The sequence below is a fragment of the Flavobacterium algoriphilum genome (assembly GCF_048158655.1).
Lineage (GTDB): Bacteria > Bacteroidota > Bacteroidia > Flavobacteriales > Flavobacteriaceae > Flavobacterium > Flavobacterium algoriphilum.
Genome location: NZ_JBLNKY010000003.1, coordinates 230,687 through 288,357 on the forward strand (window position 1 = coordinate 230,687; position 57,671 = coordinate 288,357).

General features: G+C 32.3%; 52 protein-coding genes, 1 tRNA gene and 1 pseudogene (2 of these 54 running past the window's edge). 20 read left to right on the forward strand and 34 right to left on the reverse strand.

Going from position 1 to position 57,671, the window contains the following annotated elements; genetic code table 11:
* The 6 genes from uvrA to ACM55G_RS08080 all read right to left on the reverse strand — a co-directional run.
* Positions 1–2,796: the 5' portion of an excinuclease ABC subunit UvrA gene (gene uvrA, locus ACM55G_RS08055; protein ID WP_416843388.1), read on the reverse strand. The gene continues 36 nt to the left of window position 1, outside the view; the window shows 2,796 of its 2,832 coding nt (coding positions 1–2,796); its start codon is at positions 2,794–2,796; its stop codon lies off the left edge, out of view.
* Between the two features lie 87 nt (positions 2,797–2,883).
* Positions 2,884–4,668, reverse strand: coding sequence for a chloride channel protein (locus tag ACM55G_RS08060; protein WP_416843389.1), 1,785 nt, complete (start codon positions 4,666–4,668; stop codon positions 2,884–2,886).
* Between the two features lie 31 nt (positions 4,669–4,699).
* Positions 4,700–5,380: a DNA alkylation repair protein gene (locus ACM55G_RS08065; RefSeq protein WP_416843390.1), complete on the reverse strand. Its 681-nt coding sequence runs from the start codon at positions 5,378–5,380 to the stop codon at positions 4,700–4,702.
* A 20-nt stretch (positions 5,381–5,400) separates the two neighbouring features.
* The gene (gene ggt, locus ACM55G_RS08070; protein WP_416843391.1) at positions 5,401–7,086 is read right to left on the reverse strand and encodes a gamma-glutamyltransferase; all 1,686 of its coding nucleotides are present in this window, start codon (positions 7,084–7,086) and stop codon (positions 5,401–5,403) included.
* 15 nt (positions 7,087–7,101) lie between these two features.
* A complete protein-coding gene (ggt, locus tag ACM55G_RS08075; protein WP_416843392.1) occupies positions 7,102–8,787 on the reverse strand; it encodes a gamma-glutamyltransferase in 1,686 nt (561 codons plus the stop codon).
* Positions 8,784–9,368 (reverse strand): acyl carrier protein phosphodiesterase, encoded by a 585-nt coding sequence (locus ACM55G_RS08080; protein ID WP_416843393.1) that lies wholly within the window; start codon positions 9,366–9,368, stop codon positions 8,784–8,786. The genes ggt (ACM55G_RS08075) and ACM55G_RS08080 overlap by 4 nt, the downstream gene beginning before the upstream one ends.
* 119 nt (positions 9,369–9,487) lie before the next feature.
* On the opposite strand from ACM55G_RS08080, the gene glmM reads away from it, so the two are divergent.
* On the forward strand, positions 9,488–10,876 hold the full coding sequence (gene glmM, locus ACM55G_RS08085) for a phosphoglucosamine mutase (protein ID WP_416843395.1): 1,389 nt from the start codon (positions 9,488–9,490) through the stop codon (positions 10,874–10,876).
* Between the two features lie 129 nt (positions 10,877–11,005).
* Here the strand turns inward: glmM and ACM55G_RS08090 are convergent, their stop codons facing one another.
* The 4 genes from ACM55G_RS08090 to ACM55G_RS08105 form a co-directional block, all read right to left on the reverse strand.
* Positions 11,006–11,491, reverse strand: a complete 486-nt coding sequence (locus ACM55G_RS08090) for a cupin domain-containing protein (protein ID WP_416843396.1) — start codon at positions 11,489–11,491, stop codon at positions 11,006–11,008.
* Positions 11,492–12,195: 704 nt separating this feature from the next.
* On the reverse strand, positions 12,196–14,733 hold the full coding sequence (locus ACM55G_RS08095; RefSeq protein WP_416843397.1) for a TonB-dependent receptor: 2,538 nt from the start codon (positions 14,731–14,733) through the stop codon (positions 12,196–12,198).
* Positions 14,720–15,634, reverse strand: a complete 915-nt coding sequence (locus ACM55G_RS08100) for a FecR family protein (protein ID WP_416843398.1) — start codon at positions 15,632–15,634, stop codon at positions 14,720–14,722. Before ACM55G_RS08100 ends, ACM55G_RS08095 begins: the two co-directional genes overlap by 14 nt.
* 59 nt (positions 15,635–15,693) lie before the next feature.
* A complete protein-coding gene (locus tag ACM55G_RS08105) occupies positions 15,694–16,209 on the reverse strand; it encodes an RNA polymerase sigma factor (protein ID WP_416843399.1) in 516 nt (171 codons plus the stop codon).
* Between the two features lie 258 nt (positions 16,210–16,467).
* On the opposite strand from ACM55G_RS08105, the gene ACM55G_RS08110 reads away from it, so the two are divergent.
* The 3 genes from ACM55G_RS08110 to ACM55G_RS08120 all read left to right on the forward strand — a co-directional run bounded on the left by ACM55G_RS08110 (position 16,468) and on the right by ACM55G_RS08120 (position 18,983).
* Positions 16,468–17,511 (forward strand): hypothetical protein, encoded by a 1,044-nt coding sequence (locus tag ACM55G_RS08110; RefSeq protein WP_416843400.1) that lies wholly within the window; start codon positions 16,468–16,470, stop codon positions 17,509–17,511.
* A gap of 87 nt (positions 17,512–17,598) precedes the next feature.
* Positions 17,599–18,372 (forward strand): membrane metalloprotease, encoded by a 774-nt coding sequence (locus ACM55G_RS08115; RefSeq protein ID WP_416843401.1) that lies wholly within the window; start codon positions 17,599–17,601, stop codon positions 18,370–18,372.
* Positions 18,373–18,401: 29 nt separating this feature from the next.
* Complete coding sequence (locus ACM55G_RS08120; protein WP_416843402.1) at positions 18,402–18,983, forward strand: porin family protein; 582 nt, start codon at positions 18,402–18,404, stop codon at positions 18,981–18,983.
* Positions 18,984–19,122: 139 nt separating this feature from the next.
* Here the strand turns inward: ACM55G_RS08120 and ACM55G_RS08125 are convergent, their stop codons facing one another.
* Positions 19,123–19,716, reverse strand: a complete 594-nt coding sequence (locus ACM55G_RS08125) for a hypothetical protein (RefSeq protein WP_416843403.1) — start codon at positions 19,714–19,716, stop codon at positions 19,123–19,125.
* Positions 19,717–19,895: 179 nt separating this feature from the next.
* On the opposite strand from ACM55G_RS08125, the gene ACM55G_RS08130 reads away from it, so the two are divergent.
* The 3 genes from ACM55G_RS08130 (at position 19,896) to ACM55G_RS08140 (ending at position 23,104) form a co-directional block, all read left to right on the forward strand.
* Entirely contained in the window at positions 19,896–21,383 is a 1,488-nt protein-coding gene (locus tag ACM55G_RS08130; RefSeq protein WP_416843404.1) for an aminotransferase class V-fold PLP-dependent enzyme, read from the forward strand.
* Between the two features lie 314 nt (positions 21,384–21,697).
* Positions 21,698–22,471, forward strand: coding sequence for a helix-turn-helix domain-containing protein (locus ACM55G_RS08135; protein ID WP_416843405.1), 774 nt, complete (start codon positions 21,698–21,700; stop codon positions 22,469–22,471).
* A gap of 81 nt (positions 22,472–22,552) precedes the next feature.
* Positions 22,553–23,104, forward strand: coding sequence for a carboxymuconolactone decarboxylase family protein (locus tag ACM55G_RS08140; RefSeq protein WP_416843406.1), 552 nt, complete (start codon positions 22,553–22,555; stop codon positions 23,102–23,104).
* A 501-nt stretch (positions 23,105–23,605) separates the two neighbouring features.
* Here ACM55G_RS08140 and ACM55G_RS08145 read toward each other — a convergent pair.
* Positions 23,606–24,475 (reverse strand): lysophospholipid acyltransferase family protein, encoded by an 870-nt coding sequence (locus ACM55G_RS08145; protein WP_416843407.1) that lies wholly within the window; start codon positions 24,473–24,475, stop codon positions 23,606–23,608.
* 116 nt (positions 24,476–24,591) lie between these two features.
* Between ACM55G_RS08145 and ACM55G_RS08150 the strand changes: the two genes are divergently transcribed.
* Positions 24,592–25,230, forward strand: a complete 639-nt coding sequence (locus ACM55G_RS08150) for a rhomboid family intramembrane serine protease (RefSeq protein WP_416843408.1) — start codon at positions 24,592–24,594, stop codon at positions 25,228–25,230.
* Between the two features lie 54 nt (positions 25,231–25,284).
* Positions 25,285–25,977 (forward strand): SIMPL domain-containing protein, encoded by a 693-nt coding sequence (locus tag ACM55G_RS08155; protein WP_416843409.1) that lies wholly within the window; start codon positions 25,285–25,287, stop codon positions 25,975–25,977.
* A gap of 145 nt (positions 25,978–26,122) precedes the next feature.
* On the opposite strand, the gene ACM55G_RS08160 is transcribed toward ACM55G_RS08155, so the two are convergent.
* The 5 genes and pseudogenes from ACM55G_RS08160 to ACM55G_RS08180 form a co-directional block, all read right to left on the reverse strand.
* Positions 26,123–26,203, reverse strand: a tRNA-Tyr gene (locus tag ACM55G_RS08160).
* 174 nt (positions 26,204–26,377) lie between these two features.
* Positions 26,378–26,764: pseudogene (locus ACM55G_RS08165) on the reverse strand (peroxiredoxin family protein); the annotation flags it as partial.
* A gap of 18 nt (positions 26,765–26,782) precedes the next feature.
* The gene (locus tag ACM55G_RS08170) at positions 26,783–27,547 is read right to left on the reverse strand and encodes a DUF4369 domain-containing protein (RefSeq protein ID WP_416843410.1); all 765 of its coding nucleotides are present in this window, start codon (positions 27,545–27,547) and stop codon (positions 26,783–26,785) included.
* A gap of 372 nt (positions 27,548–27,919) precedes the next feature.
* Positions 27,920–28,360, reverse strand: a complete 441-nt coding sequence (locus ACM55G_RS08175; protein ID WP_416843411.1) for a KTSC domain-containing protein — start codon at positions 28,358–28,360, stop codon at positions 27,920–27,922.
* Between the two features lie 171 nt (positions 28,361–28,531).
* Positions 28,532–28,777, reverse strand: coding sequence for a hypothetical protein (locus ACM55G_RS08180; protein ID WP_416843412.1), 246 nt, complete (start codon positions 28,775–28,777; stop codon positions 28,532–28,534).
* 91 nt (positions 28,778–28,868) lie between these two features.
* On the opposite strand from ACM55G_RS08180, the gene ACM55G_RS08185 reads away from it, so the two are divergent.
* Positions 28,869–29,414 (forward strand): hypothetical protein, encoded by a 546-nt coding sequence (locus tag ACM55G_RS08185; protein WP_416843413.1) that lies wholly within the window; start codon positions 28,869–28,871, stop codon positions 29,412–29,414.
* Here ACM55G_RS08185 and ACM55G_RS08190 read toward each other — a convergent pair.
* Together ACM55G_RS08190 and ACM55G_RS08195 are read right to left on the reverse strand one after the other, a co-directional pair.
* Positions 29,411–29,806: a response regulator gene (locus ACM55G_RS08190; protein ID WP_416843414.1), complete on the reverse strand. Its 396-nt coding sequence runs from the start codon at positions 29,804–29,806 to the stop codon at positions 29,411–29,413. The genes ACM55G_RS08185 and ACM55G_RS08190 overlap by 4 nt on opposite strands.
* The gene (locus ACM55G_RS08195; RefSeq protein WP_416843415.1) at positions 29,803–32,640 is read right to left on the reverse strand and encodes a PAS domain S-box protein; all 2,838 of its coding nucleotides are present in this window, start codon (positions 32,638–32,640) and stop codon (positions 29,803–29,805) included. The genes ACM55G_RS08190 and ACM55G_RS08195 overlap by 4 nt, the downstream gene beginning before the upstream one ends.
* 351 nt (positions 32,641–32,991) lie before the next feature.
* On the opposite strand from ACM55G_RS08195, the gene ACM55G_RS08200 reads away from it, so the two are divergent.
* The 7 genes from ACM55G_RS08200 to ACM55G_RS08230 all read left to right on the forward strand — a co-directional run bounded on the left by ACM55G_RS08200 (position 32,992) and on the right by ACM55G_RS08230 (position 38,473).
* Positions 32,992–33,141, forward strand: coding sequence for a hypothetical protein (locus tag ACM55G_RS08200; RefSeq protein WP_416843416.1), 150 nt, complete (start codon positions 32,992–32,994; stop codon positions 33,139–33,141).
* 6 nt (positions 33,142–33,147) lie between these two features.
* A complete protein-coding gene (locus tag ACM55G_RS08205; RefSeq protein ID WP_416843417.1) occupies positions 33,148–33,390 on the forward strand; it encodes a hypothetical protein in 243 nt (80 codons plus the stop codon).
* 17 nt (positions 33,391–33,407) lie between these two features.
* Positions 33,408–33,791: a YchJ family protein gene (locus tag ACM55G_RS08210; protein ID WP_416843418.1), complete on the forward strand. Its 384-nt coding sequence runs from the start codon at positions 33,408–33,410 to the stop codon at positions 33,789–33,791.
* A gap of 105 nt (positions 33,792–33,896) precedes the next feature.
* Positions 33,897–35,015, forward strand: coding sequence for a vWA domain-containing protein (locus ACM55G_RS08215; RefSeq protein WP_416843419.1), 1,119 nt, complete (start codon positions 33,897–33,899; stop codon positions 35,013–35,015).
* A 71-nt stretch (positions 35,016–35,086) separates the two neighbouring features.
* Positions 35,087–36,550 (forward strand): AAA family ATPase, encoded by a 1,464-nt coding sequence (locus ACM55G_RS08220; RefSeq protein ID WP_416843473.1) that lies wholly within the window; start codon positions 35,087–35,089, stop codon positions 36,548–36,550.
* Between the two features lie 168 nt (positions 36,551–36,718).
* Positions 36,719–37,312: a 2OG-Fe(II) oxygenase gene (locus ACM55G_RS08225; RefSeq protein ID WP_416843420.1), complete on the forward strand. Its 594-nt coding sequence runs from the start codon at positions 36,719–36,721 to the stop codon at positions 37,310–37,312.
* A 306-nt stretch (positions 37,313–37,618) separates the two neighbouring features.
* Positions 37,619–38,473 carry an EamA family transporter gene (locus ACM55G_RS08230; protein ID WP_416843421.1) on the forward strand — a complete coding sequence of 285 codons (855 nt, stop codon included), beginning with the start codon at positions 37,619–37,621 and terminating at the stop codon, positions 38,471–38,473.
* Between the two features lie 67 nt (positions 38,474–38,540).
* Here ACM55G_RS08230 and ACM55G_RS08235 read toward each other — a convergent pair whose 3' ends face one another.
* Together ACM55G_RS08235 and ACM55G_RS08240 are read right to left on the reverse strand one after the other, a co-directional pair.
* Positions 38,541–39,683: a saccharopine dehydrogenase family protein gene (locus ACM55G_RS08235; protein ID WP_416843422.1), complete on the reverse strand. Its 1,143-nt coding sequence runs from the start codon at positions 39,681–39,683 to the stop codon at positions 38,541–38,543.
* Between the two features lie 306 nt (positions 39,684–39,989).
* Positions 39,990–40,442 (reverse strand): ferritin-like domain-containing protein, encoded by a 453-nt coding sequence (locus ACM55G_RS08240; protein ID WP_416843423.1) that lies wholly within the window; start codon positions 40,440–40,442, stop codon positions 39,990–39,992.
* Positions 40,443–40,830: 388 nt separating this feature from the next.
* Here ACM55G_RS08240 and ligD point away from each other — a divergent pair, with 388 nt between their 5' ends.
* From ligD to ku, 3 genes are all read left to right on the forward strand, one after another.
* Positions 40,831–43,533, forward strand: coding sequence for a DNA ligase D (gene ligD, locus ACM55G_RS08245; protein WP_416843424.1), 2,703 nt, complete (start codon positions 40,831–40,833; stop codon positions 43,531–43,533).
* Between the two features lie 277 nt (positions 43,534–43,810).
* Positions 43,811–44,002, forward strand: a complete 192-nt coding sequence (locus ACM55G_RS08250; RefSeq protein WP_416843425.1) for a DUF6766 family protein — start codon at positions 43,811–43,813, stop codon at positions 44,000–44,002.
* A gap of 53 nt (positions 44,003–44,055) precedes the next feature.
* Positions 44,056–44,832: a non-homologous end joining protein Ku gene (ku, locus tag ACM55G_RS08255; protein WP_416843426.1), complete on the forward strand. Its 777-nt coding sequence runs from the start codon at positions 44,056–44,058 to the stop codon at positions 44,830–44,832.
* Positions 44,833–45,494: 662 nt separating this feature from the next.
* On the opposite strand, the gene ACM55G_RS08260 is transcribed toward ku, so the two are convergent.
* From ACM55G_RS08260 to ACM55G_RS08320, 13 genes are all read right to left on the reverse strand, one after another.
* Positions 45,495–46,142: a nucleotidyl transferase AbiEii/AbiGii toxin family protein gene (locus tag ACM55G_RS08260; protein WP_416843427.1), complete on the reverse strand. Its 648-nt coding sequence runs from the start codon at positions 46,140–46,142 to the stop codon at positions 45,495–45,497.
* Positions 46,142–46,639 carry a helix-turn-helix transcriptional regulator gene (locus ACM55G_RS08265; RefSeq protein WP_282730038.1) on the reverse strand — a complete coding sequence of 166 codons (498 nt, stop codon included), beginning with the start codon at positions 46,637–46,639 and terminating at the stop codon, positions 46,142–46,144. The genes ACM55G_RS08260 and ACM55G_RS08265 overlap by 1 nt, the downstream gene beginning before the upstream one ends.
* 318 nt (positions 46,640–46,957) lie before the next feature.
* Positions 46,958–47,539 (reverse strand): TIR domain-containing protein, encoded by a 582-nt coding sequence (locus tag ACM55G_RS08270; protein WP_416843429.1) that lies wholly within the window; start codon positions 47,537–47,539, stop codon positions 46,958–46,960.
* Positions 47,540–47,541: 2 nt separating this feature from the next.
* Positions 47,542–48,243 carry a TIR domain-containing protein gene (locus ACM55G_RS08275; RefSeq protein WP_416843430.1) on the reverse strand — a complete coding sequence of 234 codons (702 nt, stop codon included), beginning with the start codon at positions 48,241–48,243 and terminating at the stop codon, positions 47,542–47,544.
* Between the two features lie 3 nt (positions 48,244–48,246).
* Positions 48,247–48,711: a TIR domain-containing protein gene (locus ACM55G_RS08280; RefSeq protein WP_416843431.1), complete on the reverse strand. Its 465-nt coding sequence runs from the start codon at positions 48,709–48,711 to the stop codon at positions 48,247–48,249.
* Between the two features lie 5 nt (positions 48,712–48,716).
* Positions 48,717–49,316, reverse strand: coding sequence for an SLOG domain-containing protein (locus tag ACM55G_RS08285; protein WP_416843432.1), 600 nt, complete (start codon positions 49,314–49,316; stop codon positions 48,717–48,719).
* Positions 49,298–50,485, reverse strand: a complete 1,188-nt coding sequence (locus tag ACM55G_RS08290; protein ID WP_416843433.1) for a toll/interleukin-1 receptor domain-containing protein — start codon at positions 50,483–50,485, stop codon at positions 49,298–49,300. Before ACM55G_RS08290 ends, ACM55G_RS08285 begins: the two co-directional genes overlap by 19 nt.
* Before the next feature lie 162 nt (positions 50,486–50,647).
* Positions 50,648–51,913, reverse strand: coding sequence for a DUF6161 domain-containing protein (locus ACM55G_RS08295; protein ID WP_416843434.1), 1,266 nt, complete (start codon positions 51,911–51,913; stop codon positions 50,648–50,650).
* A 108-nt stretch (positions 51,914–52,021) separates the two neighbouring features.
* Positions 52,022–52,213, reverse strand: coding sequence for a hypothetical protein (locus ACM55G_RS08300; RefSeq protein ID WP_416843435.1), 192 nt, complete (start codon positions 52,211–52,213; stop codon positions 52,022–52,024).
* Between the two features lie 11 nt (positions 52,214–52,224).
* Complete coding sequence (locus ACM55G_RS08305; RefSeq protein WP_416843436.1) at positions 52,225–53,031, reverse strand: hypothetical protein; 807 nt, start codon at positions 53,029–53,031, stop codon at positions 52,225–52,227.
* 24 nt (positions 53,032–53,055) lie between these two features.
* Positions 53,056–55,932 (reverse strand): type I restriction endonuclease subunit R, encoded by a 2,877-nt coding sequence (locus tag ACM55G_RS08310; RefSeq protein WP_416843437.1) that lies wholly within the window; start codon positions 55,930–55,932, stop codon positions 53,056–53,058.
* 2 nt (positions 55,933–55,934) lie between these two features.
* Positions 55,935–56,504, reverse strand: coding sequence for a hypothetical protein (locus tag ACM55G_RS08315; RefSeq protein ID WP_416843438.1), 570 nt, complete (start codon positions 56,502–56,504; stop codon positions 55,935–55,937).
* 12 nt (positions 56,505–56,516) lie between these two features.
* Positions 56,517–57,671, reverse strand: the 3' portion of a protein-coding gene (locus ACM55G_RS08320; RefSeq protein WP_416843439.1) for a restriction endonuclease subunit S. 66 nt of this gene lie beyond the right edge of the window; only the last 1,155 of its 1,221 coding nucleotides appear in the window; its start codon lies off the right edge, out of view; it ends in the stop codon at positions 56,517–56,519.

Below are 57,671 nucleotides of genomic sequence, written 5' to 3' on the forward strand. Positions count from 1 at the left end.
ACTCTTCTTAATTTTTATAATTTCTTCAGGCGTTCCTTTCGCAATGAGTTGTCCACCGCCTTTTCCACCTTCAGGGCCAATGTCGATGATGTAATCGGCAAGTTTAATTACGTCCATATTATGTTCGATAATCAATATCGTATTCCCTTTATCCACCAGTTTATTAATCACTTCCATCAATACTCTGATGTCCTCAAAATGCAATCCAGTTGTGGGTTCATCCAAAATATAAAAGGTGTTTCCGGTATCTTTTTTAGATAATTCTCCTGCTAGTTTGATGCGTTGGGCTTCACCGCCGGAAAGCGTCGTGCTTTGTTGGCCAAGCGTAATGTAGCCCAAACCAACATCCTGAATGGTTTTTACTTTTCTATAAATCTTCGGAATCATTTCAAAAAACGGAACCGCTTCATCCACCGTCATATTCAACACATCCGAAATGGATTTTCCTTTAAATCGAATCTCCAATGTTTCTCTATTAAAACGTTTCCCTTGACACGTTTCACATTCTACATACACATCAGGTAAAAAGTTCATTTCAATGGTTCGCACACCGGAACCTTGACAGGTTTCGCAGCGTCCGCCTTTCACATTAAAACTAAATCGTCCTGCTTTATATCCTCGAATCAGACTTTCTGAAGTCATCGTAAACAGGTTTCTGATTTCGGTAAAAACTTCGGTATATGTTGCTGGATTACTTCTTGGAGTTCTTCCAATCGGGCTTTGGTCAATATCAATCACTTTATCGATATGTTCTAATCCTTCAATTTTTTTATAAGGTTTTGGTTTTTTGACGCCGTTAAAATAATAGGCGTTCAAAATAGGGTAGAGCGTCTCATTAATCAAAGTTGATTTTCCACTTCCGGAAACTCCAGTCACGCAAATCATTTTGCCTAAAGGCAATTCTATCGAAACATTTTTCAAATTATTTCCTGTTGCTCCAGTCAGTTTCAGGAATTTTCCATTTCCCTCCCGACGTTTTGCAGGAACTTCAATTTTCATTTCACCGTTCATGTACATCGCTGTAATTGTATGATGTTTCAGAATTTCAGCAGGCGTTCCTTTACTGATTATTTCTCCTCCGTATTTTCCTGCTTTTGGACCAATGTCAATCACATAATCCGCACGTTCAATCATGTCTTTATCGTGTTCCACCACAATTACGGAGTTTCCGATATCTCGTAATTGTTCGAGAGAATGAATTAATTTATCATTGTCTCTTTGGTGTAAACCAATACTTGGCTCATCCAAAATGTACAAAACCCCAACCAACTGCGAACCAATTTGAGTAGCTAATCGAATGCGTTGTGCTTCACCACCTGAAAGTGATTTAGAGCTTCGGCTTAAAGCCAAATAATCCAAACCTACATTCATCAAAAAGTTTAATCGATCCTTAATCTCTTTGATAACTTCAGTGGCGATACGTTTTTGTTTATCTGATAAATGACTGTCAAGGTCATTGAACCAAGCTGTCAAATCCGAAATGTCCATATCGCACAATTCGGTTATATTTTTTTCATTGATTTTAAAGAACATCGCTTCTTTTTTCAAGCGGGAACCTTCGCAAACGGGACATTTTATTTCGTCCATGAATTCCTTCGCCCAACGTTTTATAGTTGTAGAGCCACTTTCGTCATGTTGGTTTTTGATAAAATGCGAAATCCCTTCAAAATCAATTTTGTATTCTCGTGCAACGCCTAAATCTTTGGAGTTGATGGTGAATTTTTCTTTTCCGCCATTCAAAATCATTTCCATTGCTTCCTGTGGAATGGTTTCTATGGCATCTGTCAGTTTGAAACCATATTTTTCGCCTATGATTTCTAATTGCTTAAAAATCCAAGAGGATTTATATTCTCCCAAAGGAGCAAAACCACCATTTTTTATGGATAATTTTGGGTTTGGAATAATCTTTTTTGTGTTTATTTCGTTTACCGTTCCCAAACCGTTGCAATGATCACAAGCGCCTTTTGGGGAATTGAAAGAGAATAAATTAGGCTCGGGATTTTGATAGGAAATTCCGGTAGAAGGACACATCAAATTCCTGCTAAAAAAACGGACTTCATTAGAATCTTGGTCCAAAACCATCAATACATTTTCCCCGTGATGCATCGCCGTGTTGATACTTTCAGTCAAACGTTTTTCGTTTTCTGGAGTATCGTCAATCACCATTCGGTCCACAACAATTTCTATATCGTGTGTTTTATAACGGTCTAATTTCATTCCTAAAGTAATGTCCAGGATATTATCATTTACGCGAACTTTAAGGAAACCTTGCTTGGCAATTTGTTGGAAAAGCTCGGCATAATGTCCTTTTCGAGCGCGAATAACTGGCGCTAAAATATTGATGCGTTTACCGGTAAAATCCTGAATAATCAAATCTTTGATTTGTTCATCATTATAACTCACCATTTTTTCGCCTGTATTGTAGCTGTATGCATCAGCACCACGAGCATAAAGTAAACGCAGGAAATCATAAATCTCTGTAATTGTTCCCACTGTGGAACGTGGACTTTTACTGGTTGTTTTTTGTTCAATGGCAATTACTGGAGAAAGTCCGTCGATTTTATCGACATCGGGACGTTCTAAACCACCCAGAAATTGCCGCGCATAAGCAGAAAAAGTTTCTACGTAACGGCGTTGCCCTTCGGCATAAATGGTATCGAAAGCTAAGGAGGATTTCCCAGAACCTGAAAGACCGGTAATTACGACCAGTTTTTCCCTAGGAATGGAAATATCTATATTTTTAAGATTGTGGACGCGAGCGCCTTGAACTTCAATGGTATTGTCTTTGTCTAACATAATTTTTGCAAAAAAGCAAAGTTACCATTTTGATTTATTCTTTCGATAGAACAGTTTAGAAGTTTATGTTAAAAGAAGTATTATAATTTATTCTATCGTCATTGATTTTAGTTTGGCTCTATAGGCTTCAAGAGCAATAGATTTGGAGATAAAACCATAATATTTACCCTCTTTGATTACGGGTAGAAAAACAACTTTCGCTTTTTCAAATTTATTCATTACGGTTTCCATACTATCCTCGGGGGATATTATTTCAACAGGCGGAATCATAACTTCTTTTATCAAGGTATATTTTACGCGATATGGGTTAAAAATAATTTCTCTAATGGTATTAAAATGTACGATACCTAATATTTCTCCGTCTTTATCAACCACAGCAAAAATAACTTGATTTGAATGTGAAATTAAATCAACTAATTTTTCTAGATTTTCATCTGGAGAAACGGTTAAATAATCCGTTTGAATAATGGAATTAGTATCTAATGTAGACAGTACGTTTGTATCTTTATTACTGGTAAAAGCATGGCCTTTTTTTGCTAAATTTTTCACGTCCATAGAATGTTTTTCAAATCGTTTAGAAATGGCAAAACTGATTGAAGCGACAATCATTAAAGGAATCATCAAGTTGTATCCTCCGGTAATTTCAGCAATTAAAAAAATTGCCGTTAGTGGCGCATGAAACAAACCGCTCAGAATCCCTGCCATTCCAACCATAGTGAAATTACTGATTGGCAATTTTGTTAATCCTGTAAGATTTAAAAATTTAGAAAAGAAAAACCCAACATAGGAGCCTAAAAATAGTGAGGGAGCAAAGTTCCCTCCATTACCCCCACAACCCAGCGTAATTCCTGTGGCGAAAACTTTTAGCATCATTGTTACACCAACAAAAGCCAAAAGGGCCCAACTGTTATTTCTAAATCCATCAAAGAGTGTATTTTCTAATAATTGCCCAGGATCATTTTCTGATAATGTTTTAATACTTTCGTATCCTTCTCCAAAAAGTGTAGGGAAAATAAAAATTAGAATTGCCAAAACAGAAGCCCCAAGGAATGCTTTTTTGTAACTAGAAAATTTAAGTTGTTCAAAAAAATGTTCTACTCTCTCAAAATTTCTGGAGTAATAAACAGAAATAAATCCAGTGAATAATCCTAAAAGAACATAAAAAGGAATGTTATTATAGTTAAAAATTTCTTGCTGTTTAAAAGATAATAAAATGGTCTCGTCTAAAGCTATAACAGAGACTAATGCACCAGTCGCAGCTGCAATCATTATGGGAGTAAATGCTGAAATACTTACATCGACCAACAGAACTTCAATAGCAAACAGAACTCCTGCAATAGGAGCATTAAAAGCTGCAGCAATACCAGCGGCAACACCACAGCCAATGAGGAGCGTTCGGTCTTTATAACTTAATTTATATTTCTGAGCATAATTGGATCCAAAAGCGGCACCGGTAATTACAATAGGGCTTTCTAAACCTGCCGAACCTCCTAAACCAACTGTAAGCGAGCTAGTTATTATTTGAGCATACATTTGTTTTTTTGGAATAATACTCGCTTTTTTGGCAACGGCATATAAAATTTGTGAAGTGCCTTTCTCAATAGTGCCACCTAAAACTCTTTTGACAACAAAAACGGTAAGCAAAATTCCAATGATTGGTAAAATACTGTTGATGAACCCCAATTTCAAAATTCCACTTACATAAGTGGCGAAAGAAAATACCCAATGCGCAAAAGTTTTTAAAACGATAACGGCAAAGGCCGCAGAAATGCCAACTAATACAGAGGACAAAAAGATAAACTGCTTTGGCGTCAACATAGATTGCGCAAAAGCTATTATGGTTTCTAATTTTGATAAATATTTTTTGAACATTATAATTTTTTAAAGGGGTGCAAAACTACTACTATTTTAAGGGCAACAAAATATTTTTTAATGCTTCTTTTGTACTTAATGGTTTTAAATCACTGTTTAGAACAAAATCCTTCACTTCTTCAGGATTTGTTTTTGCATATTCCCGTAATGCCCAGCCAATTGCTTTTTGAATAAAAAATTCCTTAGAATGAGCTTGGTTCAAACATTCTGAAAATAAAAAAGTAGCTTTCGTTTTTTGTTTGTAACCCAATTGAAATAAAATAGCACTTCGGTTCAACCACATATTCTCTGAATTTGAAAATCGTTCCATTACATTTTTTGTTTCCAATTGAAATTCCAATAAATATTCTCCTAAAATATATTTCGCAATTGTATCCACACTATCCCACCATGAATTTTTCTCTATCAGTTTTTCAATCAGTTGAATGTCTTCTTTTTTATAATTTCCTTTAAGTTCTTTTATCAAAACTTCAATGGCGCAATAATGAAATTCCCGTTCTTGTTTAGAATATAACGCAACTGCAATTTCTCTAGCGTTTGCTGCAACTTCTTGTTTGTTTTCTTTCCAAATTTCCTTAAAAATGCGTCTTCTGTCGTCTGTTTTTATTCCAAAAAAAGGGAAGTTGTTTTTCATGTATTTTGCCATAGACAAAGCATTTTCCGGATTCTTATTTTGTTTAAAAGCGTTTTCTAAGGCAATTATAAAGTTCATAAATTTTGATTTCAATTCTTTTAAAAACCCACCGCTTTATCATCTCCTCTAAAATCAGCGCCACCTTCCAGTTTTTTATTTGGTAAAACCAAAATAGCATCCACTTTACCTATTATGGGTGTAGTTTTTTCGTTGATAAGATATCCTTTTGATTTCAAGGTTTCAAAGGTTTTAGTGTTGAAAGTTTTAGGCTCAAAAGTGATTAAATCCGGTAACCATTGGTGGTGAAAACGAGGCGCATTTACTGCTTCCTGCATACTCAAACTATACTCATAAACATTTAATATTGTTTGTAATACTGATGTGATTATCGTAGAACCGCCAGGGGAACCCACAACCATAAATAATTTGCCTTTTTTCTCTACAATAGTTGGAGTCATAGAACTTAACATTCGTTTTTGTGGTGCAATACTATTGGCTTCATTTCCCATTAATCCAAACATATTAGGTTCACCTGGTTTTGCACTGAAATCATCCATTTCATTGTTTAGAAAAAAGCCCAATTCATCACAATAATATTTAGAACCATAGCCGTCGTTTAATGTTGTAGTTGATGAAACCGCATTGCCAAATTGATCCACAATAGAATAATGGGTAGTCTCCATACTTTCATTATAATTTACTTTTCCTTCTTTTATATCCGATGATAAAGTGGCTTTTTCAAAACTAAAATTCGACATTCTTTGTTTCAAATAATTATCAGCCATTAATGCTTTCAATGGAATTTTTACAAAATCAGGATCACCCAGATAATAACTTCTGTCGGCATAGGCTCTTCTTTCAGCTTCTACAATAACTTGAATGGCTTCTGTTGAATTATGTCCCATTTTAGCCAAATCATAAGGTGCTATCATTTTGAATATTTCAGCCAGACATATTCCGCCACTGCTAGGAGGAGGCATAGAAATCACCTTTAGATCTTTATAATCAAAAGTGAGTGGCGTTCTCCATTTGGCTTCGTATTGAGCCAAATCTTCCAAAGTGATAATAGCTCCTTTTTCGTGCAGGTAATTAACTAAAGTTTTAGCGGTTTCCCCTTTGTAAAATTCATCTCTGCCATTTTTTGAAATCCTTTTCAATGTAGCAGCCAGCGCAGGATATTTTATAACATCATTTTCTTTAAAAGCAGTTGCAAATAGCGTTTTGTCACCATTAACTTTTATAATTTTAGCTCTATAAGCAGCCAATCGGTCTTCTTGTTTTTTGGTAACAGTAACTCCTCTTTCGGCTAATGCAATCACCGGTTTCAGGATTTCTTCAATAGGCAATGAACCCAGTTTTTCATGAACAGCAAAAACGCCGGCGATGGTTCCGGGAACTCCTATAGCTAGCGGAGATTCAGTACTTTTTCCTTTTATAACATTTCCTTTTTCGTCAAGGAACATATCTTTAGTGGCTGCTAATGGTGCTTTTTCTCGATAATCCAATGAACCAATTTCGCCGTTAGCTTTTCGATACACCATAAAACCGCCACCGCCAAGATTTCCTGCAAATGGGTAAGCCACTGCAAGAGCCAATTCGGTTGCAACCATCGCATCAAAAGCATTGCCTCCTTTTCTCATAATTTCAACTCCAATTTTTGAAGCTTCTTCACGTGCCGAAACTACCATTGCTTCATTAGCTACTAGTCCTGTGGGATTAACCATAACATTTTGGGTTTTACAACCAATAGAAAGAACACTCAATAGAATAATAATTTTTTTCATTCGAATACTATAAATTTAAAAACCAACGGCTTTATTATCACCTCTTTTATCTGCACCGCCTTCCAATTTTCCATTAGGTAAAATTAAGACAGCATCAACTTCACCAATGATTTCTTTGTTCTTTTCATTGATGAAATATCCTTTTTTCTTTAAGTTTTCCAATACATCCTTAGAGAAATAATTTGGTTCAAAAGTAATTTCATCGGGTAACCATTGATGATGAAAACGAGGTGCGTTTACCGCTTCTTGCATGCTCATATTAAATTCATATACATTTAATATTGTCTGTAAAACCGATGTAATTATTGTTGAACCCCCAGGTGTACCGACCACCATGAAAAGTTTATCGTCTTTTTCGACAATCGTTGGCGACATGGAACTTAACATTCTTTTTCCGGGAGCAATACTGTTGGCTTCACTTCCAGTCAATCCGTATAAATTTGGAACTCCTGGTTTGGCACTGAAATCATCCATTTGATTATTCAAAAAGAAACCCAATTCGTCGCAATATATTTTAGAACCATAGTTATCATTTAATGTGGTCGTTGCCGAAACTGCATTTCCAGCAGCATCCACAATGGAGTAGTGAGTAGTTTGCTTGCTTTCATATCCTTTAATTTCTCCACGGGCAATATCAGAAGATTTAGAAGCTTTATCGAATGAAAAAGAACTCATTCTTTTTTCTAAATAAGTCGCATCTACTAATTCTTTTAGTGGAAGTTTTATAAAATCAGGATCACCCAAAAAATAATTCCTGTCGGCGTACGCTCTTCGTTCTGCTTCTGTAATCACTTGAATCGTTTTTAGGCTGTTGTGTCCCAATCTCGAAAGATTGAAAGGCTCGATCATTTTCATAATTTGATTCAAACAAATACCGCCGCTACTGGGAGGCGACATTGAGGTGATTTTTAATTTTTTATATTGAAAGGTAATTGGAGTTCTCCATTTGGCATTATAACGGTTAAAATCTTCTAATGTAGCATTTCCGGCTTTTTTAGCAAGAAAAGAGATTAATTTTTGAGCTGTTTCTCCTTTGTAGAATTCATCACGACCGTTTTTTGCAATTCTTTTTAATGTTGCTGCTAAAGCGAGGTATTTGATCGTATCATTTTCTTTATATGCTTTGGAAAACAAACTATTTTTACCATTACTTTTTATAAAGGAATCCCTATAATACGCCAAACTTTCGGCTTGAAATTTAGTGACAACAACGCCTCTTTCTGCCAAGGCAATTACAGGTTTCAGAATTTCACTTATGGGTAAAGAGCCATATTTTTTGTGTACTTCAAATATTCCTGCAATGGTGCCTGGAATTCCAGATGCCAAAGCAGTAGCGGTACTTTTTCCTTCAATTACATTTCCTTTTTCGTCCAGAAACATATCTTTAGATGCGGCAAAAGGTGCTTTTTCTCTGTAATCGATAGCTCCGGTTTCGCCATTGGCTTTTCTGAAAACCATGAAACCGCCACCACCAATATTTCCTGCCTGTGGATGTGAAACCGCCAAAGCCAGTTCAGTCGCTACCATAGCGTCAAAAGCGTTTCCACCTTTTTTCATGATTTCAACTCCAATTTGTGAAGCTTCTTCCCGTGCCGAAACGACCATGGCTTTTGAAGTTACTAAACCAGTTGGTTTGACTGTTTTTTCATTTGATTTGCAACCCAAAACGGCAAAGGTCAGTAAGAATAGTATTTTTTTCATATAGTGATTATTTTAGTATTCGAAAATTGGATTAATTCTTGAAAAAAATCAGTGAACTCTATTTCAAATTCCGCATAAAATTCCGAAAGCTCATTGGTAGCAAACCGCATTTTAGATTCGTTTTTGGTACGTTGATCCATTTGTGTCAAAATTCGATTAATTCCTTCAATCGTTTGATAACTAACGAGCCAATTTTGCTCAATCATATAAGGCATTATTTCTTTGGTTCTTTCAGATAGAATCGAGATATTGTCTTGTAAAGATTGATAAAACCTTGCTACAAATTCTTCCAATTTCTCATCAGAATAAGTGTTCCAGTTTTTTGCCAAAAAGTGATCATAAAAAACATCTACAATCACTCCGGCGTAATGATGGTAATTTTGATGAAGTTTTTTAGTACTTTGTCTAAAAATGTGATGTGCATCGGTAAAAGTGTCAATGGCACGATGCAGGATGATTCCTTTTTGAATTTCTAAAGGATAACTCTCAAAATGTTTTCCACGAATTCCGTCGGCCATGAAATTGCCAATTTTGATTAAATTATTATCGCCGGAAAGATAGATGTGTGCTAGAAAATTCATTCGCCTAATTTAGGAATTTAAATGATGAATTTTGAATTCTAAATGACTTTTATAAACCGTCAATTATTATATTTGTGAGCAATTTAAAATTTATATTTCAAAAATTAAAATAATAATCAATGACTTTAATAAAATCAATATCAGGAATTCGGGGAACAATAGGAGGTAAAGTAGGTGATAATCTTACACCAGTTGATGCGGTTAAATTTGCTTCGGCGTATGGAACTTGGTTGAAAAAATATATTGGTAAAGAAAAAATTACTGTTGTTGTAGGTCGTGATGCTCGTATTTCGGGACCCATGATTCACAATTTGGTGGTGAATACATTGATTGGTTTAGGAATAGACGTAATTGATTTGGGACTTTCTACAACACCAACTGTTGAAGTTGCTGTTCCATTAGAAAAAGCCGAAGGTGGAATTATCCTTACTGCTTCTCACAATCCAAAACAATGGAATGCCTTGAAATTATTGAATGAAAAAGGAGAATTCCTGAATGGAGAAGAAGGGCTTAAAATTCTTGAAATTGCTGAGGCGGAAGCTTTCGATTTCTCGGATGTGGATGATTTAGGCGCTATTATGATTAACGATGCGTATATGGATATTCATATTGATGAAGTCTTGAATTTACCATTAGTGGATGTGGATGCAGTAAAAGCAGCTAAATTCAAAGTGGTGGTGGATGGTGTAAATTCTTCAGGAGGGATTATTATCCCAAGATTACTGGAATTAATGGGCGTGGAAGTAGTCGAATTATATTGTGAACCAAACGGACATTTTCCTCATAATCCGGAACCTTTAAAAGAACACTTAACTGATATTTCGGAATTGGTTGTCAAAGAAAAAGCGGATTTAGGTATCGTGGTTGATCCCGATGTGGATCGTTTGGCTTTCATTTGCGAAAATGGTGAAATGTTTGGTGAAGAATATACCTTGGTGGCTTGTGCGGATTATGTTTTGAGTAAAACACCAGGAAACACCGTGTCAAATATGTCGTCTTCTCGTGCTTTGCGTGATGTGACAAATGCGCATAACGGAAACTACGAAGCCAGTGCCGTAGGTGAGGTGAATGTTGTGGAATTGATGAAGAAGAATAATGCGGTGATAGGCGGTGAAGGAAACGGCGGAATCATTTATCCGGAATTGCATTACGGTCGCGATAGTTTGGTGGGAGTGGCGTTGTTTTTAACGCATTTGGCCAACAAAAAAATGACTGTTTCTGCTTTGCGTGCTTCGTATCCTGAATATTACATGAGCAAAAACAAAATTGAATTGACGCCACAAATTGATGTTGATGCGATTCTTGTTGCTATGACGGAGAAATACAAAAATGAAGATATTACCACTATTGATGGAGTAAAAATTGATTTTGCTGAAAATTGGGTTCATCTTAGAAAATCGAATACAGAACCAATCATTCGTATATATACCGAAGCGGCTTCACAAGAAAAAGCAGATGCTTTGGCATTACGAATCATTGATGAAATAAAAGCAGTTGCTGGGATATAATTCAGCAGTTTTATATAAAAGAACCCTCTCGAAATAAAATTTGAAAGGGTTCTAAATTTATGAGTACTCTTTTTATCTAAAGAGCACTTTTTGTTTTTAATAAATTACTTTTCATTTCCTGATATAAATTCATTTCTTATTTCTTGGGTCATCGGCAAGATTGACATAAGCGATTCCCCAAGGTCCCATCCCATGTACTTGAATAACGCATGCTTCTTTGGTGAAAAAATAATGTTGAGTGCCAGTTTTCATCACCACAAATCCTCCTGTTGACATTTTTGTTGCTGTTTTTTCGTCAAATTTATCTCCTATTCCCATATAACATGATCCTTCAAGAACGGTAATATGTTGATCGGCTGGATGACAATGCGGCATTATCGTATAATTGGCTGGAATTTTTGCGCGCATCGTAAATAATTCTGCTGCGCCAGGGTTGCCTCCTATTACTGCTATTTGGGACCCTGGTGGCAAACCTCGAGGCGCAGCTGTCCAATTAATCTCATTGGCCACAATGATATGATTGCCGGCCATTTTCATGTTTTGTGCCTGAACTTGCCCAACTATGAAGAAAATACCTAATACTATCAAGATTGCTGTTTTTTGTATTGCTTTCATTTCATTGTTATTTTAAGATTTTTTTTTAAGAAAGTTCGATTTGGGATTAAGAACTAAAAGACAAATTGGACCATTATTCCAAACCTTTTGGATTTTGAACTATTATTTTTTTCATATTTGCCATTTTTTATTCTACTACCCCCGTTTTTTTTATTGGCTGCTGGTCTCCACTTTTATGGGTAATAATTATCGATTGGTTAGTTCTAGGTTTTAAACTTTTCCATGATAGTAGTGCTTAAGTGTATTATTATATTCTGTTTAATGAATTAAAAGAAAAGAATTTTATAAAGAACATTTGGATTGAATATACTCTTGAACACATTTCAAATCTAATATTTTTAGATAACAAAAAGCTAAACAAAAATACGATTATTAAAAATTTAATATATTGATTGTTAGGTAAATGTGTTTATTTTTTTTGATTTAATTACTTTAGATAAAAAAAGTATTATTAAAACATTGTTAAGTAAAATGTTTCTATAAGAGTAAATGGAAAATTAATGAAACAAAGTGATTTTTCAATTAAAAAACGAAGCTTGAATTTATCTCAAAATTAAGTCAGTAATAACTTATTTAGAACTGTTTTATAATTGAAGAAAACATATTCAGAAAACGTATAAAAACCGCAAGGTTATGATTTAATCTGACAGATAATTAAAGGTTGAAAAGACAGCACTGTAAATCAACTCACGTTAAAATAAATATTAAAAATTCACTCTAAAACTTATATTTGGCGTTAAGCCAAGTGATTTATTATCTACTTGAACGGCATCATTCGAGTCATTTGGATTGACTTTGTAATACCGATTGATACCATTATCTTGATTGGTAGTGTTAATTACACCAGCAGTAAAGGATGCTTTAATTGATTCTGACAGATTGAAATTGTAATTTAAAGAAGCATCTAAACGCATGAAATCATTTAAATTTTCTTTATTAGGTAAATCATAGTTCACCACGGTATTATTGCCGTTTTGTATGGTTTCGTTTCCTTCAATTGGTTTTGTATACGGCTGACCATTTCTCCAAATACCACCAACTGCTATTTTTAGATTTTTAAGAATATTGTAATAAAAACCAAGTGATACAGAATGCCTTATATCTACATTATTGGGAAAGGTTGAAGGTGCAAAAGTATCAAATTCATAGTCGTTTGTACTAAACGTGTAACTTACCCAAACACTGTAATGATGAGCCGTTTTATTGGCTAAAAATTCCAAACCTTTTGCTGTATAACTCCCGTGAGCATTACTAAACTGAAAGCTGTTATAGAAACCTTGATTGGAAGCCGTAATACCATCTACAAGTTTATAAAACCCTTTAGCCTCAATATTCAGTTTGTTTTTATTGAACTCCACACCAAAAGAGCCTTGTTTACTCGTTGCAATTGGGATGTCTTTATCGTTGACTAAAACCCAGCGTCTTTTTTCGACCCCTAAGAAATCATCTTCAAAATCCACGATTTGAGTAGTAGATTGATTTTTAAATTCTCCTTCTAATTTTAAAGCAAATTGATCTGATAATTTTTGTCGAATGTTTATTCTTGGTTCAACCAAAAGCTTTTCAAATTTTTGAAAATAATTCAAACGCAATCCAACTCTAAAATAGGTATTATTCTTATTGTATTCCACCTCAGAAAATAAGGCATGATTTAATAAAACATCTTTTTTAGTGCTAGAGTAAAACGGAGCACTAACGGTGGTTTGATTTAACATTCCCGTTTCATTGAATTGGTAACCCAATAAGAAATTTAAATTGTCATTAGTTTTGTAATGTGTATTTAATTTTACTCCAGTTTCCAAAACTTCATTAGCTTCGGTTAAGCGCTGATCTGTTTCCACTCTGTAATCCGCAGCGTCAATATTGTATCTGGAAAAGTAAGTGATGAAGTTTGAACTTAATTTTGAATTCCATTGTGCTTTCCAATTTCCTCCGTAACCAATGTTTTTCTGGGATAAAGTACTGGTTTTAGATTGGGTTTCATTTGAATTTGTAATGCGGCTTTCTGAATAATCCAAAGCGTTATTGATGCCAATAATATTTGCTCTGAATTGATGTTTTTCATTCAAATCGAAAAGTAATTTAGCGGTATAATCATAAAAGTAAAAATCAGAAGACGTATTATTCTGGTCACTATCTGCATTGATTTCAGTATCTTGAAAACTACGGTCAAAGTATTTAGTGTAGGTAGGAGATTTATACAAATCAGTAATCGAACGACGTCCTGAAATATGAAGTTCTAATTTTTTAGTTATTGGAATTTCTAAAAAGGCATCAGTACTAATCAAGTTAATTCCTCCGCCACCAGAAAAGGTATTGGTTAGCAGATCTTTCGTGTACATATTGATAGTACTGGAAACACCTTCACTGTATTCAGCACTTGTTCCGTTTTTACTAACGATTACTTTGTTAGTAAGATTAGGATTATAAGCAGATATCAACCCGAAGAAATGACCGGAATGATACATTTTTATATTATCCCAAAGCACTAAATTCTGATCGTTAGTTCCGCCGCGCACGTTAATGTTAGCAATACTTTCATTAGTACTTTCAACACCGGGAAGCGCTTGAATGGATTGCAAAATATCAGGTTCTATTAATCCGGGAAGAATGCCGAATTTTTTAGTGTTTAAAACGGTACTTCCATCCAGGTATTTTTGTAATCCGGGTGTTAAATAAACATTTATCAGGACCTGATTTAACTCCTCTTTTTTTGTTGAAAGAACAATTTCTTTGCAATTATTTTGTGCTGAAAACAATTCGTTAGCTGAAAACTGCCTGGATTCAAAACCCAGAAAGGAAATGGTTAACGTTGCATTTATGGGTATATTTTGTAAATTGAATTTACCATTTTCATTTGTAATTGCCTTTCTTCCGATGTCATTTACAACTACTGAAGCTCCAATAAGAGGAGATTTTTTTTCGTTGGATAAAACAATGCCGCAAACGGATATTGTTTTGTTTATCACCGATACGGTAACATATCGATTGTCTAAAGCTTTGAAATTTAAAAGTGTTTTCGAGTTTAAATAAGCTATTGTTTCTTGTAATGTAAATAAAATATTCGGTTTTTCAATTGTAACAGCAGCTACATCTTCAACTGCATACGAAAACTTAATGCTAAATTTTTTTTCGACGGAAATAATAACCTCGGTTAAAGGAATTTTATTAGGTGTATTTTGTCCATAAGAAATACTTCCAATACAAAGTAATAAATAAACCAGCCATTTATTTAACATCATAGTTGTAAAATATAACGGTTTTGCCTTCGATTCTATAACTTAATTGAAGCGGAATTGTAATCGCTTGAAGCGCTATTTTTTTATTGGTATTAGTAAAACTTCCCGTAAACAGTTTTGAAGTATCTACATCTTCCACTTTAATTTTTATTTCATATTGACGCTCCAGTTCTGCAATAACTTGATCTAATGGAATCTTATTAAAACTTGATTCTTGTTGTATCCACGAAGGATTTTGGGCATTAAAATCTTCAACATTTTCAATAGTACCATTTATAACTCGGAAGGTTTTACCAGGAGGTAATTTAACGGTTTCATTATTGTAAGTCACACTCACCAAGCCTTCGTAACAATGAACTTCAAAATAGTTTTTACGTTCTTTTACATTAAATTGAGTTCCTAAAACTTTAACAACTCCTGCAGCTGTGTTTACACTAAAAGTTTGTCCTTTTTGTACCTTAAAATAAGCTTCTCCTTCTAAAGTTAAAGCTCTTTTATCAGCCCATTTTTTTTCGTTAAAAGTTAATTTTGAAGCGGAGTTTAATATCACTTCAGAATTGTCCGGTAGTGTAACCGTTTTTGTTTGCGCTATTTGGGTTTCAAAAGATTTGGTGTTGTTAAAAAACAAAAAATAGGCTGAGGTTAACATAACAACCAAAACGGCAGCAACGCTGTAGAATGTTTTGAAGTTTAAAGTTCTGACTTTTGTTTTCTTTTTAGAATGGTTTCTGGCTTTAAAAGCTTCCAAGGCAGCGTGAGCATCTACTTTTGGGGCTTCCAATTGTGATGCATAATGAGCAATTTTTTCATGTGTATCAAAACCTTCAGATTGTTTTAAATCTTCAATTTCTTTGCTTGAAAGCTCATTGTTGAACCATTTTAATATCTCTTTTTCGTTTTTCATTTTATATCTCTATGTTTATAAGACAACTAACTTTTAAATTACCCTATAGCTAAATGTAATTATATATTTTCTATTTGGGCTCTTAATAGTTGCAGCGCACCGGACATCCTTTTTTCTACGGTTTTTTGGGAAATATCAAGCAGTTCAGCTATTTCTCTGTACTTTTTTCCGTCGATTCGATTCATTAAAAATACTTCTCGTTGCACGTCACTTAATGATGCGATAGCTTTTGTGAGTTTTTGTTTGAATTCCTCTTCTTCGAATAAATATTCGGGACTTTGATTATTGGTGTCTAAATTTGGAGCGTCTTTGGCGTAGCTCAATACTACTTTTTGATGCTTTATGTTATTTAGAAATAAATTATTGATACTGGTAAATAAATACGTTTTTACTTTACTAAAGTCAATTTTGGAACAATTCTCCCAAATTTTGGTAAATGCATCTTGAACCAAATCTAATGCAGCTTCGTCATCACCACATTTGTAATAAGCAAAATTATTTGCTAATTGCACATGCTTTAGATAAAAATCTCTAAAGTGATTTTCGTTACAAAGTTTACTGTTATCGTCGCTCATTTAGTATTAATTCATTTTTGTAGGTTGTAAAAGTAAATTATTTTTTCAAAAAGCAATTGAGTTAATTAGAATTGGTTTTTTATAAAAATTTTATAAAAATTAGTTTGCTGATTTGTAGTATTTTAGGAATTTATTTGTAAAATTTTATATTTTTTTTAAAAATTTTAGTAGGGTAAAAAGAAAGCGAGTTGTCTTACTAATAGAAAGGCGTTAAAAACATCGCTTGTAAATATAAAAAATACATTAAATTTGAAAATTATGAAAAAATTAAAAATTGTTACAGGAATTGCATTGATGGCCATCTTAGGATTTACATCATGTCAAAGTGAAGTTGATGACGTACAAGGAGAAAATCCAAATACAAATTCAGCGAACTCCACTACAACAAGTAATCTGAAACGTACTTCGATGTACGATGGTACATTTGATGATTTCTTGGATGGAGCATCATGTTCTTCTATTGTATTGCCGGCATCAGCCAGAGTAAATGGGATTCAGGTTTCTATTCTAAGTCAATTGAATTACCAACAAGTTATTACTATTTTAGGACAGTCTAATAATGATCAAGATACTGTTGTATTTCAATTTCCTTTAAAAGTTAAATTAAGTAATTATACAGAAGCCACCGTTACTAATCAAACCGAATATAATGCGATTCTTAATGCGTGTACATCAGCTGAAGCTTCTGGTCAGGATGCTATTTCTTCGGTAAATATCAGCTTTCCAATTACAATTTTAACGTATAATTTAAGTTTACAACAAACAGGAAGTATTGTCATCACATCCGAACAACAATTATATACGTATGTGTCTAATGTAAGTAGTGCAGAATTATATTCGGTGAAATATCCAATTTCAGTTACAATTGCCGATGGAACGAAAACAACTGTTTCAAGTGATGCGGAATTGCAATCAAATATAGACGCATCGCTAAAAACTGAAGCAACAATGGCGGCAGCGGTTGAAAATTCAAAAAAATTAGAAATTATTTTAGTTAATGGAAAATTTAAAGTAGATTCTTTTGTAAGCGCAGGAGTTAACTCAGCAACAAATTATAAAGATTTTACGGTAGATTTTGCAAATAATTTATCGGTAACAGCAATAAATCTATTGGGTACAACTGTGAATGGTACTTATGCGGTAAGCTCGGAATTAGATGTTTTGCTAAAACTAAATTTTACTGGAAACGCTACGTTTACGTCATTAAATAATAATTGGAAAGTAACAAGTTTTACTGCTTCGACAATCACATTGCAAAGTTCTACTAATGCAGCAGTAACATTAGTATTAAAACAAATATAGCTAGATTTAAGTTGGTAGTTTAGTAAGAACAGCTGCCTAAAATAGTGTAGCTGTTTTTATATAAATAACATAATAATAAAGATAATAATGAAAAAAGTACTTACGCTGCTGACTATAGGTTTATTCCTTTCAGTAGTATCCTGTTCAAAAGATGATCCCATAGATAACTCAGTTGCACTAAATCCGAATACGAATAAACAGCAAACAGGAAGTTCTTCGAATGATTTATTATCGGATAAAAAGTTCAAGAGCATGGTTATTGAAGTGGTGTATGTAGCCGGTTTTGAACCAAGCAGTACAGCAATTAATAATTTTGTAAACTTTCTTACAGCTAGAACATACAAACCAAACGGTATTAATGTTATAAAGCGGTCTATACCATCGCCAGGAAATTCGCCTTATACCAATGAGGAGATTGTAAGTATTGAAGATGCTAAGAGAACTAAATACAACACTTCGGATCAAATAGCGGTTTGGGCATTTTTTGCAGATGGAAAATCTTCGAAGGATACTGATACTTCTGTTATTCTTGGAACGGCATATAGAAATACTTCTTTTGTTATTTATGAACAAACTATTCAAGGTTTAAGCGACAGTCCATTTAAACCCAACAGAAGTGTATTAGAAACAACCGTAATCACCCATGAATTTGGACATATTCTTGGATTGACAAACCTTGGCACAGCCTTACAAAGCAATCACGAAGATATAGAACATCCAAAACATTGTATTGAAAAAACGTGTTTGATGTATTGGTCTTCAGAAACAGGAGGCGGTATTTCGAATATGGTTTCCGGAGGTTCAGCACCACAATTGGATGCACAATGTATTGCAGATCTACGTGCCAATGGAGGAAAGTAAAATTTAAATAATAGTATAATATGAAAGAGATGATAACAAAATTTTTAACAATAGCTTTATTCTTTGGAATAGCCTCAACAATAAGTGCGCAGGAAAGTACTACCCATAAATCGAATGGTGGGATAAAAGGAGGCTATAATTTAGCAGCCGTAAGTTTTGATGGTGAAGGAGAGACAGAACAGCGACATAGTTTTCATGTAGGAATTTATGGCGAGTCATTTATAAGTGAAATCTTTTCTATTCAACCTGAATTGTCTTATTCTCAACAAGGATATGTAATTACAAATAGCAATGGCACTTTTACCCAAAAGCTAAATTATATCAATTTACCACTGATGCTTAAAGCCTATCCATCTCAAAATTTCTTTTTGGAAGCAGGACCCCAAATTGGTTTGGCAGTATCACATAAAGAAGAATATGATGGACTTTTTAGTAGCTCACAGCAGTACGATCCGAATAGTTTTGATTGGGGAGTTAATTTTGGAGGAGGTTTTAAAACTGATTCTGGAGTAAGTTTAGGCGTGCGTTATCATTTAGGTTTGGGTGATTTGTACGATGATGGAAAAGCCCAAAATAGAGTTTGGCAGTTTTCAGTAGGGTTCGATTTATAACCTTAAAATTATCCGATTGTAAATCTAAATAAAATAAATAAACCCCTTTCAGAATGAAGTACTTCGAAAGGGGTTTATTTATTTTATTTGGATTAGCTGTATTTTTAATTTAAATTAATTAGATGAACAGGTTGTTATTTTATAATTCAGACTCTATTTTGGGGATGTGTTTGATACTTTCCAGATATAACTCGATGTTAATTTTTAATTTATTAATACGAGAATATTCATTTCCACTAACAATGATGTAAAGTGCGGTTAGCGCACAAATTATGTAAATAACCACTCCTGATGTTGCGAGAAGATTGAAGGATATTACAGTAAGAATGATACTAAATAATAGGCCAAATATTTTTAATGAATTTTTAGGATTTGATTGGACAGTATTAATTTCAATAATTTCAGGTAATTGTTGCAATAATGAATTAATTTCGGGTTCATAAATTTCATTTTTTTTCAAATCAGCAATCAAATCTTCAACAGTTTTTATTTTCTTGTTTTTAGAATATAGGTAAGGGAATATCTCATTGATGAAATTTTGATTTCTTAAATCTTGAATATTTCCAATCAACATTTTAACTTCATTGGGTAAATCTTTTCTGACGGCGATTTCCTTTTTTAAAGCACTAAAGGTTATTGTTGTTAATGAATCAACATTTTTATAAATATATTGAGTTAATTCTTCTTCAGAGAAGGAATGTAATTTTTCCTGTAGAATGATATTGTCATCCATGATAAAATGTGGTATTAATTTATGAAAGAGAATACAAAAGTATTTCCTTTGTTTAACATTATTTTACGGGAAACCTCAAAGAAATGAAATTATTAAAAGTAATTCACTTTCAGAAATAACAAACTGCTACATTCTCAATTTCATAAAATAATAATACCTTTGAGTTAAATTAAATTGCAATGACTACAATCGAAACGCCAACACAATTAGAACTTTACTTCCAAAAGTTTCGTCAGAATATAATAGGGATTAATCAAGATTTTGAATCTCCATACGGAAAAAAACAAATTATTTATACGGATTGGACAGCTAGTGGTCGGTTGTATCGTCCTATTGAGGAAAAGTTGATGAATGAGTTTGGTCCTTTTGTGGCCAATACTCATACTGAAACTACGGTTTCCGGAACAGCAATGACCAAAGCGTACCATCAGGCACGAAACATTATTAAAAAGCATGTAAATGCTAATAATGAGGATGTTTTGATTAATGATGGCACTGGAATGACTGGAGTTGTCAATAAATTCCAACGAATTTTAGGATTAAAAATACCAGAAAACCTAAAGGATTTCATTAATATTCCTGCTGAAAAGAAACCGATTGTCTTTATTTCGCACATGGAACACCATTCCAATCAGACTTCTTGGTTGGAAACTATTGCCGATGTTGTCGTTATTCCATCAAGTGAAGATGGATTATTTAGTATTCAAAATCTGGAAGTTTTATTAGAAAAATATAAAGAAAGAAGTTTTAAAATCGCTTCCATAACGTCTTGTTCTAATGTTACCGGAATTAGAACACCTTATCATGAAGTCGCTAAAATGATGCATCAACATATCGGACTTTGCTTTGTAGATTTTGCCTGTTCAGGGCCCTATGTAAAAATAGACATGCATCCAGAAGATCCCGAAAGTTATTTGGACGCAATTTTCTTTTCACCTCATAAATTCCTGGGGGGACCGGGAACTTCTGGCGTTTTAGTTTTTAATAAAAAATTATATCAAAACTTGATTCCAGATAATCCGGGAGGAGGAACGGTAAGCTGGACAAATCCTTGGGGCGAACACAAATACATTGATAATATTGAAGATAGGGAAGATGGTGGGACACCAGGTTTTCTTCAGGTGATAAAAACCGCTTTGGTGATCCAATTGAAGGAGCAAATGGGAATTGAAAATATTTTAAAAAGGGAACATGAAATCGTTACTATTGTTTTCGAATCTCTGGGGAATATCCCAAATATTAAAATTCTAGCGGGTCAGCATCGCGATAGGTTAGGAGTAATTTCTTTTTTTATAGAAGACTTACATTTCAATTTAGGTGTAAAGGTATTGAATGATAGATTCGGAATCCAAACTCGTGGCGGTTGCAGTTGTGCGGGTACTTATGGCCATTTTTTATTGCATGTTGATCAGGAAACTTCCCATAAATTAATTGATGAAATTACTCTGGGAGATTTAGTAAGAAAACCGGGTTGGATTAGAATGTCTGTTCATCCTACAACTACAAATGCTGAAATTGAATTTGTTTGTAACGGAATAAAAGCATTGGCTGAAAACCATAAAACTTGGGCTTTGGATTATGATTATAATTCGGCTACAAATGAGTTTGTAAATAAGAACGCACAACCGTTAGAAGATGAAATGATTAAAAACTGGTTTTCTTTATAAGACTAAACGTTTATTTCTTTAGTTTTTTTAGATTATCATATAACAAAGGTAATTTGTATAAAAAAGTATTATAAATATATGCGTCAGCATGTTACGAATTTAACTAGATAGGATAAAATTCCATTTTAAGCTTGTAAAAGCCTATAGTTTTTTAACTTAAATAAAAAAGGCTAATTTTGTAGTTGAAATTTTCTGAAGTCAATAACGACAACTAATACAAAATAATGATACTCTTTAGAAAACAATATGAATTATTTGGAAAAATCATTTTTGAGAAAGTGATTATTGAAGCCCCTTTTAAAATACCAAATCCAATGCCAGATGAAGCTTGCTTTATTTACATGGTGGAAGGCCAAATTAAGTATGAAATTGAAGATAGAAGCATAACTATTCCAGTTAACGATGCTGTAATGTTAAAATGTGGTAATTATTTTAGCCAAATTAGAAATAGTACAACATCAAAAAATAACCAGATTGTTATTGTTCATTTTCATCCTGAAATCCTAAAAAAAATTTATGATACGGATTTACCTAAGATTTTTCAAGAGCCAGCGAAAAGAGATCTAAGTGTGAGTTTAGGAAAAATCAATAATGATTTTTTAATACAAAAATACATTGAAGGCATGTTGTTTTACTTCGATAATCCAAAGCTTATTAATGAGGATATTTTGGTCATAAAGTTAAAAGAGATCATTTTGTTATTGTGTCAGACAAAAAATGCTCCTGTAATTCAGCAAATTTTATCTCAACTTTTTTCTCCTACAAGTTACTCTTTTAAACAAGTTATTGAGAATAATTTATTTTCCCACTTTACCACCGATGAATTTGCTCAAATGACAAATCTTAGCCTTTCTTCTTTTAAAAGAGAATTCAAAAAAAATTATAATGATAGTCCTGCGAATTATATTCGGAATAAAAAGCTAGAAAAAGCAGCGGATCTTTTATTGATTTCTGAAGAGAGAATAACGGATATTGCTTTTGACTGCGGTTTTAACGATTTAGCGAATTTTTCCAATCTCTTTCATGATAAATTTAATTGTGCTCCTTCAGCGTATCGATTGAACCAAATATGCAAATTATTGAACTAATTACAAAAGTTTTTCGACCTATTCAAATTACCTTTGTAATGTTAGATAGCACTGCCGTTATTTAATTTAAAAAATAAAAAAATGGCACATTTAAAATTAGAAAACAATTCAATTTCTCCAATCTCACAGGAAATTTTTGATAAAACGCAAAAAGGTTTAGGTTTTATTCCTAATATGTACACAAAAATGGGACAAAATCCTGCTTTGTTGGATTCCTATATTTATTCTTACAATAGTTTCAGAGCTAATTCAGGTTTTAATTCTGTGGAGCAGGAAGTTATTTTTTTATCAGTAGCCTTTGAGAATAACTGTGAGTACTGCGTTGCAGCTCATAGTTTTATTGCGGATAAAATGTCAAAAGTTCCAACTGAAGTTACAGACGCAATCCGTGATGGAAAACATGTTCCGGATGTAAAATTAGCAGCATTGTCCACACTAACAAGAATCCTTACTTCAACACGTGGTAATGCTGCACAATCAGACGTAGATTCTTTTTTAGCAGCTGGATACGAAGAGGTGCATGTATTAGGTATTATTGCGGGAATTGCAGTAAAATTAATGAGTAATTACTCCAATCACATTACTAACGCTGAAGTTGATACAGCTTTTGCAGGTAGAGTTTGGAATAAATAAATAAACCAACCTTATATTTTTTTAACAATTAAAACCAATAGAGATTAATTTCTTTGTTGGTTTTTTTTGGCAGTAGTTACAGTCTAAAAAATACAGTAATGAAAGTTAGAAATATAAAGGGATCAATAATTACAATTTTTATACTTTTCAGTCCTATTTACGTTAGGTGCTAACACTATTTTGATTTCTGATGGAACAGGAATTACAGGCGTTGCTATAAATTATAAAGAACCTTAGATTTAAAAGTGGCCGAAGATTTAAAATATTTTATCATTATTCCAGCCCAAAATAAACCAATTGTTTTTATTTTGTAGATGGAATACAATTCCATTCAAACTTTTTGGTTAAAAACTATTGTTTCTTTGGAAGACGATTTTTTGCGGTATTCCGTGTTTCTTCAGGTGATAAAAACCGCATTATCTATTTAGTTAAAAAAGCATATAGTATTAACGTTATTGTTTATACTATGTGATTTTTTTGCTTGATACCGAGAACTGAAAACTATTTTCTGTGTTTCCATCTTTTATGAGTCCAGAAATAATATTCCGGAGCTTCACGAATTTGTTTTTCAACTTCCTTAATATAAGTATGTGTAATTCCAAAATCAGGAATTGACTTAGGATTATCACTAATAGGAATTATAGTAAGTTCATAATAACCTCTTTTTAACTTCTTTACTTTTGCAAAAACAACAGTCATATCATGTTTTTTTGCTAACATTTCGGGACCGGTATGAACCGGTACTTCAATACCCATGAAGCTATCCCAATGAAATATCCGGTCTGCTTTTGGGGATTGATCACTGGCTAAACCATACACACAATGAATATTATTTTTTTGATTACTTGAAATTAATGGAATTGTTTTATTGGTTGGAACTAATTCAGTATTGTATTTTGATCGGATATCTCTAACGAGTTTATCAAAATATTTATTGGCTAATTGTTTATACACAGCGACACCTTGAAAAGTTATTTTTTGGTTCATGGTAATTAACCATTCCCAACTTGCATAATGGGACGCTATAAGCATAATACTTTTTCCCTTCTTTTCGTATTCCTTAATAACTTCTATATTTGTTATTACAAATCTCTTATTCATTTCTTCAGATGAAATAGTCATGGTTTTTATCATTTCCATAAACATATCGCATAAATGGTGATAGGATTTTTTCTCGATAATAAGACGTTCTTCTTTATTAAGATGAGGTAAAGCCATCGCTAGATTTTCTCGAACCACTTGCTTTCGATACCCAATTATATAATATACTAGAAAGTAAACCACATCGGATAACCAATAAAAAACACGAAATGGGAGCATAGAAACAATCCAAAGAAAGGGGTAAGCAATAATAAAAATAAGAAATTGCATGCAGTAATTTTTTTTTGCAAATATAATGCAAAAATAGACAGCGAGTTAAATTTTGACTAGTTACTGTGTCTGCATTTGAGAATGACTATATTTACAATTCACAATAAACACACTTTATGAATACCTTTTTAATAGCAATAATTGTTGTAAATGTTTTAATTAGTTACAAGGGATTTAATGATCTTGTCTTTTTTAGAAAATATGAATTTCATGTCGGAAGTATTCGTGCTGGCGAACAAATAAGAATGTTATCGTCCGGTTTTCTTCATGCGGATTTACCCCATCTGATTTTTAACATGTTGACACTTTATTTTTTTGCACCTGTTGTTATTGGATTTTTGGGTGCTATATCCTTTGTATTGATTTATTTTGGAAGTCTGGTTTTTGGGAGTTTGTTGACAATGCTTTTCCATAGAGATCAATATAATTATAGAGCTGTTGGAGCATCGGGAGCCGTAACCGGAGTTTTATATTCGGCAATATTATTACAACCGGATATGATGTTGGGTATCTTTTTTGTAATTCCAATTCCTGCTTATCTTTTTGGAATCCTGTATTTATTGTATTCTATTTATGGAATGAAAACTAAGAATGATAATATTGGTCATACTGCTCATTTTGGAGGTGCTGTTGGTGGTTATTTGATAACACTTATCAAAGAGCCTCAATTATTCGTAGATCACACTTTAATGGTCATATTATTGGCAATTCCCATAGTTATTCTTTTTGTGATGGAAAAAATGGGAAAACTATAATGGCATAACTTTTGAAAGAGAATTACAACAAAAAACAATTAAATCGGTATCAAAATGAAAAAAGCATTACTATTACTATCGATCATGTTCCTGTCTATGTCATATGCACAAGAAATGAAACAAGTTCCTCAAATTAGTGTAAATGGAGAAGGCAAAGTAAAAGTTGTTCCGGATCAAGCTACAATAGTCGCAACTATTGAAACAAAAGGGAATAATGCCAAAGAGGTTAAAAAACAAAATGACCAAAAGATCGAAGCAGTATTAAGGTTTATAAAGAAAATGAACTTAGATCCTGCTGATTATAAAACGCAACGTGTTTCCCTAAATCCAGAATACGATTATGAAAAAAAGAAACACAATTATAATGCAACTCAGACTATCGAAATTCTATTGAAAGATTTATCAAAATATGATGAATTGATGGAAGGGCTAGTAGATGAAGGAATCAATAGAATTGATAATGTAACCTTTCAATCTTCAAAATTGGCGCAATATCAATCTGATGCTAGAAAACTAGCGATGAAAGAGGCTAAATTAAAAGCGGAGGACTATGTTTTAGTTTTAGGACAAAAAGTGGGTCGTGCGATGACGATATCGGATAATTCACAAACGTTTTATCCACAGCCGATTCGATATGCTGCCATGAAAACAATGGAAATGAGTGATGCTGTAGTACCCAGAGAAACGCTTGCAGTGGGAGAAATCAATATTACGGCTAACGTAAGTGTGAGTTTTATTTTAGAATAATAAAATAAAATTATAAATAGAAAATCCCGTCTCACTTTTTTAGAAAGGGGCGGGATTTTTTTTATAATAAATCAAGAAGATTCACATTCATGTAAGGCTATTATTTTGCATAAAAAAAGCTCCTCAATTTCTTGAAGAGCTTTAGTGGGGAGAGCAGGATTCGAACCTGCGAAGTTTACACAGCAGATTTACAGTCTGCCCTCGTTGGCCGCTTGAGTATCTCCCCAAGACTCAACAAGCATTGCTTATTGTTGCTAACCGGGTGCAAATATATAAACTGTTTTGAAGTTTCCAAACTATATTTGCACTTAATTTTAGTATTATTTTTAAAGTATTGGTATTGAATAAAATAAAAAAATCTCCACTAGGGAGATTTTTTGTTTTATTTGATTTAAGTACCTTATTTTGCTAAAAGCGCGATAATTTTTGCTCTTAATTCGTCGCCTCTTAAATCTTTTGCTACTATATTTCCTGATGCATCAAGAATAAAAGTTGCCGGAATAGATTGAACTTTATATTGTGCAGCTATTGGCTCATCCCAAAATTTTAAATTAGAAACATGGTTCCAAGTCAATTTGTCTTTTGCAATTGCTTCTTTCCAAGCTTTAGCATCTTTATCTAAAGAAACGCCAACAATGTTAAGCCCTTTAGCATGTAACTCTTTGTAAATTGCCACTACGTTTGGATTTTCTTTGCGACATGGTCCACACCAAGAAGCCCAAAAATCAACAATTGTAACTTTTCCCAAACATTCTTTCAGAGAAATTACTTTCCCTTCAGGATTAGGACCTGAAAAATCTGATCTTCATTTACCTTCAGCAGTTGGAGCTTGAGTTGGTGCAGGAGGTGTAGCTCCTACAGATGGTGATTTCATTTCAGCAAGTTTAGTTTTAATAGCTTTACCTGGTTTTGTATTTTTTAATGATTCTTCTAAACCATTATATAATTTTTCAGATTTTGTAAGATCTGTACTAGGGTCATTAAGCATTCCTTGGATAATTAAAGCAGAAATGAATGATTTTGGGTGAGATTCAGCATAAGCTACGTATTTAGCTTTTGAAGCTACACCTACTTCTTCTTGAATTTTAGAAAACTCTTTCATCAATCCATTGATAACAATAGTATCTTTGGTTTGTTGAGCAGTATTCATCGCTTGCATATTTTTAGTCTGAAAATCAATTAATTTCTTTTGAACTTTTGTGATTTCTTCATTGAAAGTTACATATTCGTCATTATTATAAGTTCCAGAAACTTTGGATTTTTGAATACTGTCTTTGTTTACAACTATGCTAATATCACCATTTTCTAAAATAAAAGGTATTTTTCCTTGTGCTCCTTCTACTTGTAAGGTGTGAAAAGAAGGCTCTATAGCTTTTCCTTTGATTTCAAATTTACCATTTTCCACTTTTACAGTATCAACAGCGATTAATGTTCCATTTTCATTCTGGGTTTCCAAGATTACTGTTTTTCCGTTTTCAAATCCAGTTACTGTTCCAGAAATGGTGTATTTATCTTTGGTACAAGAAGTCAATATTACAACAGCCGAAAGTAATAAAATTAGTTTTTTCATTATTAATTAGTTAATTGAGTTAAGTGTGCAAAAGTATTTAAAATTATAAATTATAAATACTTTTATGACCTAAATTTTTGTTATAATTTTTCATTCTTAATTATGTCGAGGAATATGTTTTATGTAAGTGTATTTTATTAAAGAATTAAACAGATTTTTTTAAGGGTATGGTTTTAGTGAAAATATCCTATTTTTTAGCTTAAACTAAAAAATTAAAAATGATTTTTTTAAGTCTTATTTAAATTGCTAAAAAAGGGGATTATGCAATAATTGTTTGTTTAATTTTTTAAAACCTCTTTTTTTCAAACGGGTTAAAAATAAAAAAGCACCCTTTTGAAGGATGCTTAAATGTTTTCTATATTCTTTTGAAAATTAATCTTGATTGATTGTTTTTCTCCATGTAAAAGAATTAAGGATATGTCTTTTTGCAAATCTACTAGGAGAATCAGCATTTACCATTTTTACATAAGTTGCTTTAGGAACACTAATGTATTCGTAAACGCTTCCGTTTGAAAAATTGATAATTAATCTACCTTCAACGAATTTATAATCTGAAATTGTAGCAGTTGCTATTGTTTCAGTATATTCAGGTAGGTTTAGTTTAAGAGTTTCAGGATTGATACTTACCAAAAAGTGGTACGCTTCAATAATTTTTTTACTATTTTCCTCTGCAGCTTTTAATCCTTCGTCATTTCCTTGAAATTTGTCAGGATGCGCTTCTTTCATCGCATTACGATAAATCGTTTTTAATTCTTTAAGCTCAGCAGTTTTTTCTACATTTAGTAGTTTGCGGTATTCAACTATTTTTTTCATAAATAAGGTAACTACTTGTCTTTTAATATAAAATCAATATAATTTGATTTCAAAATCGACAAATTTTTTGCAAAGGTACACTTTTTTTTAAATTTTTGGTTTGTGATAAAAAAATATTCAAAAAAAAGAACTTGAATTTTGTTTTTTTTGAAAAATCAAAATCAAAAGATACTATTGTTGTGGTTTATTATTGGCTTTATCGAAATTTTTAGATTTTTTTGGATATTTATTATAATTGATGTCGCTTGGGTTTTCAATTATTGATTTTATTGTAATCCAATCACCAATAGTATGTTTTTGGGCCATTTTATAGTCTAAAAGATATTCACCACAAAAAAAGTTGTTGTTTTCATCTTGTTCCATAATTCCGGTGTAAACACCTTTTTGTAACATTCTTTCCTCGGAAGCTTTAGTCATAATCAATTTATTTAAAGTAATTCTAGTTGACAAAGTTAATGAAATATTAGTTGTCTTGCTATATTTTAGAGTTTCTGATTATATTTGTTTAATGGAAAAAATATTTCGTCCCAACCCGAATTCTTTCAAAAATACTTTTTGTGTTTTTGATGAAGTGTCTTTAGATAGCATAAATGGATTAGAGCTTCAATACGCCAGTAAATCGGGAAGTAAATATTATTATACTAAAGTGGGGATGTATCGTTTATCAAATCACTGGGGACGATTGGCTAACAGTAAATGGCGTTTAGAACCTTTGGAACCTGAAACTGATTCTAAAATAAAATTAGGTTTTGCTCCTTGGACTAATTTTTACCCCGATAATGCGGTTGAGGAATTGTATTATTTAGAAGTAAATTATACCAAAAAAACGGCCAATTATCAACATAAAAACAATCTGAAATGTGATAATAAAGCGATACTTCGGACAAGTTTTGAAACCAGTAAACGAATCAAGCAAATTCGGAATTTAATTAACTTGACTTCATGGGCTAAGTATTTCGATTATGATGATTTAGAGGTTTTGCGTCAACAAATAATAAATGAGCTAATTTTTACTAATAAAACTTTAGAAGAAATAAAAAGGGAAATAGTTTAATCATCTGCAGCAATCATTATTAAATCCTCGTTCGTGATAGGTTTAGATAAATAGCCTAAAATATCTGGATACGTTTTTGATTTATTTTTATCTTCAACAGCTATAGATGAACTAACTATGTAAATAATTATTTGTTTGCTTATTTGAGATTTCAACAATTGCATTTCTTCCATAAATTCCCATCCATCCATTATTGGCATATTGATGTCTAGTAAAATTATATTAGGAAGAGATTTATTGTTTTTTAATGAATTTTGTAAGGCGTCAATAGCATCTTTTCCATTTTTGAATGTAGAGATTACTGAAAATATTTCAGATCTTTGAATGATCTTGTTAACTATGATTTGGTAAATAGCATCATCGTCTACTACCCAGATTGCTTTTTTTATCATTGGATATAAATTTTAAATGTAGTCCCTATATTAGGCTCACTTTCCACAGTTATATTTCCACCCATGGCATCAATTTGATTTTTTGTTATGAATAGACCAATTCCTTTTGAATCTATATGGTTAGTGAATGTTTTGTACATCCCGAAAATTTTATCTGCATTTTTCACGAGGTCAATCCCAACTCCATTATCAGAAATTTGAAGTATTTTCATATCGTTTTCCATAAACCATTTTATTAATATGGTTGGTTTACGTTCCGGATGACTGTATCGAATAGAGTTTGAAATAATATTGTAAAGAATACTCTCTAGATAGGCTGGATTATAATTTATGATTATATCCTTTGGCATCATTGTAGAAATAGCAACATCTTTAGATGTTATTTGTTCATGTAGTACATTTTGGACTGTATCAATATATTGTTGCAAATTTAATGGTTCAGAAACTAAACCAATATTATTACGAATATTTATGACTTCATTCAAATGAAGCATTGTTTGATTGAGCGAATTGGAGACAGTTTTCAATAATTGTATCATTTGGTCTTTTTCTTCCTCTGATTCAGAAGATTCAATTAAAGACATAATTGATGCAATATTACTGGTATGCGATCTTAAATTATGAGAAACAATATAGGAAAAATTGAGCAGTCTTTTATTTTGTTCAGTGACTAAATTGAAGGAATTATTCAAGTCTTTTTCAGCTTCTTTAGTTTTAGTGATGTCAATCATAATTCCACGTAAACTTACAGCTTTACCATTTTCAAAAACTATGTTTACTATATCTCTTACCCAAATAACGGCTCCATTTTTTGCAATCATTCGATATTCAAAATCATGATTTAAATGAGCTTCGGTTTGCAATTTAGAATAATTTTGAACCCATTCTTTGTCATCAGCATAAATATGGTCTGCCCAAAAAGTATGGTTTGCAATCCATTCTTCTGGAGTATAACCTAAAATATATTCTACTTTTTTACTGATAAAAGTAAATAAAAAGCTCTCAATATTACACTCCCAAACAATTCCGTCAATTGTATTAATCAATGATTCCACTCTTTGTTTCGTATCGAGAATAATTTTTTCAGTGGCTCTGCGCAGCGTAATGTCTTCTGTAGAGACAATAATTCGTTCGAATGTTTTTCTATAACCTCGAATTACATTCCATCTTAAATTTACATCTCGATATTCTCCTTCGGCATTTTTTATCCTGGAGTCTATATTAAATTGCTTTTTACCTTGAGTAATTGCAATTAAATGTTTAATGAAATCATCCGTAGATCTTGAATCAAATAGATTAGATTCAGTATTAATTAATTCTTCTTTAGTTTTGACTTTATGAAGTTTGAGACATGCATTATTTACATTAATCAATTTAACTAGTGAATTACATTTAGTAATTACATCTGGGTTGTTGTGAAAGTAGTTAGAAACTATTTCTGTTTTTTCATCGATTAGATTTAGCTTCTGAAGGTATTTTTTAATTTCCGAAAAATCTTCTTCTCTTAAAGGAAGAGGGGAATCATCAAATAAACTTTTAAATCGCGTTTCTGCTTTTTTAATTAGTTCTTGAGTTTCTTTTTTTAATGAAATGTCTTCAATAATTGCGATATGAGAGGTTACCTTTTCATTAATTTTCCAAAGCGGAGAAACGGTAAGATTGATCCATATTATAGTACCAGCTTTTGTTAAATATCTTTTTTCTAAAGAATAGGATCTAATTTCGCCCTTTCTTAGTTTTTCTAAATTCGTTAAATCTTCTTCTAAATCATCTGGAAAGGTGACTGATTGAAAATTTTTCACTTTCATTTCCTGATGAGAATATCCTAACAAATGACAATATTGTTTATTTATCTCAATGAAATTACCGGAATAAGAATCGATATAGGCAATTCCTACAGCTGCCTGATCAAAAATTGCTTCAAATTTTATTTCAGAATTCAAAAGTTTGGTGGATTGCACATTTACTAAAGACTGTAATTCTTTGGGTATTTTTAAAAGAGTATATAGTAAGATACCAAAAAGGGCTGCCATAATAAGTCCTATAATTGCTGGAATTAAAATTGGGTAATAAAGATAATTTTGGTGTTTCGATATTAGGTATAATTTCCAGCCTCCATCAGTAATATAGGTAGAGATATGATATTTTTTAGAAAAATTACTTTTATTAGGTAAATAAAAAACTTCTTTTTGGTCAATAACATTTTTCTTTGAAAACTGAAAATAATATTTTGACTCATCAACATTATTAATTCCTGAAGATTTTAAAAAAGTTTCTAATTTAATGATTACAGCAGAAAATCCCCAAAAAACATTATTTCTAAAAACAGGAAATCTACCCACAATTCCCATTCCGCCTTGTTTTAATTTTAATGGACCGGCAAAATACATCTTTTGATTTTCAATAGATTCTAAGGCTTCTTTCCTATAGGGAGGCTCTAAAATATTTAGATTCAGGGCTAATTGATTCCCCTTCATTGGATAAATATACTTAATAACCCCATTAGGAACTAATTGAACTGCATTGATAGCAGGGTTTAGCTCCATCAATTTTTTTCCTACATAATCAAAGTTTTTAGGAACACCTTTGTCATTGATAGTTAATCCTAGTGTAAGTGAAGTAGTATAGCAGTTTTTGAGTGATTGTTCGATATTTTGATTCACAACTTGAAGTATAGTATTCATTTCTCGTTGCTTGTCCTCTTTTAAAAGTTTATACTGTTGCGAGACGATAAAACACGCAATATAACTTAGGAATAGAAACGTAAGGATCCCGGTGGTTTTTGGTCTATTTAAGAACCAACTGATGAACTTAGGTTGTTTTTTATGATCCATTTATGCTATTTGGGAGGATTGATGAAGCTTAATAGTTTTATAAAAATAAATGTATAAAAAAAATAGAATAACAGCATGAAATTTTTCATCATAGTTACTTTGTTAATTTTTAACGTATTATTTTTTTTTAATCGTATTAATCTTATTTATTGAAATGTCATTTTCAATTTAAAACTAATAATTGTAAAAAAAAGTATCTGACTTGTGATAAATTTTAAATTTAAGACCAGAGAAATGGTCTTTAAAAGAAAAAAACTATAATTAAAAATAATTTGAATTTCAATAAATAACCCGAACTTTGCATAAATTCTTAAGTCAAATAATTGGTTTGATAATTTAAAGGAAAGTGTCATGAGTAGAAATAACGAGAGGAACATAAAAAAACACAACGATAAGTTGCATAAAGCTCAGGATAAAGTTAAACAAGCTGAAATTCTTAGAAAGGAAAAACTAAAACAAATTACTAAAAAGTTCAATGAAGATAAGGCTTTAGAAAAATAATAAAAGATGGAAAACAATAAATTTTCAGAGTTAAAAAATGGTGTTCAAGAAATAATTGATTTTATTGCCAATAAAAATGCTAAGGAAGCTAACAATAAGTTAGTTGAAGTTAGTGAAGAACTTGATGAATTACTTGACTTTGCTGAAGAAGATGAAGATTTGATCGAAATTAGTAAGTATCAAGTATTATTGAATCAATTGCATCAGAAAATAATTGCGCTTGACGGACAAGTAACAGGTACACTTTAAAAGGTTTTATATAAAAAATGATTGAAAAAAAATGTTACTGTGACTCCCAAAAAAACTTTCAGGACTGTTGTGAACCAATTATTAAAGGCATTCAAAAATCACCAACTCCTGAAACTTTAATGCGTTCCAGATATTCCGCTTATGTAACGCAGGAAGTTGATTATTTATTGGTAACAACACAGGTATCTGAGAGAGGATATTATTCTAAAGCCGAAATTCTAGATTGGGCAATTTCCAACAAATGGCAAAAACTTGAAATTATAAACATTACCGAGAATACAGTAGAATTCAAAGCCTATTTTTTAGACAGCAAACTTCAAAAACAAATTCATCACGAACTTTCTACTTTTAAACTTGAAAATGGAAGTTGGTTTTATGTCAATGGGAGATTTTTTAATTAGTTTTTTTCGGATTAAGAACTTCCTTGGTGTGCTTTCTATGTTTTAACTAAAAATTAATAAACGTTTGTCTAGACTACATTTTAAAATAATGTAATTTTAAAGTCTATGAAAAATGACAATAAAAAAGGATTTTATTTCAAGCAATACGAAGCCCCATTTCAATCTCCGTTTGATAAGCTCTTTGGTATTTTTAAAGAATTAATCGTACACACTTCAGGAGATTTTGATGAAGCAATCGACTGGTTGCGTGAATTAGATAAAGAATATAAACTCACCGATGAACATTATACCATTGATGATTTTATCGAAGATCTAAAGAAAAAAGGCTACATCCGTGATGAACTCAAAGACGATGGAACTTCAGGAATAGGAATTACTGCCAAAACAGAGCGCGTTATTAGACAACAGGCTTTAGACAATATTTTTGGAAATCTAAAACGATCGGGAAGTGGCAATCATAAAACCAAACATTCCGGTAACGGAGATGAGCATACTGGGGAATTTCGAGAATTTCATTTTGGTGACGGATTGGAACGAATTTCTTTAACTGAAAGCTTGCGTAACGCCCAAATCAATAATGGTGTTGATAGTTTCATGTTGACCGAAAATGATTTGGTGGTTGAAGAAACGCAGTATAAATCGCAAATGAGTACGGTTTTGATGATTGACATCAGTCACAGTATGATTTTATATGGAGAAGACCGAATTACACCCGCAAAAAAAGTAGCGATGGCTCTTGCTGAATTGATTACGACACGTTATCCAAAAGATACTTTAGATATTCTGGTTTTTGGAAATGATGCTTGGACGATTGCAATCCGGGATTTGCCGTATCTGAAAGTGGGACCTTATCACACCAATACGGTCGCAGGTTTGCAACTTGCTATGGATATACTCCGTCGTAAACGAAATACCAACAAACAAATTTTCATGATTACCGATGGAAAACCAAGCTGCGTTCGGGAAAAGGACGGTTCCTATTATATGAACAGTAATGGACTCGACGAATATATTGTAGATAAATGCTACAACCAGGCACAACAAGCCCGAAAATTACACATTCCAATAACTACTTTTATGATTGCCAATGATCCGTATTTGCAGCAATTTGTAAATCGGTTTACTGAAGCCAATCAAGGAAAAGCATTTTATACCGGTTTGAAAGGACTTGGCGAAATGATTTTTGAAGATTATGAAACAAATCGTAAAAAGAGAATAAAATAGAGTCAGTTGTGAGTTCTAGCGTAGTCGAGAATAAATGGACAATCAATAGCAATAATAATTTCAATAATAATATGAAAATAGAAAGTATAAAAACACTCGGAGAATTAAAAAAATCAGGTTACTTAAGCAAAAGTATTAAAGATGAATTGCGTTCGAACCTTAGAGAAAAAATAAAATCAGGAAAAGCTACTTTTGAAGGCGTTCATGGATTTGAGAATACCGTAATTCCAGAATTAGAGCGGGCTATTTTATCGCGTCACAACATCAATTTGTTGGGTCTTCGTGGTCAAGCCAAAACAAGATTGGCGCGCAAAATGATTGAATTATTGGACGAATATATTCCATTTGTAACTGGTTCAGAAATTAATGATGATCCTTTGCAACCGATTTCGCGTTTTGCCAAAGATATAATTGAAATCAAGGGTGATGAAACTCCAATATCATGGTTGCACAGAAGCGATCGTTTCTTCGAAAAACTGGCTACACCAGATGTTACCGTTGCGGATTTAATTGGAGATGTCGATCCGATAAAAGCAGCCAATTTGAAATTGTCCTATGCAGATGACCGAGTGATACATTTTGGGATGATACCAAGAGCGAACCGTTGTATATTCGTCATCAATGAATTACCTGATTTACAGGCTCGAATTCAAGTAGCGCTGTTTAATATTCTGCAAGAAGGTGATATTCAAATTCGTGGTTTTAAGTTGCGAATGCCACTCGATATGCAATTTGTATTCACCGCAAATCCTGAAGATTATACCAATCGTGGCAGTATTGTAACGCCATTAAAAGATAGAATTGGTTCCCAAATCTTAACGCATTATCCGGAAACTATTAAAATTGCTCGAACCATTACAGAACAAGAAGCAAAATTGGATACAGTACAAAGCGATATGGTTCATGTGCCTGCGTTAGCTAGGGATTTATTGGAACAAATCAGTTTTGAAGCAAGAGAAAGCGAATATATTGATAATAAAAGTGGTGTGAGTGCCAGATTGAGTATTACTGCTTTGGAGAATTTACTAAGTACAGCGGAAAGAAGAGCATTGAAATCTGGAGAAGATAAAACAACCTTACGTTTATCTGATTTTATGGGAATTATTCCCGCTATTACCGGAAAAGTCGAATTAGTTTATGAAGGAGAGCAGGAGGGAGCAGCCGCTGTGGCACAACATTTATTAAGTGATGCGATTCATACTTTCTTTCCTGCTTATTTTCCAAAAATTGAAAAACTAGAAAGACAAGACGAAAAAACGCCTTATACGGATATCATCGAATGGTTTTTTGCCGAAAGTGGTTTTGAATTATTGGATGATTGTTCCAATGAAGAATATGAAAGAATATTAGGAAGTATTGTTCCGCTGGAAATTTTGATTAAGAAATACCAACCACAGCTGGATAAAGAAGATCTATTTTTCATGAAAGAATTTATTCTTTGGGGTTTGGTAGAATATAAAAAATTGAGCAAAGACCGCTTTTCCGAAGGCTATAAGTTCAAGGATATTTACGGTAGCTTTATCAGTAAATTATAAAATAAAAAAGGTTTAGATTTATTTCTAAACCTTTTTTCTTATTCTTTTATTGCAATAAAACGAGGAATTATAAATAAATATTTTTATTTATTTTATAATCAGTCTCTAACGGTTTTTATTAGTCTACCTTGTCCCGTTGGCAGTCTAAACAGTCAATAAAAAACAGATATGGAAAATAGCTTTGAGGATTTGATTGCTACTTATATTGAAAATAAGGTAGGTATATCCGAACATTTTTTAAGTACTGATTTGGCCAATAACTTAAAACAAAACCTGCTTACATTGAATCAGGAACGTTTATTGATGGCTGCAGGAATCGGAAATTCTGAAAAACTTTCTTTTGATGGTGCGATACGGAGCGATTCTATTTATTGGCTTGACAAAAAACACAACAATGCATTCGAAAATGAATTCTTTGCTAAAATAGAGGCATTTATTCTTTATCTGAATCAAAGTTGTTATGCCGGAATAACGGGGTATGAATTTCATTATTCGTTGTATGAATCGGGTGATTTTTATTTGAAACATTTGGATCAGTTCAAGAATAATCCCAGCCGAAAATACTCCATGATTAGTTATTTGAACAGCAATTGGCAAGAAAGTGATGGTGGCGAATTACTCATTCATCAATTGGATAACAATCAGAAAATTTCACCTACTCAGGGTAAAACTGTTTTTTTCAAGAGTGATGAATTAGTTCATGAAGTTTTGGTTACCCAAAATACCAGAATGAGTATTACGGGGTGGTTGAAGAGTGATTAATAAAAATCGATGTCTATTGAAGCAAATAAAGCTTTAGCTCTTTCGAGATTTTTCGTCGTTAATCTTCGCGAAATGGAAAGATGTGGATCATTATTTTTAGAATAATACTTTTCCATATTTTAATGATTTACACTTCATGCAAAAATAAAAAGTTATTTTACCTTCTGTAAATTACATAAATCTAGTGATTACATTTTTTTAATTCAGTTTTTTATTTTAAGAGTTTGACTATTCCCTTAAGCTTTTCTTTAATTAAAAGACAATTTAGAAACATAAAATAGTAGTTTTACAGTCAAAATATTGTCTATGTTATTTCTAATTCTAAGTATTATATGCAGTGTAACTGTTGGTGTACTATTTAAATTTTCACGGAAGTATAATGTAAGTAACACACAGATTGTAGCCTCAAATTATATATTTGCCCTTATACTTTGTTATTTGTTCTTCAGTCCAGATCTTAATGCAATAGAAGCTTCGGCACCATGGGCTATTTACATCGCGATTGGTATTTTGTTGCCGACTATATTTCTTTTTTTAGCTGCATCCATAAAACACATGGGTATCGTAAAAACGGATGCTGCTCAACGACTTTCGTTGTTTATACCTATTCTGGCAACTTGGCTACTCTTTAGAGAAGATTTCAATATGTTAAAAGTTGCAGCGATTTTGGTTGGTTTTCCAGCATTATTACTCATTCTGGTTAAGCCTTCTCAAAACACCGAAAATAAATGGATATATCCAGCAGTAGTTTTATTTGGTTTTGGAGTTATAGATATTCTTTTTAAACAAATTGCCCTTTATACAAGTTTGCCTTATACTAATTCATTATTTGTTGTTTTTGGGATTGCACTGCTAATTATGGTTGGGGCTGTTATTTATGAAGTAACTATCAGTAAAGTGCCATTAAATATTAGAAATATTTTTTTCGGCGGTTTGGTTGGTGTTTTCAACTTTGGAAATATTCTTTTCTATCTAAAAGCACATCAAGCATTTGTTCAAAATCCGTCAACTGTTTTTGCAGGGATGAATATGGGCGTAATTATTGTTGGCAGCCTTGTTGGAGTTTTAATTTTTAAGGAAAAAATGACCAAAATGAATTTTGCTGGTCTTTTTTTAGCTTTGATAGCGATAATTTTAATAGTAATCTCACAGACAATTTAAAGATGCCCAATCGTTACCTTTTAATTAATTAAGAAATAAAGATGTTTCATTATATATGGTTATTCTTTTACATCTTGCCGTAAACACGTACGATATAATTTCCATTTAAAAATTGTTTTGGATCTATTTGGCTTTGCAACACAACTCCGTTATGAGGAGTTTCGAGCAACAATTGGGCTGCTTGCACTAATGGTGATGCCGTAGTAGTTTGGATGGCTCGCAATTGATGTTTTCCTACTTTTTGAGGAAGTATGCATTTTGCAATCTCTCTTCTGCGCAAAATTCCAGAAGCATCTTTACCTTCAACTGCGGCATATATAATAATTTTATCGTCTTCAATATGAGGAATTATACCTTCCATTTTTTCTTGAAGGCTTTTAATTCCGTCAGGTGAATTTCCTAAATTAATAAGTTGTTCTTGGATCCAATCATAATGACCTGGATGTCGCAAGGTTTTGTAGTCAAGCGAGCGCACTTTTCCCAATAATGCGTCAGGTAAATCGGCTGCTCCACCAGAGGTGAGATCGTCTTCATAAGCAATGCCATCAATAATGATAGTTGCTCTTTCCGATAATGATGCTAGTGTAGTTTTTTTAAAATTCCTTAAGACTATGGTTTCCTTTAGGTATTCTGTAGCTACTCCCACCGGACTCCAAGTAAATCCATAATAATGCGGAGCAACAGCATGATTGGTCAGAGCGCCAACTTTCATTTCCAGTTTATCTACTTTATCTATTTCAAAGTCAGCACAAAACTGTTGAAAAAGTGCATTGGCCAGCAAGTCTATATAGCCGGGAGCCAGACCAGTTTGAAGCACAAAACCAGTTTTGGCATCTTTTGCCAAAGTCATTATTTCTTCGGTTTCTGAAACATATTCAGTAAGGTTTGCATAATGCAAATTATAATCTTTGGCGAATTGTGCTATTCTAGGTGCTTGGCTACCAGGAAGGCAGTCTAGAATAATATCTCCTTGAAGCAAAATTGCTTTCATTTCATCCGTTATACCTTTTTCAGCAAGGTGGAAATCCTTAATGAAACAGGGTTTTGTTGTTCCTTCTTGAATCCAATGCGCTACTTTTTTTGCTTTTGAATGGGTTCTGTCACCAATAAAAAGAGTAGGGGGTACTTCACTCCATTCTATCAATAACAAACAAACAGCTTCGGCAATGCCACCGGCTCCAGCTATAACAATATTGTGATGCTTTTTCATAAATTAAAGGTACTATTTTTTCTTAATTTAGTATAGTAATTTGTTGATTTAAAATTTTATAAGATGCTTAATTGTAGCGTTATTATTGCAGTTTTTTACGCTTCGAAGGTAAAAATAAAAATCATTGATAAAAGCTAAATTGATGTCTTTTCAAGAGATGGAATACTTAGCGCAGGTTAGGGATTTATATATGTAACATTAGTGTTGCAACCAAAAAATAGGAATTATTACGGCTACGGGCGACAGGTTAAAAAAAGCGGAACAATATTTAAATTCTCCCGCCTTGTCTATTCACCGAAAATGCTGCTAAGTTAAGGATGTGATCATCGACTTTACCTTCATATGATCTGCGGTAATTGAGGAAAGTTGTGCCCCTAACATTGATTTTTGCTCTGTCGACAAATGATCGGCCCGAGCATTTAAAGCATCGATATAGCTTTTTTGAGCTGCTTCTTCACCATATTCACAGGATTCCAGAATTAATTTTCTATTTTTTCCAGTTAGAGCTGCTTTGAGATCCATCCAAACCCTGAAAAATTTACCACTTACTCTTGTACTTTCTGTGGGCTTACCTCCTAATCTGACTATTTCCTGTGCTAATTCGTCTTTGCACTTCATGCTCGTTTGTCCGAATTGAAAAAATAGGGCTTTTAAGTCTGCTTCCTCAGTTTCTTCAGACGCGGTTTCATACCCGTCAATCCTGTCGTTATTAATTTCAACTAGGTCGTTCAACACATGAATTGTTTTTTCATTTTCCATTTTACTGTTTCTTTAAATTATTATTTTATCCTTTTATTTTAAAAAAAAATAAATTTACAATGAATTTATAATGAACATATTACATAATTAATATTTTATTTTGCATAATTTAGATACGGTATTAAACGTGAATACAAATAAGTTAGCCTAAGTGTTTACCATTGACGTCGCAGTTGTGCCAGCCTGGACGCTATTATTACTAAACTCGATACGTATAATGGTAGCATCTTTGTAGATAATTCAAGAATTATGTTATTTATTTCAGGAATTATATAATAATAATTACAAGAGGGCTTCTTACCTTTATATTATTAATTTGAAGCTATGCTCCACTATGTAAGGTAGTTACAATTCGCAAAGTGTGGCTTAAAATTTAATAACTATATACATGGCACTTACTAAATATATAGAGAAACGAAATTTTGATGAAAGTCCGGAACCTAAAGGCGGTAATCCAGATAGTGATAAACTTCGCTTTGTAATTCAGAAGCATGCTGCTTCGCATTTGCATTATGATTTCAGATTGGAAATGGAAGGTGTACTTAAAAGTTGGGCAGTGCCTAAAGGTCCTTCCACTGACCCAGATGTAAAGCGACTTGCCATGATGGTAGAAGACCATCCGTATGACTATAGAAACTTCGAAGGAATAATTCCAAGCGGATATGGTGCTGGTACGGTTATCGTTTGGGATGAAGGTTTTTATGAGATCGCAGATGCAAATGGTACAGATAAAGAGACGCAGGACAAAGAATTAAGAAAAGGGATTCATGCCGGCAAGTTGCATATTGTATTAGACGGAAAAAAACTGAAAGGTGAATTTGCCCTAGTAAAAACGCATGGCAGAGGAGAAAACGCGTGGCTGCTCTTTAAGGTGAAAGATAAATATGTTTCTAAAGAAGATATAATCTTGAAAGACAAATCGGTTATTTCCAAAAAAACATTGGAACAGGTAGAAAAAACAACGACTAATTTTTACAGATCAAAGCGGGTAAAAGAATCTTCAGTTAAAAGCAAAAAAGAAACTTCTCTCAACGATCGCAGTGATGTAAAAGCTGCATCGGAAAGAAATAAAAAAGAAAAAGAACAAAAAACGATACCTGATATTATTGTTACCGCAGGAAAACGAAGTACATTCCCTTCTAAGTTATCGCCCATGCTTGCTACCATAGTTGATAAGCCTTTTGATAAAGAAGGTTGGCAATATGAAATAAAATGGGACGGCTATCGGGCGCTTGCGTTCTGTAATAAAGATAAAGTAGAATTAAAATCCAGAAACGATAAATCTTTTGACGAAAAGTTTTATTCTGTTCATAAATCCCTTCAGCAATGGAACATTAATGCAGTGGTAGATGGTGAAGTGGTAGTACTCGATGAAGAGAGTAAACCAAATTTTGGTGCTTTACAGAACTGGAGAAGCGAATTCGATGGAGTACTATATTTTTATGTTTTTGATTTGCTTTGGATAAATGGAAAAGACCTGATGCAACTACCATTAAGTGAAAGAAGAATCATTTTGAAACAAATTATCCCTCAAAATGACACTATTCGCTTCAGCGAAAATTTTGAAGTAAGCGGAATAGAATTTTTTGAAACCGTTAAGAAGATGGGATTGGAAGGGATCATCGCAAAAAAATCAGATAGTGTTTATTCTGCTGGGAGTCGTTCTAAGGATTGGTTAAAAATTAAAGCCAATAAAAGACAGGAAATGGTAATTGGCGGTTATACTAAAAATGATGATTCCTCAAAATCATTCAGCTCATTATTACTTGGCTTCTATGAAAATGGGGAGTTGATTTATACAGGCAAAGTAGGAACAGGTTTTAATGATAAACTGCAGATAGAAATGCTTAAACAATTTAAGCCTTACATAATTAAAACTCCACCCTTCAAAGAACTGCCGGACATAAACAAATCATCACGCTTTCAGCGCAATCCACCCCATGCAACAGCAATTTGGATGAAACCAGAATTGGTTTGCGAAGTGAGTTTTACTGAAATGACAACGGATGGGATTATGCGGCATCCGTCTTTTGAAGCCATGCGGATTGATAAAAAAGCAAAAGATGTTATTAGAGAGCAAGTAATTAACACAAATGAAATCATAGTGCCTAAAGAAGAAAGCGCAGCAAAAATAGTAAAACCGGCTGGAACGAAAGACCTCAAAACATTTTTGAATCCGACAGATGAAACCCAGTTGCGTGAAATTAATGGTCATGAAATAAAATTCAGCAACCTCAATAAAATTTATTGGCCCGAAGAAAAAATTACTAAGCGTGATATGCTCAATTATTATCATCAGGTGGCGCCTTACATTTTACCTTATTTACAAGATAGGCCGCAATCGATGAACCGACATCCGGACGGGATTAACGGCGAGAGTTTCTATTTTAAAGATGTGACGGGAACAGCTCCTGACTGGATTGAAATCTTTGAGTATAAAAGCGATGCTGATGACAGGGTAAGAAATTATTTGGTGGTAAAGGATGAAGCAAGTCTACTCTACATGGCAAATTTGGGTTGTATTGAAATGAATCCGTGGCACAGTAAGGTTGAAACAGAAGATTATCCCGACTGGTGTATTATCGATTTGGACCCAGCTGAAAATACATTTGAACAGGTTATCGAGGCTGCAAATGTTACCAAAGATATTTTGGAAAGCATGGGAGTTGCTTCTTATCCCAAAACAAGCGGCTCAAAAGGCATACATATTTACATTCCGTTTGAGGCAAAATATACTTATGACCAATCAAAAGAGTTTGCACGAATTATTGCCACATTGGTAGAGAGAGAAATTCCAGACTATACAAGTATTGAACGTGCGGTAAAAGTACGAAAAAGAAAAATGTATATTGATTTTTTACAGAACCGAGCACAGGCTACAGTTGCAGCTCCGTACTCTTTAAGACCAAAACCGGGTGCTACGGTTTCGATGCCTTTGCATTGGGAGGAAGTGAAAAAAGGATTGAAGATGAGTGATTTTACAATTTATAATGCTCTAGAAAGAATAAAAAGCGCAGGTGATATTTTTAAGCCCGTCCTCAGCAAGGGAATTAATTTGGAAAAAGTTATTAAAACATACAATAAAGAATAACATGCCATACAAAAGCGAAGCCTAAAGGAAATTCTTTCAAGCCGATAAGAAGAAATTGGAGCAAGAAGGTGTGGGTGTAAATTTGGGATAAAGAAGTAAAGGTTTGAAGTTTTTGAGAAAAGTGAAGACGAAATAATTAACTGTATCCACATATGAAAAACAAAACAAAAGATTCGTTTCTATATGATAACAGCTAACCATAGTTTTTCTATTACTGGCTGTTATTTCTATTATAGCGCAGGCCTTAACAGGTTTATACCAATACAATGATTTTTAAATGAACACCATCAAAGCACTGTGGGCATTTTGCAGTATTTGTCTACCGGTCATTTTAGATGTAACGTTTGAAAATTTGGAAAGCGAGTTTTTGTCGGTATTTGCAATAATTTTTCTTTCCATTTATTTAAGGGAAAAGGGTTCACCAAAATCAAAACCTGTGGATGCTTCACATACGGAAACAGGAAAATAATTATCAAGAATATCAAAGCCTCAAAAATAACTATAATTTAAACATACAATATTATGAGACCAATCTGGACAGGAACCATCAGCTTCGGGTTAATAAATATTCCCGTAAAATTATTTTCAGCAGTGCAAGAAAGTTCTATTGACCTTGACATGCTTGACAGTAAAGACCACGCTAATATAAAATTCAAGAGGGTAAATGAAATCACTGGTAAAGAAATCGCTTACGCAGATATTGTAAAGGGATATAAATTAGATAGTGGTTATGTGATTTTGGAAGATCAAGATTTTGAAGCAGCCGATGCCGTTAAAACCAAAATGATTGAGATAATAAATTTCGTTGACGAACGGGAGATTGACAGCCTCTATTATGAACAACCCTATTATCTGGAGCCTGAAAAAACTGCAATGAATGCTTATGCTTTACTGAGGGATGCATTACAATCATCAGGCAAAGTTGGAGTTACAACATTTGTATTGCGAAATAAGGAAGGCCTGGCAATACTAAAGCCTTATAAAAATGTGATAGTACTCAATCGCATTCGGTTTAGTCAAGAGATAAAAGAGCCGTCTGAATTAAAGTTACCACCTCTATCACAAACTAACACCAAAGAAATGGATATGGCAAATAAATTAGTAGAACAGCTAACCGAAAAATTCGACATTGAGAAATATAAAGACACTTACACCGATAAACTCTTAAAACGAATTGAGGAAAAATCAAAAGGTAAAAAAATTAACACTTCGAAAATAGAAATAGTAAATAAACAAAGCGATAATTTGATGGATATGCTAAAAGCAAGTTTAGCAGTTAAGAAAACTAAATCAGCTTAAGGCCATGGCTGACGTACCATCCATACTATTAATCAAAGAAGCAGTTACAAAATTTACCGAAAAAAAAAATAATGCCGTTAGTGGTTACAGTAAAATTGATTAGAGCCTTTTACTGGATAAAAAGGTAATCGAGTTTAAAAGTTGAGGTAAACATTTTCTCATTTGCATAGACGGGCTTACGCTAAGGTTAAGGGTTCATTTCTTAATGTTTGGCAGTGATACTGTAGATGAAAAGAAGCCGGACAGAACAATAAGACTTAGTTTCATCTTTGAAACGGGGAAATAAATTTATTTACCTGTTCAGTTAAATATCTGAAGGAGATGTAAATTAATATTAATTTATTGAGTTGTTTTTATTGGCCAAAAAAAAATTTTTTATATCTCAAATTTTCAGGTACATCTGAGGTATAAATTTAATCAAAATAACACATAACATCCAAAACATAATAAAAAACATAATAAAAAACATAATAAAAAACATAATAAAAAATATGGTTAAAATATTGATTATAAATATTTTAACTAGATTTTTTATTATGTTTTGTCTGCTACTTTCCGATACAATAAGTAACAATCCTTGTTTTTAAAGGGACCAGAAGGGCAGAGGTGTACAAAAGAGGTACTATTTTTAATGAAATAGCTATTAAAGGCGACAAAACAAATTATGTTTTTTTAAACTTAAGAATGATTTCTTCAAAATCTTCTTTAATAAATTCCCAATATTTACCTTTAAAACAAATAGGATTAAAATCTAGATCAGCTTGTTGAAAGGATGTGAAGTTTTGGATTATTAATTCTCTATCATGTGTATAAGGATATCTTTGCTTGTGCAAATCTAACATTTGACTGATATCATAAGATTCAAGTAAATCATGTAAATCCCAAAAGTCTTTTTTTCTTCCCCCTCGTTGCACAACATCTATTTTCATAGCAATAATCTCCTCAATAGTTGCCATTCTAATACCATCAACTTCAATGTAGGGTTGAATATAAGTGTCTGTGTAATATACATCCAGCTTTATTGTGTTTTCTTTATTTTCTCCAATAAAATAAGATTTTCCCATTGCTGGAATTGTATTTAAAAAGTCTACATATTGAAAATTTTCTTTTAGATAGTTTTCAATCGCATTAAAATCTAATGTTCCATACTCTGAATCACTAAATAGATCAATGTCTATTGATTCTCTATGGCCTATTTGTAAACTCAATGCTGTACCACCTACGAGCCTAAAATCATTGAATACATGGGATTGCATTAATTGTAGTAAACTGTTTTTCAGTAAATCATTTACAGTATTATAGTGTAACATTATGCGCTTTCTTTATTATTGTAAATAGTGTACGGTTTACGATTACTTTGTTCAAGCGCAGCTTTTACGATTGCAATTTTATAGAAGTGTTTAATTTCTTCTTTTTCAATATCATTACCACGTTCAAATATTCGTTTAATAACAGCTACACTTTGTTTTTGCCAATCAATTTTAGAAATATCAGTATCCCAAAATAAAGATTTTCTTAAAAGAGTTAAGTCTGGAGTATTTTGCTTTGTTTTACTTTTTTCATCTTTGATGTCAAAATAGGTTTGCAAAAGAGCAAGAGATCCTTCTTCTAAACTTAATTTTTCTTCAATTTTCAAAGCCAGAGCTATATTGAGTTTCCTTCTGCCTTTAGTGATTGCATTTATTGTTTGTGGATGTTCACCAATAGAAAGGGCAAAAGGACGTTGTGAAATCGCTTTTTTCTTAAGTAAGCGTTCCAATATTATTCCAGGATGGATACCTTTGTATTTTTCTATTAATGTATTCATAATACAAATGTAAACAATTTTGTTTACACCATTGTAAAGACTATCTTAAAATTAGTATTTTGGCAAAATTGATTTAGAAATAATATTCGAATAGGTATAAAATAAAAAAAAAATATTCTCCGCAAAAAATGCGGTGATTAAATAGTTTAATCACCGCATTTTTTTAATTTACATTTCAAGGATAGTTTTAATTCAGTCTATTCAAAGCATAATTTATTACCTAGAAATAACCTGCTTTTCAGAAATCTCTTTGTATATCCCAGTGCTATTTATTTCTTTATTAAATAAATTTCTAGAATTTGTATTTATTTAAAAGTTTTATTTTGATTGTAGCCAATCTTTTAAACTCATAACTTTATTATTTCCATTTACTGTAGGGAAAACAACGTAAACACCTTTATCTCTGTAATTTCCATTGAAATACTGATAATACTCAATTTCATAAATATATGGGTAAATTTCTAAGTATTCTGAACCTGAAAAATCTGAGGAATCATTTTTAACAGGGAGTATTGCTATATTATTTATGTATTTAGCAGCATCTCCTAATCCTAGTTCCCAATTACACCATTTAGAATTAATAGCACCTTCTGTAGCTAATAAAAGAAACTTTTCATTCTCTTTTATTTTTTCTTTAATTCTGACAGCTGTATTACCAGATGTTGTTTTTGGCATTCCTTCATCAAGCCAATCAACATAAACTTGAACTCCATGATTATTCAAAAAAGAGACAGCACCTTCTAAATTTTCTAATTCATCATGTTTATGCGATAAGAAAATTTTAGTTTTTAAGAATTTTGATTCATTTTTAAAATTTCTCAAACTTTCATTCAAACTAAGATTATAACTCTTTGTTGATTTTCTGTAACCTCTCAATTGTGAAACATTAATTAAACTCATAATTAATCTAGATTTATATGAACATCATACTGTTCTTTATTGTTTTTTATATTTATTGCTATATCTATGTAATTGTTATAATTTGTTCCAAACATAAAATTACTCCACTTTATAGTTTTAAAAAAAGAGGGTTCATCTGTTATATGGATTTTTGTTTCATCACATTCTCTAAATTTTTTCTCTTTGATATTGAAAGTATTATCTTTTAATAATTTAAACAATTTCCCTGTGAAGTTAGTTACGCAATTACATTCTGTATTATGTTTATAATACCAGTCGTAAGTACCTGTTTCATCTGGTAAAATAACTCCAAGAATTGCATTCATTTGTTTAGTATAGCCGCCCGTAGGTACTGTACGCAATGAATATGATACTTCCCAGGGAACCCATTGGTCCTTTTCATTATCACTGGTCTTCATGCCTTTAGATACTAAAACAATTGTAACAGAACTTTGTCTAATTTTATTTTTTAAGGATGTTTCAATAGCCTCATCTGAGAAATTACCCAAACTTTCTCCGTCCTTTTCGCCAAGATTTATATGATCCTTTCCTATTTTATCTTGAAGCAAGTCAACATAATCTCGAGCTTTTGTATTACGTGAAATATAACCAAATTTTCCTTCTTTCAGAACTAAACGTTTTTTTTTCAAATCTTTAACCAGTTCATCTGCATATTTATATGAAACAAATATTTTTCTTCCCATAATTTAGTTATATTGATTTCTTATTTTAATTGCATTTTCTACAAGTTCAGAAATATTATTTTTTATATCATTATACACATATTGACTAGACGAATAATCCGATTCAAAAACTGGGATATGACTCGGAAATGGATTTTTTCCTTTAGTAGACTGTTTCCCATATACATCTTCCAGTTTATGCACGAAAATTCCACAAACAGCTTTTCCTAATTCCCAAGCCTTTTTTATTTCATAACCAACCCATTTTCGTTCGCTAGTTTTCTCACCAATTAAAACTACTAAACATGACTTGTCTTTAAGATTATTATCTATCCATGCTTTAATTATAACATCACTTTTAATCTTAACCTCTTCCCATTTATTTCCATTAAGAGGTTTATCATCTTCAACCGCACCAATATTACGGACTTGTCCCGCTCTCCAATTATCATTATCAAAATGAAAACTATAAAATACTTTTCTTGCCATAATTATTATATTTTATCAATTAAATATTTTTGAAACAAGGACATATAACCATAATCTTTTACAAAGCGCTCATGTTTTTCTTCTTCAGGTAAAATACTATCATAAATAATTTTTGTAGCTGCACCTGTACTAGCAATTGGGAGTATTAAAGAATTTGGATGTTTTTCCTTGAACATTTTATATTCAACTTCAATTCCATCCATTCCTCCAATAAAAACAGCCGCTGAGAATTCAGATTCTGAAAGCATTCTTTCTCTCATATGAAGAAGACTTTTATCTCTATCATTTTCAACAATATCTGTAAGAACTATATTTTCAAATTTATTGTTATCAGCTAGGAAAAACTTTTCGAACAACCTAGATTGGTAAATCGTTACATGTTTTTGAATATTTAAATCAAGTTTATTCATCACATAATAAATCAACGGTGTAATAGATGGGTGTCCTCCCCAAATTATTCTATGATGTGGCAACACAACAGTTGATAAAGCTATTACCGCATCTCTGATTGCAATAATATCTGATGTCTCTGTATATTTCGCATCTCTTTCTGGTAAGGGAACACTCGCAGAAAGGAATATATTTTTTATCTCTGTTGAAGCCATGTTTTAAAATCTTGTTTTTTTAATGTTTTTATATCTTTTTTGAAATTGTCATTTAACCAATCTAGATGATTAAGCCATTTATCTCTAATTCTTAAATCATCATATATTAATCTTACGGAAACTTTATCATGCCTATATAATTCTTTTCTTATTTCAGCAGATTGACAACTAGTTGATTGAGGAATACCTATAGTTGGAATATAAACAATTCTTGTATCGTCAATGTCTTCGGTTAAGAACTTTTCTGGCTGCACAGTTACAACCCTGCCACATTGTTCCGCTATGTTTCTAAAATCAGTTATTAAATTATCTTGTCTGGATGCTAAATTTCTTGCCCTAACTGATTCAACTTTTGTTATCACTTCTTCAACTATTACATCTACTAATTTTGATCTATCTTTATTATTAAAAATATTATCTACAAAATCATCAGCTTTTAAGATCATTGGATAACTTATATGAGAACTAGAATCAATGTTTTTAATATCGTGATTTGGCCATACCAACTGAACTAAACCAATTTGTTTTACTCCTGCTTCCGCAAATTCCTCCTTACACCAATGACTTTCTAAAAATTTAGGTGTATTAAGCAAAACAATAACGTCACAATCTGTCATTCTATGCCATAATTCATCTTGAAAAGGTTCTCCTTTTCCAATTGTATGAGTATCTAAAAAGACATCATAATTATACGATTCAAGAGCTTCGTATAATTGAATAGCAATAGAAGTTGATTCATTTCTTCTATAACTAATAAATATCTTCCTAGTACTTCTTAAAAGCTCAAAAGATTCTAAAATTATGTTTGCAATCCTATCTAATTCATTTTCTTTAAATTGAATACCGTTTTGGTTAGCTAGAATACAAGGTATTTCTTTTCCAAAAGCACCTTCCTTTGAACTGAAAAAAATTGGTAAAATCATCGTTCCATCCTTAATTAATTTTTGACAGATATCTAAATCTTTATGGTCTCCCTCAATATCTCCGAAATAAAGTCCAAATGCTGGTTGATTACCTAAGTATTCATCGGTTATATTATTTGAATCAATAATCTTCAAAATTGATTTAGGTAATCCTAAATCTTTTAATTTTTCCATTAATCTACCTAATATATGATGTTTTTCAGCTACATCAGAACCTAATATTATAAGTTGGTATTTATATTCCATAATCTTGTTTTGATATTTTTATCTAAATTTTTAAACCTTTTCCCAAGCAATACCTCTCTCAAAACATGCTGTAACAATTACTTATTATGCCTAATTTTCTTGATACTTTCATAATAAACCAACATTAACTCTTCCTTTTTAGTATCAATTTGATTATAACGTTTACTTACCCCCTGCAAATTTTTCAATTATACTTGTTGGCATTGTAGGGGATGAATCATCTTTTAATAATCCAGTATCGGCGCGGCTAAAAAGAGATTGCAAAATTAACTGGCGTTCTTGAGGTTCTATAGTCGTGTCTTTTTTAAGTGCTAAATAAAAATGGGTTAATTGTTCTCTTTCTTCAGCATCTCTTGATAAATGAAAAGAACTGAATGTCATTTTGGATAATATTTTTATAGTAAAGGCTAATAAAGAAACTATTGTGATTAAAATAATCGACCATTTTATGCCTTTAACTTTATCATTAAAAGCAGTTTCAAAATAATCTGTACCTAATGACATTAATAAAGTAAATAATAAAATTGATGCAACTACAGACACTTTAATTAACCAATTAAGATATGATTTCCCTTCAGTTTTGAGTAGTATGGCTCTGTCTTTCCAGTATTTTGCAGGTGCTTCTAATCTTAATTTTTCTTTATAGAGCTCCTCATTTATTTTTATAGATTCTTGAGCTGTAGCATAAAAATTGTCAAATTCATCTTCTATATTTTTAAACCAACTTTCATAGTTATCGTTTTTTTCTTCTTTTAATTTATCGACAGATTCAAAATGAGTTGTCAGATTTTCTTTAGCATCAGAAAGATATCCGTTTAATTGTTGCTCCGCTTCAACGATGAAATTGTTGTATTTTTCTCTTATTTGACCTAAACTTATTTTTTCATTATTTCTCCTATGTAATATTTCAGATTCCGTTTGATTTTTAAATTCATAAGCGAATAAAACCCCTGTAAAATAGCCTATACCTTTATTAAAATTTATGTTCTCACTTGTGATATAATCTATAGCGCCTTGTGTGGAATTTTGATTTTTGTTGTTTACTTTAAATAAAAAATCAGTTTCAGGAGAATCAATTAAAAAAGTATAATAACTATTCTGAATTCTTGAATTTGTTATCTCACTAACTAATTGATTCCATTGGTAATCAAATTGGCTTAAATTATTTTCCTTGAAATATTCTGATAAACCAATTATTCTCGATTTTAAAGATTCAAAATGTCTTTTGGAGTGTTCTAAGTACTCAGGAATTTTTTCAATATGATTCCAACCGATAACTTGATCATAAATAAATTTATATATGGATTGAATGCCTTTCAGTTCAATTTTTGACTCTAGATGAGGATAATTTAAAACAATATTTATACTGTTTAATTTATCCTTAATTGGACTATCATTTACAAATTTTCTATAATTTTTAATATCCATAATTAAGCAATTTAATTCTTTATTTTACTTTCTCCCTCTGCAAAACCACTTTCAAAACCAGTTACAACCTTTTTTATATGTTTATTTGAATTTATTTAAGGTTCAATATTAGCTTTTAGTTACCTCAAAATTCCCTACGCTTTTATAGGATTGTGCTTGTTTGTTAAATCCTAATCGAATTATTTCCTTTTCAATATCACTCGCATTTGGTGTCGGAATTGTTGCTGAAATTACTTGAAATTCATAACCTTTGGACATATCACCATAATTGTTTTTTGCCTTCAATTTATATACTGCCATATTATATTTATTTAAACTAATTTTTTAAAATCATTGCAAAATTTACCTAATCTATTTATCAATTCATTGCTAACCATGCTCAATTGATTGGTATGAATTAAAAGTTTGGTAGGTTTTTCTAAATCATTATAATGAACATTGATATATTCTTTATTTAGACTTTCTGAAAGCTCTTTTGAATGTTGTTCATGAAATTTTACTTGAAAAATATTCTGTAAATCAATATCAAAATCTCTCACATAATGCCCAACGGCAATAATAGTTATTGTAAAATCTTTAAAAAAAGGTTCTTTGAATAACTCTTTTCTTTTTGTGATACTGTCCTTTCTAATTTTTTTTGGAACATTTTTACTGTAGCTTCCCGTAATCTGATTAAGCTCTGTGATAAAAGCATATTCATGGAAATTGATTAATTTACTTGGTATATCATTAAAGTGGACCTTATCGATAATTTTTTGATAGTTATACCACGTTTTACTGGTTCCTCCTCTTCCTCCGATAATATCACCTGTTTCATTTCGACTTTCTACATTGTTTTTTTGTCCTTTATAAGGATATAAAGGATTGTACTTTGGTAGGGTAAACCAATTATCAATTTCTGAAAACTGGATTTTGTTGTCATAATTACTATCCCAGTCAGCTGCATTATTGATAATCTCTCTTTTATGTTGATCTGAAAATTTCAGTAGATCTATTGCCGCTTCTTTTCCAACAAGTGCTATTTTAGCGTTAGGATTTCCACTTCCTAAAAACAAATCTTTATCTTTTGCTAATTCAATTGCTTTTTTAAATTTTGAATTGTAATTTACTGTATTCATTTTCCTTTATTTTTTTTAAAATAATTACGCCATCATCCCCTTCACAAAAATCTCCACAAACTCCTTCATTTTAGCAATAATTCTATCTCCAATTACTCTTGCTTGAAGAATACTGGGTCTATGGTCTAAACACTGGAAAACTTCATCTTTTATGGGTTCTCTGCCGCTGTAGATGTAAGCATCTATTAATGCTTTGAATTGTGCTTTGTCAAGATGTTCCTCTTCACATAGTTTGCCTAGTGCTAACACTTTTTGATCTTGCCAATATTTTTCAAATTCATCGTCGATGCTGTCTCCGTCTTTAATGAACGGTAAATTTTCATCAATGAATTTCTGAATCAACTCACGTTTGCTTCTTAACTGAATATCACCACCCAATAAATCGATAATGGCTTTTCTTTGTGCAACTGCTGCCGATGATTTTGCCCCTTTCAATTGTGCTAACAATTTGAGGATATAGGCAACGTTGATTTGGTCTCTATGAATTAACTCTAATTCAAAATCAATGTCATCGAGTATCGAAGTTTTTTGTTTTTCAGTATCACGTTTAACCTTTTCGTACAAGTCTAAGTATTTGCTTTTGTAGTCTTCAAATTCCTGTTCGTCAATTAGTAAATCATCCCAATCAAAATCAGTGTAGGATTGCAATACGTTCATCGCTCGCATCAATTTTCTAAAAGCTTGTACAAAATGCGCTGTATCCTCTTCGCTTTCCAAATCATTTACGCTTTGATAGGTTGGTGTAATTTCCCGTAACAGTTGCAATGCTTCGTCAAACTTTTCTGCAATGGCTTCATAATCGGGCATGGTAACAATTTCAATGGCATCTTTATTCGAAAACAAAGTAATGGCATCGTCTGTCGCCTTTTTGAGGTTTCTAAAGGACAAAATGTTTCCTTGTGACTTCTGTTCTCCCAATATTCGGTTGGTTCTGGAATATGCCTGAATTAAGCCGTGTTGCTTCAGGTTTTTATCTACATAAAGTGTATTTACTTTTTTAGCATCGAAACCCGTAAGCATCATATTTACTACAATTACAATATCCAAACGGTCTTTCTCATGGTTGAAATTTTCCTTTTCTCGATCTTTTAAACGCTGACTGATGTTTTTGAAGTAATTCTCAAACTGCTGGCTGTCTTTGGTAGAAAAACTAGTACCATACATTTTGTTATAATCACCAATATAACTCTCTAGTTTGTCTCTGGTGTGCTTAGATTTATAGATGGTTTGCGGTTCGGCAGCTACGTCAAAATCTTCATAATTATCAGGTAGATAATCTTGGGCTTCATCTGAATCTTCATTGGTACCATAAGTAAAAATGGTGGCAATCCGCAAATCGTGTTCTCCGGCTGCTTTCTTTTGTTGAAAAAGGTCATAATATTGAATCACATTATCAATACTGCTGACTGCTAATAATGCCGAATAGTCTTTATTAAAGGTTTTTTGATCGTGATAGGCAATGATATAATCAACGATTTTATTGATTCGTTTGGCTGAATTCAAAACTTCTTGCTTGTCAATGTCTTCGACTTCGATATCGATAAAAGCATTGCTCTTGTTTTTGTATTTTCCTACATATTCAATCCCAAAACGCAAAACGTTTTGATCCCGTATCGCATCGGTAATCACGTATTTATGCAAGCAATTCCCAAATAAATCTTTGGTGGTACGTTTTCCTAAATCATTTTTAGAAGCATTTTCTGCAAATATGGGCGTTCCTGTAAAACCAATCAACTGACTTTTCTCAAAGAATTTGGTAATCCGTTCGTGGGTTTCTCCAAACTGACTGCGATGGCATTCATCAAAAATAAAAACGATTTTCTTATGTCGTAATGATTCAATGCTGCCTTTAAAACGTTCTGCAACCGCATTGTTTAATTTTTGAATCGTCGTTAAGACCAACTTCGTGTTATCAGTCAATTGCCTTACCAAGGATTGTGTATTATCAGTGACATCAACACTGTCTTTTTTGAAAGCGTTGAACTCGTTCATGGTTTGGTAATCCAAATCTTTTCTGTCGACTACAAAAACTACTTTGTACACCTCTGGCAATTCCATTACAATCTGGCTTGCCTTGAAAGAAGTTAGGGTTTTACCCGAACCTGTCGTGTGCCAAATATAGGCGTTGTCGCTAGAATTTTTAACTTGATGAATAATCGCTTCTGTAGCGAAATATTGATACGGACGCAACACCATCATCACTTTATGGGTTTCGTTAATCACGATATAATGCGCCACCATTTTGCCTAAATGATTGGGGTTTAGGAAAGCTGCTGCAAACTCGGTTAACTCGGTGATGTTTTTATTTTTATCATCTGCCCAAAAGAAGGTTTGCTTGACCGATTGTAATTTGTTATTTGCCAAATATTTGGTATTGACTCCATTACTTATCACAAACAATTGCACGTATTGAAACAAACCATGATTGCTCCAAAACGAATGCATTTGGTAGCGATTGATTTGATTGAAAGCTTCTTTTATTTCGATACCCGAACGTTTCAATTCTATTTGCACCAATGGCAAACCATTGACCAAAAGCGTGACATCAAAACGGTTCTTGTAGCTTCCTTCCAGACTAATTTGATTGGTAACTTGAAACAGATTTTTGCTATTATCTTCCGCATTAAAAAAACGAACATAAAATGAAGTGCCATCTTCCTTGGTTAATTGAAAGCGGTCACGTAGCGTTTTGGCTTTTTCAAAAACATTGCCTTTGGCTAAATGATTGATAATAGCATCAAACTCTTTGGCAGTAAAAGTGCTTTCGTTAAAAACTTCTAATTGGCTTTTTAGGTTGGAAACCAAAGCAGTATCATCCTGAATTAGTACAGACCCATAATCTAAACCACGCAATTGCCTGATTAAGTTCTTTTCTAATATCGCTTCAGATTGATGCCCCATTTTTATCTTCTATCAAATAATAATAATTCCAACTCTGCTAAGCTGTGTTTGGCAAAAGATACACTATTCAGTATTAAATCTCTGGCACTGTTAATCACTTCTAAATAATGCTTTTCATCATTAAATTGTGTCCACGGCTTTAGTGCAATTGGTTTGATTCCTAATTGTCTTGTATGCCCTATTAATTTGCTTTGAATAATTCTATCTATTGGAAAATGAGGCGGTTCCTGAATATGCCCTAGCGACCACATGTACTTTAGGTATAGATTTAATATTTTTTGAGCGATGCCAAAGTTGATTTTCCCTTCTTGAAAGATTTCTGAAAAATTAGAACTGTACTCACTGATACCTTTTATGTTTTCAACGTGCTGCTCATCGCTTACCTTTCCAGTTTTGTAGCTGTCTATAACGACATTCTCAATAAACCCTCTAGTCATGGTTTTAAAATAACCTCTTTGCTCTTCAGAAGCTGTTTTATTGTAAATGTTTGACCTTTGGAAAGCAGCTCCAAAAGTTAGCATCCAAATCTCATTTTGAATAAAACTGTGCTGTGATTCTTTTAATAATTCCATAGTTAGAGGTTTTTATACAAATAGTTGCTGCAACAAGCCTTTTTTAAAGCTTTGTGTTTGGTTAAGTTGTTGTCTGGTACTTTCTATTTTGGTATCAATACTTGATAAAAAATTAGCTATTTTTTGTTGTTCAGGAAGGGAAGGAAATTTAATTTTACATTTTCCGATTTCTCCAAGATTAATTTTTTTTGGAAAAGCAACATGAATTGTATTAGCCCATAATTCTTTTTGAAAATAAACAGATGATATATATTGATTTAAAAACGTTGAATTATATTTTTCATTTTGTTTAATAAGTGCTAGACTTACATAAAATGATGCCTTTATATCCCAATCAATTAAACGAGATGTGCCTATATCGCCAATTCTAGTCATCAAAATATCACCTTTTTCCAGTTTTACTCGTTTATTTTCTTTTTCAAATACCTCTTTTGAAATATACTTTGATTTTGTAAATTGATCTGCTGTTACATGTTCTACACTGTAAAAAGGTATTCCTGTTTCAACATAATTTGGTGTTTGATGAGTTCCATCATAATATTTTGCAACATCTCCCAACTTTTTCTCTTCCCAATCCGCATAATCATTCCCATTCTCGTTTTTAAACCGCAATTTTCCAGAGAACAATTGTTGCATTACGCCTTTTTTATATTTTTCTAACATTTTCTTTTTGCGAGTAAGTTGCTGTATTTTTTCATCGACCGCACTTAAAAAAGAAGCTATTTTTTGTTGTTCTGGGAGGGTAGGGATTGTGAAAACACAATTTTCTACAACATTCCAATCTGCTCGAGGCATTTTTGAACCACTTGATTGATTTGCTATATCTATAAATTTATTCGTTTGAACAAGTTGATATAGAAAAGAATTAGTGATTTTTACTCCTTTCAATACCCATATTTCTGAAGAACATACTCCTTCAAAAGGAGCTTGAAGATATTTTTTTAAATAAGGTCTTAATTTACCAAAAAGCACATCACCTTCATTAAACTTATTTTTTATACTTCCAGAGTTACTTCCGTCAATAAAACCAAGTAATTGACCAGTTCCTGTTTCCAGATGTTCTAATTCAATACACTTAGTAAAAGAGTTTTCTTTTATAGGATTGAATTTACCTGATTTATTAGTTGCTAATTTTCCGAATTTTTCAAGTTTCCATTCCTCATCAAA

Excerpts from the sequence above, each read along its gene's own strand:
- ACM55G_RS08060 (WP_416843389.1), bottom strand. The coding sequence starts at position 4,668 with ATGTTCAAAAAATATTTATCAAAATTAGAAACCATAATAGCTTTTGCG.
- ACM55G_RS08065 (WP_416843390.1), bottom strand. The coding sequence starts at position 5,380 with ATGAACTTTATAATTGCCTTAGAAAACGCTTTTAAACAAAATAAGAAT.
- ggt (WP_416843391.1), bottom strand. The coding sequence starts at position 7,086 with ATGAAAAAAATTATTATTCTATTGAGTGTTCTTTCTATTGGTTGTAAA.
- ggt (WP_416843392.1), bottom strand. The coding sequence starts at position 8,787 with ATGAAAAAAATACTATTCTTACTGACCTTTGCCGTTTTGGGTTGCAAA.
- ACM55G_RS08080 (WP_416843393.1), bottom strand. The coding sequence starts at position 9,368 with ATGAATTTTCTAGCACACATCTATCTTTCCGGCGATAATAATTTAATC.
- glmM (WP_416843395.1), top strand. The coding sequence starts at position 9,488 with ATGACTTTAATAAAATCAATATCAGGAATTCGGGGAACAATAGGAGGT.
- ACM55G_RS08090 (WP_416843396.1), bottom strand. The coding sequence starts at position 11,491 with ATGAAAGCAATACAAAAAACAGCAATCTTGATAGTATTAGGTATTTTC.
- ACM55G_RS08095 (WP_416843397.1), bottom strand. The coding sequence starts at position 14,733 with ATGATGTTAAATAAATGGCTGGTTTATTTATTACTTTGTATTGGAAGT.
- ACM55G_RS08100 (WP_416843398.1), bottom strand. The coding sequence starts at position 15,634 with ATGAAAAACGAAAAAGAGATATTAAAATGGTTCAACAATGAGCTTTCA.
- ACM55G_RS08105 (WP_416843399.1), bottom strand. The coding sequence starts at position 16,209 with ATGAGCGACGATAACAGTAAACTTTGTAACGAAAATCACTTTAGAGAT.
- ACM55G_RS08110 (WP_416843400.1), top strand. The coding sequence starts at position 16,468 with ATGAAAAAATTAAAAATTGTTACAGGAATTGCATTGATGGCCATCTTA.
- ACM55G_RS08115 (WP_416843401.1), top strand. The coding sequence starts at position 17,599 with ATGAAAAAAGTACTTACGCTGCTGACTATAGGTTTATTCCTTTCAGTA.
- ACM55G_RS08120 (WP_416843402.1), top strand. The coding sequence starts at position 18,402 with ATGATAACAAAATTTTTAACAATAGCTTTATTCTTTGGAATAGCCTCA.
- ACM55G_RS08125 (WP_416843403.1), bottom strand. The coding sequence starts at position 19,716 with ATGGATGACAATATCATTCTACAGGAAAAATTACATTCCTTCTCTGAA.
- ACM55G_RS08130 (WP_416843404.1), top strand. The coding sequence starts at position 19,896 with ATGACTACAATCGAAACGCCAACACAATTAGAACTTTACTTCCAAAAG.
- ACM55G_RS08135 (WP_416843405.1), top strand. The coding sequence starts at position 21,698 with ATGCCAGATGAAGCTTGCTTTATTTACATGGTGGAAGGCCAAATTAAG.
- ACM55G_RS08140 (WP_416843406.1), top strand. The coding sequence starts at position 22,553 with ATGGCACATTTAAAATTAGAAAACAATTCAATTTCTCCAATCTCACAG.
- ACM55G_RS08145 (WP_416843407.1), bottom strand. The coding sequence starts at position 24,475 with ATGCAATTTCTTATTTTTATTATTGCTTACCCCTTTCTTTGGATTGTT.
- ACM55G_RS08150 (WP_416843408.1), top strand. The coding sequence starts at position 24,592 with ATGAATACCTTTTTAATAGCAATAATTGTTGTAAATGTTTTAATTAGT.
- ACM55G_RS08155 (WP_416843409.1), top strand. The coding sequence starts at position 25,285 with ATGAAAAAAGCATTACTATTACTATCGATCATGTTCCTGTCTATGTCA.
- ACM55G_RS08170 (WP_416843410.1), bottom strand. The coding sequence starts at position 27,547 with ATGAAAAAACTAATTTTATTACTTTCGGCTGTTGTAATATTGACTTCT.
- ACM55G_RS08175 (WP_416843411.1), bottom strand. The coding sequence starts at position 28,360 with ATGAAAAAAATAGTTGAATACCGCAAACTACTAAATGTAGAAAAAACT.
- ACM55G_RS08180 (WP_416843412.1), bottom strand. The coding sequence starts at position 28,777 with ATGACTAAAGCTTCCGAGGAAAGAATGTTACAAAAAGGTGTTTACACC.
- ACM55G_RS08185 (WP_416843413.1), top strand. The coding sequence starts at position 28,869 with ATGGAAAAAATATTTCGTCCCAACCCGAATTCTTTCAAAAATACTTTT.
- ACM55G_RS08190 (WP_416843414.1), bottom strand. The coding sequence starts at position 29,806 with ATGATAAAAAAAGCAATCTGGGTAGTAGACGATGATGCTATTTACCAA.
- ACM55G_RS08195 (WP_416843415.1), bottom strand. The coding sequence starts at position 32,640 with ATGGATCATAAAAAACAACCTAAGTTCATCAGTTGGTTCTTAAATAGA.
- ACM55G_RS08200 (WP_416843416.1), top strand. The coding sequence starts at position 32,992 with ATGAGTAGAAATAACGAGAGGAACATAAAAAAACACAACGATAAGTTG.
- ACM55G_RS08205 (WP_416843417.1), top strand. The coding sequence starts at position 33,148 with ATGGAAAACAATAAATTTTCAGAGTTAAAAAATGGTGTTCAAGAAATA.
- ACM55G_RS08210 (WP_416843418.1), top strand. The coding sequence starts at position 33,408 with ATGATTGAAAAAAAATGTTACTGTGACTCCCAAAAAAACTTTCAGGAC.
- ACM55G_RS08215 (WP_416843419.1), top strand. The coding sequence starts at position 33,897 with ATGAAAAATGACAATAAAAAAGGATTTTATTTCAAGCAATACGAAGCC.
- ACM55G_RS08220 (WP_416843473.1), top strand. The coding sequence starts at position 35,087 with ATGAAAATAGAAAGTATAAAAACACTCGGAGAATTAAAAAAATCAGGT.
- ACM55G_RS08225 (WP_416843420.1), top strand. The coding sequence starts at position 36,719 with ATGGAAAATAGCTTTGAGGATTTGATTGCTACTTATATTGAAAATAAG.
- ACM55G_RS08230 (WP_416843421.1), top strand. The coding sequence starts at position 37,619 with ATGTTATTTCTAATTCTAAGTATTATATGCAGTGTAACTGTTGGTGTA.
- ACM55G_RS08235 (WP_416843422.1), bottom strand. The coding sequence starts at position 39,683 with ATGAAAAAGCATCACAATATTGTTATAGCTGGAGCCGGTGGCATTGCC.
- ACM55G_RS08240 (WP_416843423.1), bottom strand. The coding sequence starts at position 40,442 with ATGGAAAATGAAAAAACAATTCATGTGTTGAACGACCTAGTTGAAATT.
- ligD (WP_416843424.1), top strand. The coding sequence starts at position 40,831 with ATGGCACTTACTAAATATATAGAGAAACGAAATTTTGATGAAAGTCCG.
- ACM55G_RS08250 (WP_416843425.1), top strand. The coding sequence starts at position 43,811 with ATGAACACCATCAAAGCACTGTGGGCATTTTGCAGTATTTGTCTACCG.
- ku (WP_416843426.1), top strand. The coding sequence starts at position 44,056 with ATGAGACCAATCTGGACAGGAACCATCAGCTTCGGGTTAATAAATATT.
- ACM55G_RS08260 (WP_416843427.1), bottom strand. The coding sequence starts at position 46,142 with ATGTTACACTATAATACTGTAAATGATTTACTGAAAAACAGTTTACTA.
- ACM55G_RS08265 (WP_282730038.1), bottom strand. The coding sequence starts at position 46,639 with ATGAATACATTAATAGAAAAATACAAAGGTATCCATCCTGGAATAATA.
- ACM55G_RS08270 (WP_416843429.1), bottom strand. The coding sequence starts at position 47,539 with ATGAGTTTAATTAATGTTTCACAATTGAGAGGTTACAGAAAATCAACA.
- ACM55G_RS08275 (WP_416843430.1), bottom strand. The coding sequence starts at position 48,243 with ATGGGAAGAAAAATATTTGTTTCATATAAATATGCAGATGAACTGGTT.
- ACM55G_RS08280 (WP_416843431.1), bottom strand. The coding sequence starts at position 48,711 with ATGGCAAGAAAAGTATTTTATAGTTTTCATTTTGATAATGATAATTGG.
- ACM55G_RS08285 (WP_416843432.1), bottom strand. The coding sequence starts at position 49,316 with ATGGCTTCAACAGAGATAAAAAATATATTCCTTTCTGCGAGTGTTCCC.
- ACM55G_RS08290 (WP_416843433.1), bottom strand. The coding sequence starts at position 50,485 with ATGGAATATAAATACCAACTTATAATATTAGGTTCTGATGTAGCTGAA.
- ACM55G_RS08295 (WP_416843434.1), bottom strand. The coding sequence starts at position 51,913 with ATGGATATTAAAAATTATAGAAAATTTGTAAATGATAGTCCAATTAAG.
- ACM55G_RS08300 (WP_416843435.1), bottom strand. The coding sequence starts at position 52,213 with ATGGCAGTATATAAATTGAAGGCAAAAAACAATTATGGTGATATGTCC.
- ACM55G_RS08305 (WP_416843436.1), bottom strand. The coding sequence starts at position 53,031 with ATGAATACAGTAAATTACAATTCAAAATTTAAAAAAGCAATTGAATTA.
- ACM55G_RS08310 (WP_416843437.1), bottom strand. The coding sequence starts at position 55,932 with ATGGGGCATCAATCTGAAGCGATATTAGAAAAGAACTTAATCAGGCAA.
- ACM55G_RS08315 (WP_416843438.1), bottom strand. The coding sequence starts at position 56,504 with ATGGAATTATTAAAAGAATCACAGCACAGTTTTATTCAAAATGAGATT.